Source organism: Micromonospora sp. NPDC049151, from assembly GCF_040648395.1.
GTDB lineage: Bacteria > Actinomycetota > Actinomycetes > Mycobacteriales > Micromonosporaceae > Micromonospora.
This window is the reverse complement of record NZ_JBEZDP010000005.1, coordinates 169,990-224,430: the sequence shown is the minus strand read 5'-3', so window position 1 is coordinate 224,430 and position 54,441 is coordinate 169,990. Positions and strand designations below refer to the sequence as shown.

The 54,441-nt window shown below is 74.4% G+C and carries 56 protein-coding genes (2 of these 56 cut by a window edge); 27 read left to right on the top strand and 29 right to left on the bottom strand.

Annotated elements, in window-relative coordinates:
* On the bottom strand, positions 1–510 hold the 5' portion of the coding sequence (locus tag AB0B20_RS08920; RefSeq protein ID WP_357386981.1) for a PAC2 family protein. The gene continues 411 nt to the left of window position 1, outside the view; 510 of the gene's 921 nt are visible here — the first part of the coding sequence; its start codon is at positions 508–510; its stop codon lies beyond the left edge, outside the window.
* 392 nt (positions 511–902) lie between these two features.
* Here AB0B20_RS08920 and AB0B20_RS08915 point away from each other — a divergent pair, with 392 nt between their 5' ends.
* The 3 genes from AB0B20_RS08915 (at position 903) to AB0B20_RS08905 (ending at position 2,774) form a co-directional block, all read left to right on the top strand.
* Complete coding sequence (locus AB0B20_RS08915) at positions 903–1,748, top strand: peptidase M23 (RefSeq protein ID WP_357386983.1); 846 nt, start codon at positions 903–905, stop codon at positions 1,746–1,748.
* A 94-nt stretch (positions 1,749–1,842) separates the two neighbouring features.
* Entirely contained in the window at positions 1,843–1,989 is a 147-nt protein-coding gene (locus AB0B20_RS08910) for a hypothetical protein (RefSeq protein WP_357386985.1), read from the top strand.
* Positions 1,990–2,030: 41 nt separating this feature from the next.
* Positions 2,031–2,774, top strand: coding sequence for an EcsC family protein (locus tag AB0B20_RS08905; RefSeq protein ID WP_357386987.1), 744 nt, complete (start codon positions 2,031–2,033; stop codon positions 2,772–2,774).
* 47 nt (positions 2,775–2,821) lie between these two features.
* Here AB0B20_RS08905 and AB0B20_RS08900 read toward each other — a convergent pair whose 3' ends face one another.
* Both AB0B20_RS08900 and AB0B20_RS08895 read right to left on the bottom strand, forming a co-directional pair.
* Positions 2,822–3,661 (bottom strand): GDSL-type esterase/lipase family protein, encoded by an 840-nt coding sequence (locus AB0B20_RS08900; protein ID WP_357469305.1) that lies wholly within the window; start codon positions 3,659–3,661, stop codon positions 2,822–2,824.
* A 99-nt stretch (positions 3,662–3,760) separates the two neighbouring features.
* Positions 3,761–4,354 (bottom strand): antibiotic biosynthesis monooxygenase, encoded by a 594-nt coding sequence (locus AB0B20_RS08895; protein ID WP_357386991.1) that lies wholly within the window; start codon positions 4,352–4,354, stop codon positions 3,761–3,763.
* Positions 4,355–4,517: 163 nt separating this feature from the next.
* Between AB0B20_RS08895 and AB0B20_RS08890 the strand changes: the two genes are divergently transcribed.
* From AB0B20_RS08890 to AB0B20_RS08870, 5 genes are all read left to right on the top strand, one after another.
* Positions 4,518–4,781, top strand: coding sequence for a DUF6343 family protein (locus AB0B20_RS08890; RefSeq protein WP_013285356.1), 264 nt, complete (start codon positions 4,518–4,520; stop codon positions 4,779–4,781).
* 12 nt (positions 4,782–4,793) lie between these two features.
* Positions 4,794–6,206, top strand: coding sequence for an NADP-dependent succinic semialdehyde dehydrogenase (locus AB0B20_RS08885; protein WP_357469302.1), 1,413 nt, complete (start codon positions 4,794–4,796; stop codon positions 6,204–6,206).
* 88 nt (positions 6,207–6,294) lie between these two features.
* Positions 6,295–7,260 (top strand): TIGR03885 family FMN-dependent LLM class oxidoreductase, encoded by a 966-nt coding sequence (locus AB0B20_RS08880; RefSeq protein WP_357387140.1) that lies wholly within the window; start codon positions 6,295–6,297, stop codon positions 7,258–7,260.
* A 37-nt stretch (positions 7,261–7,297) separates the two neighbouring features.
* Entirely contained in the window at positions 7,298–8,878 is a 1,581-nt protein-coding gene (locus tag AB0B20_RS08875) for a Na+/H+ antiporter (RefSeq protein ID WP_357469299.1), read from the top strand.
* The gene (locus tag AB0B20_RS08870) at positions 8,875–9,132 is read left to right on the top strand and encodes a UBP-type zinc finger domain-containing protein (protein WP_357386997.1); all 258 of its coding nucleotides are present in this window, start codon (positions 8,875–8,877) and stop codon (positions 9,130–9,132) included. The genes AB0B20_RS08875 and AB0B20_RS08870 overlap by 4 nt, the downstream gene beginning before the upstream one ends.
* A gap of 1 nt (position 9,133) precedes the next feature.
* Here AB0B20_RS08870 and AB0B20_RS08865 read toward each other — a convergent pair whose 3' ends face one another.
* The gene (locus tag AB0B20_RS08865; RefSeq protein ID WP_357386999.1) at positions 9,134–9,667 is read right to left on the bottom strand and encodes a GNAT family N-acetyltransferase; all 534 of its coding nucleotides are present in this window, start codon (positions 9,665–9,667) and stop codon (positions 9,134–9,136) included.
* A 99-nt stretch (positions 9,668–9,766) separates the two neighbouring features.
* Positions 9,767–10,162, bottom strand: a complete 396-nt coding sequence (locus AB0B20_RS08860; RefSeq protein ID WP_357469296.1) for a hypothetical protein — start codon at positions 10,160–10,162, stop codon at positions 9,767–9,769.
* A 193-nt stretch (positions 10,163–10,355) separates the two neighbouring features.
* Here AB0B20_RS08860 and AB0B20_RS08855 point away from each other — a divergent pair, with 193 nt between their 5' ends.
* Entirely contained in the window at positions 10,356–11,459 is a 1,104-nt protein-coding gene (locus AB0B20_RS08855) for a GNAT family N-acetyltransferase (RefSeq protein WP_357387003.1), read from the top strand.
* Positions 11,460–11,471: 12 nt separating this feature from the next.
* On the opposite strand, the gene AB0B20_RS08850 is transcribed toward AB0B20_RS08855, so the two are convergent.
* A complete protein-coding gene (locus AB0B20_RS08850; protein WP_069089914.1) occupies positions 11,472–11,792 on the bottom strand; it encodes a multidrug efflux SMR transporter in 321 nt (106 codons plus the stop codon).
* 44 nt (positions 11,793–11,836) lie between these two features.
* Positions 11,837–14,443 (bottom strand): glycoside hydrolase family 9 protein, encoded by a 2,607-nt coding sequence (locus AB0B20_RS08845; protein ID WP_357469293.1) that lies wholly within the window; start codon positions 14,441–14,443, stop codon positions 11,837–11,839.
* A gap of 214 nt (positions 14,444–14,657) precedes the next feature.
* Here AB0B20_RS08845 and AB0B20_RS08840 point away from each other — a divergent pair, with 214 nt between their 5' ends.
* Positions 14,658–15,383 (top strand): protein phosphatase 2C domain-containing protein, encoded by a 726-nt coding sequence (locus AB0B20_RS08840; RefSeq protein ID WP_357387007.1) that lies wholly within the window; start codon positions 14,658–14,660, stop codon positions 15,381–15,383.
* A gap of 6 nt (positions 15,384–15,389) precedes the next feature.
* Here the strand turns inward: AB0B20_RS08840 and hrpB are convergent, their stop codons facing one another.
* The 3 genes from hrpB to AB0B20_RS08825 form a co-directional block, all read right to left on the bottom strand.
* On the bottom strand, positions 15,390–17,960 hold the full coding sequence (hrpB, locus tag AB0B20_RS08835; RefSeq protein WP_357469290.1) for an ATP-dependent helicase HrpB: 2,571 nt from the start codon (positions 17,958–17,960) through the stop codon (positions 15,390–15,392).
* A 133-nt stretch (positions 17,961–18,093) separates the two neighbouring features.
* Positions 18,094–18,915 (bottom strand): SigB/SigF/SigG family RNA polymerase sigma factor, encoded by an 822-nt coding sequence (locus AB0B20_RS08830; protein WP_357387011.1) that lies wholly within the window; start codon positions 18,913–18,915, stop codon positions 18,094–18,096.
* Positions 18,916–19,092: 177 nt separating this feature from the next.
* A complete protein-coding gene (locus tag AB0B20_RS08825; protein WP_357387013.1) occupies positions 19,093–20,682 on the bottom strand; it encodes a phospholipase D-like domain-containing protein in 1,590 nt (529 codons plus the stop codon).
* A 141-nt stretch (positions 20,683–20,823) separates the two neighbouring features.
* Between AB0B20_RS08825 and AB0B20_RS08820 the strand changes: the two genes are divergently transcribed.
* Positions 20,824–20,949: a hypothetical protein gene (locus AB0B20_RS08820; RefSeq protein ID WP_013285371.1), complete on the top strand. Its 126-nt coding sequence runs from the start codon at positions 20,824–20,826 to the stop codon at positions 20,947–20,949.
* A gap of 45 nt (positions 20,950–20,994) precedes the next feature.
* On the opposite strand, the gene AB0B20_RS08815 is transcribed toward AB0B20_RS08820, so the two are convergent.
* Together AB0B20_RS08815 and AB0B20_RS08810 are read right to left on the bottom strand one after the other, a co-directional pair.
* Positions 20,995–21,981, bottom strand: coding sequence for a pirin family protein (locus AB0B20_RS08815; protein WP_357387015.1), 987 nt, complete (start codon positions 21,979–21,981; stop codon positions 20,995–20,997).
* A gap of 11 nt (positions 21,982–21,992) precedes the next feature.
* The gene (locus tag AB0B20_RS08810) at positions 21,993–22,475 is read right to left on the bottom strand and encodes a MarR family transcriptional regulator (RefSeq protein ID WP_357387017.1); all 483 of its coding nucleotides are present in this window, start codon (positions 22,473–22,475) and stop codon (positions 21,993–21,995) included.
* 103 nt (positions 22,476–22,578) lie between these two features.
* On the opposite strand from AB0B20_RS08810, the gene AB0B20_RS08805 reads away from it, so the two are divergent.
* On the top strand, positions 22,579–23,163 hold the full coding sequence (locus tag AB0B20_RS08805; RefSeq protein WP_357387019.1) for a DUF1684 domain-containing protein: 585 nt from the start codon (positions 22,579–22,581) through the stop codon (positions 23,161–23,163).
* A gap of 52 nt (positions 23,164–23,215) precedes the next feature.
* On the opposite strand, the gene AB0B20_RS08800 is transcribed toward AB0B20_RS08805, so the two are convergent.
* Complete coding sequence (locus AB0B20_RS08800; RefSeq protein WP_184684403.1) at positions 23,216–23,803, bottom strand: general stress protein; 588 nt, start codon at positions 23,801–23,803, stop codon at positions 23,216–23,218.
* Positions 23,804–23,915: 112 nt separating this feature from the next.
* Here AB0B20_RS08800 and AB0B20_RS08795 point away from each other — a divergent pair, with 112 nt between their 5' ends.
* A complete protein-coding gene (locus tag AB0B20_RS08795) occupies positions 23,916–25,733 on the top strand; it encodes a glycoside hydrolase family 15 protein (RefSeq protein WP_357387142.1) in 1,818 nt (605 codons plus the stop codon).
* Between the two features lie 84 nt (positions 25,734–25,817).
* A complete protein-coding gene (locus AB0B20_RS08790) occupies positions 25,818–26,318 on the top strand; it encodes a YfcE family phosphodiesterase (protein WP_357387022.1) in 501 nt (166 codons plus the stop codon).
* A 2-nt stretch (positions 26,319–26,320) separates the two neighbouring features.
* Here AB0B20_RS08790 and AB0B20_RS08785 read toward each other — a convergent pair whose 3' ends face one another.
* Positions 26,321–26,545 carry a DUF3072 domain-containing protein gene (locus AB0B20_RS08785; RefSeq protein WP_357387024.1) on the bottom strand — a complete coding sequence of 75 codons (225 nt, stop codon included), beginning with the start codon at positions 26,543–26,545 and terminating at the stop codon, positions 26,321–26,323.
* A 100-nt stretch (positions 26,546–26,645) separates the two neighbouring features.
* Here AB0B20_RS08785 and AB0B20_RS08780 point away from each other — a divergent pair, with 100 nt between their 5' ends.
* The gene (locus AB0B20_RS08780) at positions 26,646–27,584 is read left to right on the top strand and encodes an FAD-dependent oxidoreductase (protein ID WP_357387144.1); all 939 of its coding nucleotides are present in this window, start codon (positions 26,646–26,648) and stop codon (positions 27,582–27,584) included.
* A gap of 24 nt (positions 27,585–27,608) precedes the next feature.
* Here the strand turns inward: AB0B20_RS08780 and AB0B20_RS08775 are convergent, their stop codons facing one another.
* The 3 genes from AB0B20_RS08775 to AB0B20_RS08765 all read right to left on the bottom strand — a co-directional run bounded on the left by AB0B20_RS08775 (position 27,609) and on the right by AB0B20_RS08765 (position 31,840).
* Positions 27,609–28,898 (bottom strand): cation:proton antiporter, encoded by a 1,290-nt coding sequence (locus AB0B20_RS08775; protein WP_357387026.1) that lies wholly within the window; start codon positions 28,896–28,898, stop codon positions 27,609–27,611.
* Positions 28,899–28,999: 101 nt separating this feature from the next.
* Entirely contained in the window at positions 29,000–29,677 is a 678-nt protein-coding gene (locus AB0B20_RS08770) for an HAD family hydrolase (protein ID WP_357387028.1), read from the bottom strand.
* Between the two features lie 9 nt (positions 29,678–29,686).
* Positions 29,687–31,840 carry a SpoIIE family protein phosphatase gene (locus tag AB0B20_RS08765; RefSeq protein ID WP_357469286.1) on the bottom strand — a complete coding sequence of 718 codons (2,154 nt, stop codon included), beginning with the start codon at positions 31,838–31,840 and terminating at the stop codon, positions 29,687–29,689.
* 200 nt (positions 31,841–32,040) lie between these two features.
* On the opposite strand from AB0B20_RS08765, the gene AB0B20_RS08760 reads away from it, so the two are divergent.
* Positions 32,041–32,901: a hypothetical protein gene (locus AB0B20_RS08760; RefSeq protein ID WP_013285384.1), complete on the top strand. Its 861-nt coding sequence runs from the start codon at positions 32,041–32,043 to the stop codon at positions 32,899–32,901.
* Between the two features lie 60 nt (positions 32,902–32,961).
* Here AB0B20_RS08760 and AB0B20_RS08755 read toward each other — a convergent pair whose 3' ends face one another.
* Positions 32,962–33,330: a DUF6401 family natural product biosynthesis protein gene (locus AB0B20_RS08755; protein ID WP_357469284.1), complete on the bottom strand. Its 369-nt coding sequence runs from the start codon at positions 33,328–33,330 to the stop codon at positions 32,962–32,964.
* A 162-nt stretch (positions 33,331–33,492) separates the two neighbouring features.
* Between AB0B20_RS08755 and AB0B20_RS08750 the strand changes: the two genes are divergently transcribed.
* The gene (locus AB0B20_RS08750; protein WP_357469281.1) at positions 33,493–33,939 is read left to right on the top strand and encodes a hypothetical protein; all 447 of its coding nucleotides are present in this window, start codon (positions 33,493–33,495) and stop codon (positions 33,937–33,939) included.
* Position 33,940: 1 nt separating this feature from the next.
* Here the strand turns inward: AB0B20_RS08750 and AB0B20_RS08745 are convergent, their stop codons facing one another.
* From AB0B20_RS08745 to AB0B20_RS08725, 5 genes are all read right to left on the bottom strand, one after another.
* Positions 33,941–34,153, bottom strand: coding sequence for a hypothetical protein (locus tag AB0B20_RS08745; protein ID WP_357387036.1), 213 nt, complete (start codon positions 34,151–34,153; stop codon positions 33,941–33,943).
* Between the two features lie 165 nt (positions 34,154–34,318).
* Positions 34,319–34,582, bottom strand: a complete 264-nt coding sequence (locus AB0B20_RS08740; protein WP_030270328.1) for a hypothetical protein — start codon at positions 34,580–34,582, stop codon at positions 34,319–34,321.
* Between the two features lie 100 nt (positions 34,583–34,682).
* Entirely contained in the window at positions 34,683–35,144 is a 462-nt protein-coding gene (locus tag AB0B20_RS08735; protein WP_357387038.1) for an SRPBCC family protein, read from the bottom strand.
* 55 nt (positions 35,145–35,199) lie between these two features.
* Positions 35,200–35,616, bottom strand: a complete 417-nt coding sequence (locus AB0B20_RS08730; protein WP_354867132.1) for a DUF2795 domain-containing protein — start codon at positions 35,614–35,616, stop codon at positions 35,200–35,202.
* A gap of 57 nt (positions 35,617–35,673) precedes the next feature.
* Complete coding sequence (locus tag AB0B20_RS08725; protein WP_357469277.1) at positions 35,674–36,702, bottom strand: YihY/virulence factor BrkB family protein; 1,029 nt, start codon at positions 36,700–36,702, stop codon at positions 35,674–35,676.
* A gap of 138 nt (positions 36,703–36,840) precedes the next feature.
* Between AB0B20_RS08725 and AB0B20_RS08720 the strand changes: the two genes are divergently transcribed.
* A complete protein-coding gene (locus AB0B20_RS08720; protein WP_357469274.1) occupies positions 36,841–37,245 on the top strand; it encodes a ChaB family protein in 405 nt (134 codons plus the stop codon).
* A gap of 59 nt (positions 37,246–37,304) precedes the next feature.
* Here the strand turns inward: AB0B20_RS08720 and AB0B20_RS08715 are convergent, their stop codons facing one another.
* A complete protein-coding gene (locus AB0B20_RS08715; RefSeq protein ID WP_357469271.1) occupies positions 37,305–38,738 on the bottom strand; it encodes an aldehyde dehydrogenase family protein in 1,434 nt (477 codons plus the stop codon).
* Positions 38,739–38,810: 72 nt separating this feature from the next.
* On the opposite strand from AB0B20_RS08715, the gene AB0B20_RS08710 reads away from it, so the two are divergent.
* The gene (locus AB0B20_RS08710) at positions 38,811–40,403 is read left to right on the top strand and encodes an NAD(P)/FAD-dependent oxidoreductase (RefSeq protein ID WP_357469268.1); all 1,593 of its coding nucleotides are present in this window, start codon (positions 38,811–38,813) and stop codon (positions 40,401–40,403) included.
* Between the two features lie 434 nt (positions 40,404–40,837).
* Here AB0B20_RS08710 and AB0B20_RS08705 read toward each other — a convergent pair whose 3' ends face one another.
* Both AB0B20_RS08705 and AB0B20_RS08700 read right to left on the bottom strand, forming a co-directional pair.
* Entirely contained in the window at positions 40,838–41,605 is a 768-nt protein-coding gene (locus AB0B20_RS08705) for a polyprenol monophosphomannose synthase (RefSeq protein WP_013285395.1), read from the bottom strand.
* Between the two features lie 91 nt (positions 41,606–41,696).
* Positions 41,697–42,143 (bottom strand): SRPBCC family protein, encoded by a 447-nt coding sequence (locus tag AB0B20_RS08700; RefSeq protein WP_357387146.1) that lies wholly within the window; start codon positions 42,141–42,143, stop codon positions 41,697–41,699.
* 258 nt (positions 42,144–42,401) lie between these two features.
* Between AB0B20_RS08700 and AB0B20_RS08695 the strand changes: the two genes are divergently transcribed.
* The 8 genes from AB0B20_RS08695 to AB0B20_RS08660 are packed head-to-tail and all read left to right on the top strand — an operon-like array spanning position 42,402 to position 51,020.
* Positions 42,402–43,991, top strand: a complete 1,590-nt coding sequence (locus tag AB0B20_RS08695; protein ID WP_357469417.1) for an HAD-IIIA family hydrolase — start codon at positions 42,402–42,404, stop codon at positions 43,989–43,991.
* Positions 43,988–44,962, top strand: a complete 975-nt coding sequence (locus tag AB0B20_RS08690) for a glycosyltransferase (protein ID WP_357469266.1) — start codon at positions 43,988–43,990, stop codon at positions 44,960–44,962. Before AB0B20_RS08695 ends, AB0B20_RS08690 begins: the two co-directional genes overlap by 4 nt.
* Positions 44,947–46,164, top strand: a complete 1,218-nt coding sequence (locus AB0B20_RS08685) for a glycosyltransferase (protein ID WP_357387052.1) — start codon at positions 44,947–44,949, stop codon at positions 46,162–46,164. Before AB0B20_RS08690 ends, AB0B20_RS08685 begins: the two co-directional genes overlap by 16 nt.
* The gene (locus AB0B20_RS08680; RefSeq protein ID WP_357469263.1) at positions 46,164–46,856 is read left to right on the top strand and encodes an SIS domain-containing protein; all 693 of its coding nucleotides are present in this window, start codon (positions 46,164–46,166) and stop codon (positions 46,854–46,856) included. Before AB0B20_RS08685 ends, AB0B20_RS08680 begins: the two co-directional genes overlap by 1 nt.
* Complete coding sequence (locus AB0B20_RS08675; protein ID WP_357387056.1) at positions 46,853–48,334, top strand: PfkB family carbohydrate kinase; 1,482 nt, start codon at positions 46,853–46,855, stop codon at positions 48,332–48,334. Before AB0B20_RS08680 ends, AB0B20_RS08675 begins: the two co-directional genes overlap by 4 nt.
* Positions 48,335–48,389: 55 nt before the next feature.
* Positions 48,390–49,091, top strand: coding sequence for an SDR family oxidoreductase (locus AB0B20_RS08670; protein WP_357387058.1), 702 nt, complete (start codon positions 48,390–48,392; stop codon positions 49,089–49,091).
* Positions 49,088–50,047 carry a glycosyltransferase family 9 protein gene (locus tag AB0B20_RS08665; protein WP_357469260.1) on the top strand — a complete coding sequence of 320 codons (960 nt, stop codon included), beginning with the start codon at positions 49,088–49,090 and terminating at the stop codon, positions 50,045–50,047. The genes AB0B20_RS08670 and AB0B20_RS08665 overlap by 4 nt, the downstream gene beginning before the upstream one ends.
* Positions 50,031–51,020, top strand: coding sequence for a DNA topoisomerase IB (locus tag AB0B20_RS08660; protein WP_357387062.1), 990 nt, complete (start codon positions 50,031–50,033; stop codon positions 51,018–51,020). Before AB0B20_RS08665 ends, AB0B20_RS08660 begins: the two co-directional genes overlap by 17 nt.
* 174 nt (positions 51,021–51,194) lie before the next feature.
* Here the strand turns inward: AB0B20_RS08660 and AB0B20_RS08655 are convergent, their stop codons facing one another.
* The 3 genes from AB0B20_RS08655 to AB0B20_RS08645 form a co-directional block, all read right to left on the bottom strand.
* On the bottom strand, positions 51,195–52,238 hold the full coding sequence (locus AB0B20_RS08655) for a helix-turn-helix domain-containing protein (RefSeq protein ID WP_357387064.1): 1,044 nt from the start codon (positions 52,236–52,238) through the stop codon (positions 51,195–51,197).
* Between the two features lie 123 nt (positions 52,239–52,361).
* Positions 52,362–52,865 carry a hypothetical protein gene (locus tag AB0B20_RS08650; RefSeq protein ID WP_357387066.1) on the bottom strand — a complete coding sequence of 168 codons (504 nt, stop codon included), beginning with the start codon at positions 52,863–52,865 and terminating at the stop codon, positions 52,362–52,364.
* A 63-nt stretch (positions 52,866–52,928) separates the two neighbouring features.
* A protein-coding gene (locus tag AB0B20_RS08645; RefSeq protein ID WP_357387067.1) for a RecQ family ATP-dependent DNA helicase crosses the window boundary here: on the bottom strand, positions 52,929–54,441 show its 3' portion. Its footprint extends 119 nt past the window's final position; only the last 1,513 of its 1,632 coding nucleotides appear in the window; its start codon lies off the right edge, out of view — the gene reads right to left on this strand; the stop codon is at positions 52,929–52,931.

Below are 54,441 nucleotides of genomic sequence, written 5' to 3'. Positions count from 1 at the left end.
CGGTACCTGCACCTTCTGCAGCCACGGCTCGTGCCCGGCGATCAGCTCCTTGCGGGTGGCGTGCGCGGTGACGCCGCTGGGCCGGGTGTGCGGCACCGCCATCGGGATCGAGTTGAGCCCGACGGTGAGCCGGACGTCGAGGCGGGCGCTGAGCCCGGCGACGGAGGCGACGAAACGCTCCCACTGCAGATCCGGCTCGGGGCCGGTGAGCAGCAGGAACGGGGTCTCGTCGTCGTCGTGCAGCAGGTGCAGCTCCAGCGCCGGGGCGTCGTAGGACTCCCAGTGGTCCTCGACGAACGTCATCACCGGGCGGCGGGAGCGGTAGTCGAAGACCTGGTCGACGTCGAAACGGGCGATCACCCGGGCGTCGAGCGAGGTGAGCAGCTGTTCCCGGGCGAGCCGGGTGGCGTTGCCGGCGTCGACGAAGCCGGTGAGCGCCTGGATCAGCACCGGCTGGCCGAGCTCGGGCAGCTCGTCGGTGAGTTCGTAGAGCTCGTGTGGATCGAGCACCGGTGGGTCCTCCCTGTCGACGCGTACGGGGGAGTGCCGACCGTGCGGCCTCCCCGGTTCGGCCAACGTACCGGGGTGCGTGGTCCATTCCGTTACGGCCACGTCCGATGCCCGGATGATGATCACGATTCGGCTACGCCCCGGTCCGGCGACCGATATCCGGATCGTCCGAACGGACGAGTTAGTCGATCATCGGCCGGGACCGGGAGGTCTGCGACGTTAGTGCCCGGCCCGGTATGCCCACTGTCGCCCGGGTGATTGGCCCGGTTGCCGAGGTCCGTCACCGGCCGACCGACGCCGGGGCGACATGTCCGCTTTATGCTGGCCAAAGTGTGGCGAGGGCCACTCAATCGGCCTGGGTGATCCCGGTTTGCCCTGCCTAGCCTCGTCGGATGCGTAACGACGGCAACCTCGACGACCCGTTCGGCTCCGGCCGCCCGGCTGACCGTTCGGACGATACCTCCTCCACCAACCGGTCGGCGACGCTCCGACGGCTCTTCCCACGTACCCGCTTCTGGGCACCGACGAACCCCCGGCCCGGCCGGACGAAGCTCGCGGTCGCCACTGGCGCGGCCTGCTGCCTCGGCCTGGTCGGCGTCAGCCAGGCCGGCTTCGGCGCCCCGGAGCGCGCCGCGAGCCCGGCGCCCTCGGCGGAGGTCGCCGAGCGCGCGGCGGTCGACCCGGCCTCCCGGGCCATGGCCCGCCCGAGCACCGCCCCGGCCACCCCCAGCGCCTCCCCGTCCGCTACGGCGAGCCCGAAGGCGACCGCCAAGCCCAAGCCGAAGAAGACGGTCCGGCAGATCGTCCCGGTTGCCGGCCTCGACCGCACCCAGATGAACAACGCCAAGAAGATCGTGCAGGCCGGCCAGAAGATGGGCATGCCGCGCCGGGCCCTGGTCATCGCGGTGGCGACCGCCATGCAGGAGAGCACCCTGCTCAACTACGCCAGCGGCGTGCTGCCCGAGTCGCAGAGCTACCCGCACCAGGCGATCGGCTGGGACCACGACTCGGTCGGGCTGTTCCAGCAGCGCCCGAGCAGCGGCTGGGGCACCGTCGAGCAGCTGATGGACCCCGAGTACGCGACGAAGGCGTTCCTGTCCGCGCTGGCGGAGATCCCCGGCTGGCAGAACCTGCCGCTCTCGGTGGCCGCGCAGGCGGTGCAGATCTCGGCGTTCCCGGACGCGTACGCCCAGCACGAGTGGCGGGCCGGCGAGGTGGTGGCCGAGATCCTGGGCTGACCCGGACGGGGGTTGCCGAAGGGGCGATTCGGGTATCAGAGGGCTTGCCGGTCCCAGGTACACATGAAGGGGACCGCGGGACGGGAGGACCCTCATGTCACTGATGCAACGGATCACCGCCTTCCTGCGGTCGCCGCGGGGCCAGCAGCTGGTCGAGCGCGGCCGGCGTGAGATGTCCAAGCCGGAGAACCAGGCCCGGCTTCGGCAGATCGCGACCCGGCTCCAGTCGCGCCGGCGCTGACCCGCGTCGCCCCCCGCCGCACGAGCCCTCCGGAGCCCTTCGTGACCGACCCCGCCCCCGTCGACGGGGAGCCCAACGCCGTCCCCACCGCCCCCGTCCCGCCGGTGGAGGCGCCCGAGGCGCCACCGGCCAAGCTGTGGGACCGGATGCGGGCGGACCCGCAGTACGCGCCGGAGCACCTGGCCCTGGAAGCGGTACGCCGGCTCGGCCCGGAGGCCGCGCAGTGGGCCGCCCGGGAGCGGGCGCTTCGGCCCGACACGCCACCGGAGCAGCTCGCCGACCAGGCGGTACGCAAGTTCGTCAACCACGCCCGGCTCTCCGGCGCGGTGTCCGGCGCGGCCGGGCTGCCCGGCGCGGTGATCGACGTGGGCGTGCTGGCCTGGACCCAGGCCCGGCTGGTGCTGCACGTCGCGGCCGCCTACGGCGCCGACCCGACGGACCCCGAGCGGGCCACCGACCTGCTGGTGCTCCAGCGGGTGCACAAGGCCGCCCAGGCCGCCCGCCTGGCGCTCGGCGTGGCCGCCGGCCGGGAACGGGCCGGCGCGCTGTTCGGCGCCGCCGGTGACCGGGCGCTGGGCCGGGTGATGCTCCAGCTCGGCGTCCGGCTGGCCCGGATGGCCGGGGTACGCGCCGCCAAGCGGATGTTCGCCAAGATCGTGCCCGGCGCCGCCATCGTGCTCGGCACCTGGGCCAACTCGTCGGCGACGAAGGAGCTGGCCGACCGCACGCGCGCCCTCTACCGCGCCGCCGGCCACCAGCAGCTACCCGGCCCGCGCCGGCCCTGACCCGCCGCGCGCCGGCCGACCCGCCCCGGGCGGCCGGTGCCGGCCGGTCAGCTCGCCCAGCCGGAGGCGTTCCAGGCCACCTCCGCCAGCCGGTCCTGCCCGGCCGCGTTCGGGTGGAACCAGTCCAGCACGTTCACCTGCTCCAGCGTGAAGCGGTGGCGGTGCACCGCGCCGCCGTCGAAGCGGCAGCGCGAACCGTACGCCCGGCAGGCGGCACGGAGTTGCCCGTCGTACGCCTCGATCCGGTCCCTGACGCGGGCCCGGCGGGCCGCCGCGGCGGGCGCGCTCGACGTGGCGTCGGCCAGCAGCGCCGGGCAGACGCCCCGCGACCAGGCCCGCACCGCGCGGGGCTCGGTGTGCCCGATCTGCCAGAGCCGGTACAGGTCCGGGATGCTCGTCACCAGCACCCGGGCCTTCGGCCGGCCCTCGCGCAGCACCGCCAGCGCCGCGTCCACCTGGTCGCGGAAGGTCGCCACCGCAGTCATGTCGTCGACGTCGCCCCGGCAGGCGTCGTTCGCCCCGATCAGCACGGTGACCAGGTCGGCCTTGTCGCGTACCGCCGACCGGGCCTGGCCGCTCAGCGCCGTCGCGCGAGCCCCGGGCGCCGCCCGGTTGTACGCCCGCAGCCCCGGCACGTCGGCGCGCAGCCGCCGGTAGACGCTCCCCACCCGCAGGCCGTCCCCGGTCGACCAGGAGTTGCGTTCGCAGCTCACCAGCACCAGGCAGGAGCCGTAGCCGGTGGTCACCGAGTCGCCGAGCGCGGTCAGCACCCGGGGCTCGCCGGGGCGGGGCGTGCCGGAGGGCCGGGGCGACGCCTCGCCGGCGCCGTCACAGGCGAGCGCGACGAGCGCCGCCAGGCAGGCCAGCGCGGCGATCCAGCGTCTCATCGGTCCCCCGTCCGGCGGCGGCAACGGGCGCGTCGACCCTATGCCCCGGCGGGGTCCCGGCGGCGGTTCTGTCGACTATCGGGCATCGACGACTGTCGTTCACATCTGCCGTGTGGGCGCCGACCGGCCGTGCAGCCACCGGTGCAGCACCCGGGTGATCCGGGGCAGCACCAGGTAGGTCATCAGCGGCGTGAGCACGAGCGTCATGAGCAGCGTCCGGCCGGCCAGCGGCACGCCGGACAGGAACCTCGTGGTCAGCAGCGTGGCGGCCAGGCTGAGCGGGAAGAACGCCAGCCAGATCGTGACGGCCTGCTTCCAGCGCGGCGGCGCGGCCGGCTCCGGCCCGCCGAACGTCTCGACCACGTGGTCCACCGGCGGGGCGAACCACCCCTCGATGCCGGTCCGCCGCTCCACCCGCGTGTGCTCGACGATGCCCTGCGCGGAGCTGAGCCACCAGCGCCGCTGCGGCGACTCCTCCCAGTCGCGCAGCGTGTCCGCGTCGGCGAACCGGTACATCACGTGCCACTCGCCCGAGCCGGGGGCGCTGCGGACGAAACCGGCGCCGAGGAAGCCCGGGAAGCCCTCCGCCAGCGCCGTCCCGGCCCGCATCCACGCCACCACCTCGTGGGTACGCGCCGGGTCAGCGCGCCGGGACACGGCGACGGTCACGGGTACGGCCTGAGTCGTGGTCATGCCATCCTCTCCACCGGCCCGCGGGATCTCCGCCGGAACCGGCAGACCGATGTAACGCACCCGTCCACCGGGCGCATCCGGCGGCCACCCGCCGGGTGTCCCGGATCACCGGCGTTCCCCCGCCCGCCGGTTATCCCCGCCCGAGCCGGGGTAGGCGACAGGAATGACCCGATCACAGCCCCGTCGCGCCCGTGGCACGGTCGGCCACGCGAACAGCGCTCTGAACCTGCGGCTCGCGCTCGCCACGTTCGGTCTGGTCGTGATGACCGTCTTCGCGGTGCTCGCGTTCGCCGCCGACATCGCCTGGCTGGGTGTCGTCTGCGCGCTGCTCGCCGTGGTGGCGGTGGTCGACCTGGTCGTGATCCAGCGCCGCCGCGCCGCGCGCCGCCGGGAGGAGCCGGGCGTGCGGCACTCGCTGTTCGAGTGACAGGAGTACGAGATGCCCATCGCCACCACCAATCCCGCCACCGGACAGGTGCTCAAGACGTACGAGGCGATGTCGGACGAGCAGATCGACGCCGCGATCGAGCGGGCTGACCTCGCCTTCCGGCAGTTGCGGGACACCACAATCGCGCAGCGGGCCCGCTGGCTCCTCGCCGCTGCCGACCTGCTCGACGCCGAGCGCGACGAGACGGCCCGGTTGATGACCACCGAGATGGGCAAGACGTACGCGGCGGCGAAGGCCGAGGTCACCAAGTGCGCCACCGCCTGCCGCTTCTACGCCGGCAACGCGCCGCGGATGCTCGCCGACGAGCCCGCCGACGCCGCCGCGGTCAAGGCCAAGCGGGCGTACGTGCGCTACCAGCCGATCGGCCCGGTGCTGGCGGTGATGCCGTGGAACTTCCCGCTGTGGCAGGTGATGCGGTTCGCCGCCCCGGCCCTGATGGCGGGCAACACCGGCCTGCTCAAGCACGCCTCGAACGTGCCGCAGACCGCGCTCTACCTGGAGGATCTGTTCCGCCGGGCCGGGTTCCCCGAGGGCGCGTTCACCACGCTGCTGGTCGGCTCCGACGCGGTCGACCGGATCCTGCGCGACCCCCGCGTGCGCGCCGCCACGCTCACCGGCAGCGAGCCGGCGGGCCGGTCCATCGCCCAGATCGCCGGCCGGGAGATCAAGAAGACGGTGCTGGAGCTGGGCGGCAGCGACCCGTTCGTGGTGATGCCCTCGGCCGACCTGGACACCGCCGCCGAGGTCGCCACCACCGCCCGCTGCCAGAACAACGGGCAGTCCTGCATCGCCGCGAAGCGGTTCATCGTGCACACCGACGTCTTCGACGCGTTCGCCGAGAAGTTCGCCGCCCGGATGGCGGCGCTGCGCGTCGGCGACCCGATGGACGACGGCACCGACGTCGGCCCGCTCGCCAGTGAGCGCGGTCGCGACGAGGTGCACGCCCAGGTCACCGACGCGGTGGACCAGGGCGCGACGGTGCTCTGCGGCGGCGAGAAGCCGGCCGGGGACGGCTGGTACTACCCGCCGACTGTGGTCACCGACCTGCGCCCGGAGATGCGGATGTGGAGCGAGGAGGTGTTCGGGCCGGTCGCCGGGCTCTACCGGGTCGGCTCGTACGAGGAGGCGATCGAGGTCGCCAACGGCACCAGCTTCGGCCTCGGCTCCAACGCCTGGACCAACGACCTGGCCGAGCAGGAGCGCTTCGCCGTCGACCTGGACGCCGGGAACGTGTTCATCAACGGCATGACCACGTCCTACCCGGAGTTGCCGTTCGGCGGCGTGAAGAACTCCGGGTACGGCCGCGAGCTGTCCGCCGCCGGCATGCGCGAGTTCTGCAACACCAAGACCGTGTGGATCGGCGAGGGCCAGGCCGGCGCGGGGGCCGGCGCGCACTCCGAGTGAGGTGTTAACAGGGGCCCCTTCCTCTACCGGAGGCGTTAAGAAGGGGCCCCTGCTTACATCCGGACCGGGGTGGGTAGGAGTGGCGACCATGACGGCGTTCGGCTTCCACGCATCCCACGAGCAGATCCACCCCGCCCGGCTGCTGGAGGCGGTGATCCACGCCGAGCGCGCCGGCTTCGACGCGGCCATGTGCTCCGACCACTTCTCGCCGTGGAGCGAACGGCAGGGGCAGTCCGGGTTCGCCTGGTCGTGGCTCGGGTCCGCGCTCCAGGCCACGAACCTGTCCTTCGGCGTGGTGAACGCGCCCGGCCAGCGCTACCACCCGGCGATCATCGCGCAGGCCATCGGCACGCTCGGCGCCATGTACCCGGGCCGGTTCTGGGCCGCCCTGGGCACCGGCGAGGCGGCAAACGAGCACATCACCGGCGAGGTCTGGCCGCGCAAGGACGTGCGCTCCGCACGGCTGCGCGAGTGCGTCGACGTGATCCGGGCGCTGCTGGCCGGCGAGGAGGTCAGCCACGACGGGCTCGTCACCGTGGACCGGGCGAGACTCTGGACCCGGCCGGAGGAGCCGCCCGCGCTGGTCGGCGCCGCCGTCAGCGTCGCCACCGCGCGCTGGTGCGCCGAGTGGGCGGACGGGCTGATCACCGTCAACGCGCCGGTCGAGCACCTGCGGCAGATGATCGACGCCTACCGGGACGCGGGCGGGCGCGGCCCGCTGCACCTCCAGGTGCACGTGAGCTGGGCGCCCGAGCAGGCCGAGGCCGAGGCGATCGCGTACGAGCAGTGGCGCAGCAACGTGTTCGCCCCGCCGGTCTGCTGGGACCTGGAGACCCCCGAGCACTTCGACGTGGCGAGCGCCGACGTGCCGATGTCAAAGGTCGCCGAGACCGTGAACGTCTCCGCCGACCTGGGCCGGCACATCGGCTGGCTGGAGGAGTACGTGGCGCTGGGCTTCGACCAGATCGCGCTGCACCACGTCGGGCAGGAGCAGCGCGCGTTCATCGACACGTTCGGCGCCGAGGTGCTGCCGAAGCTGCGCTCCGCCGCCTGATCCCACAACGGCCCGCCGCCGCATAGGCTCGACGGTCGTGGATGCTCTGTTCGAGGTCGTGGTCTTCCTGGCCATCGCGACCTTCGGCGCGGCGCTGGCCCGCCGGCTCGGCCTGCTGGCGCCGATCCTGCTGGTGGTGCTCGGCCTCGCGTTGTCCTTCCTGCCGTTCTTCCCGCACGTGCGGCTGGACCCGGACCTGGTGCTGGTGGGCATCCTGCCGCCGCTGCTCTACGTGGCTGCGCTGGAGACGTCGGTGCCGGCGTTCCGGCTCAACCTGCGGCCGATCCTGCTGCTCGCCGTCGGGCTGGTCGTCTTCACCGCCTTCGTGGTGGGCACCGTCGTGCACTGGTTCCTGCCCCACCTGCCGTACGCGATCTGCCTGGCGCTCGGCGCGGTGGTGGCGCCGCCGGACGCGGTCGCCGCCACCGCGGTGGCCCGCCGGGTCGGCCTGCCCCGCCGGGTCGTCACCATCCTGGAGGGCGAGAGCCTGGTGAACGACGCCACCGCGCTGGTGCTGCTGCGGGTGGCGATCGTCGCCGCGACCGCCACCACCGGCGGGGTCGGCGTCGGCGACGTGGCCCGGGAGGTGGTCGTCGCGGCGGGCGGCGGCATCCTGGTCGGCCTGCTCGGCGTGGTGGTCTTCGGCTACCTGCACAAGCGCATCACCGACCCGGTGCTGGACAACGCGCTGTCGCTGATCGTGCCGTTCGCCGTGGTCTTCGCCGCCGAGGAGATCCACGCCTCCGGGGTGGTCGCGGTGGTGGTGACCGGCCTCGGCATCGGGCACAAGCTGCCCACGCTGCTGTCGGCCGCCTCCCGGCTCCAGGTGACCGCGTTCTGGCGGCTGATCCGGTTCCTCCTCGAAGGACTGGTGTTCCTGCTGGTCGGCCTGCAACTGCCGGAGGTGGTCCGTGACCTCGACGAGCCGTTCGGCTCGCTGGTGGCGATCACCGCGGCGGTGCTGGCCGCCGTCTTCCTGGCCCGGTTCGTCTGGGTGTTCCCGGCCACCTACCTGGCCCGGCTCGTGCCCCGGATCCGCAGGTGCGACCCGGCGCCGCCGATCCAGTTCCCCGTCGTCGTCGGCTGGGCCGGCATGCGGGGCGTGGTGACGCTCGCCGCCGCGCTGGGCCTGCCGCTCACGCTCGCCGGCGACACGCCGTACCCGCGCGGACTGCTCATCTGGCTGGCCTTCGCGGTGATCGTCGCGACGCTGGTCGGCCAGGGCGCCACGCTGCCCTGGGTGGCCCGGCGGCTGCGGCTGCCCCCGGACGACCCGGTGCAGGACGCGCTGTCCGCCGCCGGGGTGCAGCAACGGGCCAGCCGGGCCGCCCGGGAACGCCTTGACGAGCTGTCGGCCGGCGCACCGGAGGCGGTGGTGGAACGCCTGCGCGGGCTGACCACCTCCCGCGCCAACCTGGCCTGGGAACGGTTGGGCGGCACGGAACGGGAAACCCCCTCCCAGGCGTACGCGCGGCTGCGGCAGGAGATGATCGACGCCGAGCGGGAGGTGTTCCGGGCTGCCCGCGACTCCGGCCGGATCCCGGAGGAGGTGCTCACCCGCGCCTATCGTGACCTGGATCTGGAGGAGTCCCTGCTGCGACAGGAGGTAGTTGAATGAGTTGCGAGCACCTGGCCGAGGCCGGTACGGCCGAACCCGGCACCACCACCGAGTGCCCCGACTGCGTGGCGATCGGCAACCCGGACTGGGTGCACCTGCGCGCCTGCCTGACCTGCGGGCACGTGGGCTGCTGCGACTCGTCGCCGTACCAGCACGCCACGAAGCACTTCGAGTCGAGCGGGCACCCGGTGATGCGGTCGGTCCAGCCAGGGGAGTCGTGGCGTTGGTGCTTCGTGGACGAGGAGATCGGCTGACTCAGCCGACCCGGCGCTCCAGCACCTGCCCGGTCCACGTCGGGCGGCCCGGCCGCTCCACGGTGAACGGTTCGGTGGCGGTGAACCCGCAGCTCTCGTAGAACCGCACGAGCGCCCGGTCGGGGCTGCGGAAGCAGTCCACCCGCAGCAGGCCGACACCGCGCTCGCGGGCCAGCTCCGCCGCGTACTCCAGCAACCGCGCCCCGACCCCGCGCCCCGCGTACGCCCGGTCGGTGACCAGCAGGTTCACGTACAGCTCAGGCCCGGTGGCCGGCGGCACATACTCGGTGGCCGCACCCACCACGAGCGCGCCCACCACAGTCGCGTCGATCTCGGCGAGGTACAGCCCGTCCCCGGCGGCCCACGCGTCGGCCTGGGCGATGCGACGCGGGTCGATCGACGCCGGCTCGCTGCCCCACTGGTCGGTACGCCCGAGTTCCGTCAGCCAGGCGGTGGCGCTGTCGAGCAGCCGCAGCAGCGTGGGGGCGTCGCCGGGTCCACCCGGGCGGATCGTGATGCTCTGCCGGTCGGTCATCCCGCCATGCTGCTACACAGCGCTCAGCCGGGCACGCCGGCGGGTCGCGGTTCCGGCGCGGCCCGGCTCGCCACCGCGCGGCGGTCAGCGCCGGGGCGGTCAGCCCGGCGGCGGCGAAGATCCCGCCGAGCACCAGCCAGCCGGCCGGACCGCCGCCGAGCACCAGCAGCGTGAGCAGACCCCGGCCGAGCGCCTGGGCCAGTCCGGCGAGCAGGCCGTCCGCACCCTGGTACGCCCCGATCGCCCCGGGCGGGGCCAGATCGTAGGCGGATCCCACCTGTCCGCCAGCGCGCCCAGCGGCACGCTCGCGCTCAGCCCGACCAGCCCGACGACTGTGAGCCCGGCGCCCACCGAGGGGGCGGAGAGGCCCACGTCCCGGGTCAGATAGAGCGCCCCGCCGGCCAGCCACAGCCCCGCGCCGACGGTGTTTACCAGCGTGGCGTACGCGAGCGTGCGCAGCGGGCCCGGCGGCGGGAGCGGCGAGACGCGCCCCATCAGCGGGGTCCGGCGAGGGCCATGGGGTCGACGCTAGGACTGTTCCGGTCGGCCCGGAGCCCCGCTCGGGGCGACGCCTGTCACACCGCGAGCCCAGCGGGGCGTCGCCGGCGCTGGTCGCCGCCGGAACACCCGGAGCACGACACGGGAAATCCGCTCGCCCGCCGGTCCCCGCTCTGCCAGGGTCGGCGCCGTGGAGCGCAGCAGGATCGCCCGGGCCGACGAGTTGACCGAGGTGCAGCGGATCGAGGTGGCCTCCGGTGCCCCGTTCCGGGAGATCGGCATGACCCTGGTGGCCGACATGCCGCCGCTGCCGGTGGAGGCGCTGGCCGCCGGGCAGCGCGCCGGCCGGCTGTGGGTGGCGACCGACCCGGCCGACCGGCCGATCGCGTTCGTGCTGGCCGACGTGGTCGACGGCGCGGCGCACGTGCAGCAGCTCAGCGTCGACCCGGCGTACGCGCGGCGTGGCATCGGGCGGCGTCTGCTCGACCGGGTGGCGGGGTGGGCGTCGTCGCAGGGGTTGCCGGCGTTGACGCTGACCACGTTCCGCTCGGTGCCGTGGAACGGGCCCTACTACGTGCGGTGCGGATTCCGCGAGCTGCGCGGGACGGAGCTGACCGCGGGCCTGATCGAGCTGCTGGCCGCCGAGGCGGCACTGGGCCTCGACCCGGCCGAGCGGATCGCGATGCGCCGCCCCGTCCCCCGCACGGGGGCCGGGAGCGGTCAACCGGTCGACCGGGACCGCGTCCCGTGCCACGATCGCGCGGTGTCCGCCCCCGTGAACACCCTGCTGCGCCGGCAGTTCGACCTGACCTGGGCGCTCGCCGAGTACCACCTCGACCGGCTGGAGCCGGCGGACTTCCTCTGGGAGCCGGGCGGACTCTGCTGGACCATGCGTCCCGGCCCGGACGGCGGGTGGCGTCCCGACTGGGCCGACACCGAGCCGGACCCGGTCCCGGTGCCCACGATCGCGTGGCTGAGCTGGCACATCGGCTGGTGGTGGTCGGTCGCCGCCGACCACGTGCGGCAGCGACCGGCGCGGGAACGCGACGGCATCCGCTGGCCCGGGCCGGGCGCGGAGACGGTCGCCTGGCTGCGGGAGCTGCGGACGGAGTGGACTGAAGCGCTGGACGGGCTGGCCGAGGCCGACCTGGACCGGCCGTCCGCGTACCCCTGGCCCGCCGACGCGGGGCTCACCGTCGCGCACCTCGCCGGCTGGGTGAACGCCGAGCTGATGAAGAACGTGGCCGAGATCGGGCAGCTCCGGCTGCTGCGGGCGGCGGGGCGGCCGGCCTGAGCCGGGCCGTGCTCAGTGCGCGCCGCCGAGGTTGAGCACCACCACCCCGGCGATGACCAGCCCCGCCCCGACCACCTTCGCCACGCTCAGCGGCTCACCCAGGAACGCCGCGCCGATCGCCATGATGGCGGCGGTGCCGAGGCCGGACCAGACCGCGTACGCGACGCCGACCGGGATGTCCTTCACGGCCAGCGAGAGCAGCCCGAACGCGGACAGGTACGCCACGGCGAGGCCGAGCGTCGGCCAGAGGCGGGTGAAGCCGTCGGTGGCCTTGAGCAGACTGGTGCCGATCACCTCGGCGGTGATCGCGCCGAGCAGGAACAGGTACGCCATCGCAGGACCGTACCCGGTCCTGCGATGGCGCCCGATCCGCCCGGTCAGGAGACCGTGCAGGCCTTTCCGTTCAGCGTGACCAGCCCGGGGTCGGGATTGGGGCCGGGGGAGGAGACGCCGTTGAAGCCGAACGTGGTGCTGGCGCCGGGCGCCAGTTTCGCGTTCCACGACAGGTTCTTCGCGGTGACGGTGGCGCCGCTCTGGCCGACCTGCGCCGACCACGACTGGCTCACCTTCTGGCCGCTGAGGAAGGCCCAGCGCAGGGTCCAGCCGTTCACCGCCTTCGTGCCGGTGTTGCGCACCGTCACCTGGGTGGTGAAGCCGGACGGCCAGCTCCCGTGGGTGGTGTAGGTGACCGCGCAGGACGGCGCCGGCACCGCGCCGGCGTCACCCTGGTCGGCCAGGAACGACGCCAGCCAGGCCAGCGCCGAGTTCCAGTTGATCGCCACCTCGTTCGTCGCGTACGAGTTGATGTCGTCGACGTAGCAGAACATCGGCGCGCATCCGGCGAGCAGGTTCGCCGCGAACGGGTCCTGGAGCGCGGCGTTCGGGCCACCGGCGAGCGAACCGGCCGGCGGGCGCGGCAGGTCCGGGTTCAACTGGTGGGCGAAGATGCGGCTGTGCTGGTTGCGGGCGTGCTGCTCGCCCCAGCCGGTCACGTACGACATGTTCAGCGCGTTGCGGCCGAACAGGTAGTCGGCGGCCTGCACCGCGCCGTCGCGGTACTTCGCGTCCCGGCTCAGGTCGAACGCGGTGGCCAGCACGATCGCGTTGTTCACCAGGTTGCTGTTGCTGCCCCAGACGTACGCGTCGGCGCTGCCCGGGAACGGCAGCCCGTACGCCTGGCCGGCGATGGTGGCCAGGTAGCTGTCGGCGGCGGCGGTGATGGACTCGCGGATGCGGGTCTTCTCGGCGGCGGGCAGCGTGTTCGGCACGGTGGCCAGGTCCAGGCGGCCCAGCGCGGCGACGCTCTGCCAGCCGAACGCGCCGTTCGCGGCGAACACGTCGGCGGTGTGCAGCGGCGAGCCGGTGACGTCGGCCAGGTATGCCTTGTCGCCGGTGGTCAGCCACAGCTCGACGGCGGCCCAGTAGAACTCGTCGCTGACGTTCGTGTCGTCGTACGCGCCGCCGCCGGTGCCGTCGGTGGCCGAGGCGTAGATCGCCGGGTGCGCCTTGGCTGCCGCGTACGCGGTCTTCGCGGCGGTGCCGCAGCGGGCGGCGAACGCGGCGTCGTACGGGGCGTACAGGCGCTGGCACTGCGCCGCGACGGCGGCGAGGTTCAGCGTGGCGGCGGTGGACGGCGCGTGCAGCTCGCGCGGCTGCGGGTCGTCCTGGGGCTGCAGCGGCAGGCCGGTCCAGTTCCGGTCGTGGATCTTGTGGTGGACCATCCCGGCCAGCGGCTTGCCGGCCGGGACCTGCATGCGGAGCAGGAACTCCACCTCCCAGCGGGCCTCGTCGAGCACGTCCGGCACGTCGTTGCCGCGCTCGGGCACCCGCAGCGTGGCGTCGCCCAGGGCGGCGCCGCCGTCGGCGGTCTCGGCGGTCTTGGTCCGCTCGAACGTGCTCAGCAGCTGGTAGGCGGCGATGCCGCCGTTGACGACGTACTTGCCGTGGTCGCCCGCGTCGTACCAGCCGCCGCGCACGTCCAGCGAGTAGTCGCAGACGCCGGCCTGGCACGGCACGTCGGTGTCACCCTGGTTGGGCTCGACGCCGAGGTGGCCGGCCGGGCGGGCGTACTCCTCGCCGATCAGGTCGCCGTCGATCTCGATGCCGCTGCGCTGGGCGTAGAAGAACTGCAGCGAGTCGGCGCGCAGCCGGTCGTAGAGCGCGCCGGAGATGTCGAACGGGTGGCTGGTCTCGCCGTCCACTGTGAGCGTGTAGCCGGTGCCCGGCGTGCGGTACGCGGAGAAGTCGACAGTCTGCACGTTCTGCGCCGAGGCGGCGTCGGTGCCGCGCGGAGCGGTCTGCCCGCTGGCGACCACCGAGCCGGCGGCCGACTTGAGCTGCCAGGGCAGCGCCTCGGTGGCCTCGGTGACCACAGTGGCGTGCTTCGGGCCGCCGGGCAGGTAGCCGACCTGGTTGACCCGGACCCGCGGACCGGTGTCCGGCTCGTACGGCGGCGCCGGCTCCCCGCCGCGCAGCGACACGTTGTCCAGGCAGAACGTCTGCGCCTGGGCGCTGCCGCCGACCTGGAAGATCAGCTGGGCGGTGGGGTTGTCGGCCGGCGAGGTGAAGGTGGTGGTGACGTGCTTCGCGGTGCCGGTGGCGGTCGCGTCGACGCTCGCGTACGTGGTGTAGGGGGCGCTGCCGAGCTGGAGCACCGCCTTGACGGCCGCGCCCGGGGTGGCGGAGACGTCGAAGGAGAGTTCGTACTCGGCGCCCTGGGTCAGCGGCACCGCGTCCTGGCCGATGCCGGCGTCCCACGGGTTGGCGGTGCCGGCGGCGACTGAGGTGCAGAGCCGGCCGTCGACGACAGCGAGGTCGCCGGTGCCGTACGAGAACCAGGGTGAGACACCGGCGCTGAAGTCGCCGTTGCGTAGTTGTTCGGGGGCGTCCGGCGGCACCTCGGCGCTCGCCGGGCCGGCGGTGAGGCCGGTGAGCGCCAGCGTGGTAGCCGCGATCGCGGCGAGCCGACGACGGGATCGGGTCACGGAGGTTCCTTCCGTGCTCGGGGGTGGTGGGGGAGACCGGGAACTGGGAGCGCTCCCAATATCAGCCCGATGTTTCCACCGCGTTCCGTCGCTGTCAATCGATCCGGCCCGATGAGCTGCCGCGCGCCCGCGCGCGGCGGGATTCCGCGCGCCACGTACGATGTCAGTGATCTCCTAGAGACATCCGAGCCCTAGACCTGGCAGGCTGCGACCCATGACCCTGAAGCTTCGTTCCGTCGGAGCGAGCGACCGTGGGCTGATCCGCAGCGGCAACCAGGACGCGCAGCACGCCGGCGCCTGGCTGGTGGCGGTCGCCGACGGCATGGGCGGCATGGCGGCGGGCGACCTGGCCAGCCGCATCGCCATCGACGCGATCGCCCCGCTGGACGTGGAGACGCCGGAGGACGCGCTCGTCGCCGCGCTCCAGGGCGGGATCGAGGTGGCCACCGCGCGGATCCGCCAGGCCGTCGAGGAGGATCCGGAACGCCAGGGCATGGGCACCACGCTCACCGCGTTGCTGTTCGCCCGCACCGGCAGCTGCCTGGCGGTGGCGCACGTCGGCGACTCCCGGGCCTACCTGTACCGCGAGGGCGTGCTCAAGCAGGTCACCCGCGACGACACGTTCGTGCAGATGCTCGTCGACCAGGGCGTCATCACCGCCGAGCAGGCCAGCAGCCACCCCCGGCGGGCAGTGGTGACCCAGGCGTTGCAGGGCGACGAGGTCTCCCCGTCGTACGCCACGATGGTGCCCCGGGCCGGTGACCGCTGGCTGCTGTGCAGCGACGGCCTCTCCAACGTGGTCCGCGCGGACACGCTCACCGAGGTGCTCAGCGAGCAGCCGGAACGCGACGCCTGCGCGGCCCGGCTGATCGACCTGGCGCTGCGGGCCGGCGGCCCGGACAACATCACCGTCGTGATCGCCGACGTGGTCGAGGAGTAGCAGCCCTCACCGCCGGCGCGGGCTGGCCCGGCGGGTCGGCTCGGCGGTGGTCGGGTCCTCCGGCCACGGATGGCGCGGGTAGCGTCCGCGCAGCTCCGCCCGTACCTGCGGGTATCCGGTGCGCCAGAACGACGCCAGGTCGGCGGTGACCGCCACCGGCCGTCCGGCGGGGGAGAGCAGGTGCAGCAGCACCGGCACCCGCCCGTCGGCGACGCGTGGCACGTCCCGCCAGCCGAACGTCTCCTGGAGCTTCACCGCCAACACCGGGGCGGCCGGATCGGCGTAGTCGACCCGGATCCGCGAGCCGCTGGGCACCGCGAGCCGCTCCGGGGCCAGCTCGTCCAGCCGCGCCGCCTGCCGCCAGTCCAGCAGCCGCCGCAGCGCCGTCGCCACGTCCGCCCGGCCGAGGTCGGCCCGGCGGTGGGCGCGGGCCAGCTCCGGGCCGAGCCAGACGGGCGCGCCGGCGAGCAGCGCCGCGTCGGTGACGTCCGGCCAGTCGTCGCCGAGCGCCTGGCGGCAGAACGCCAGCCGCTGGCGCAGCCCGGTTGCCTCCGGCGTCCAGCGCAGCAGGCCCGTCCCCTCCTGCCGCAGCCCGTCCAGCAGCGCCGCCGCGACCAGCTCCGGCTCCGGCGCGGTCAGCGGCCGGTCGACCAGTTCGACGGCACCGAGCCGCACCACCTCCCGGGCCACCACGTCCCCGCCGGACCAGGTCACCTCCCGTCCGGAGCGCAGCAGCGCCGTACCGGCCTCCCGGGCGGTCGCCTCGTCGATCGGCGCGGCCAGCCGCACCCGGGCGGACGGCGCGCCGGGGGAACGGTCGGCCACCGCGACGGCCAGCCACGCCGCTCCGGCCAGCCCCGACCCGGGCGCCAGCTCCGCGGCGGTCCCGCCGGCCATCAGGTACGCGGACCCGCCCGGCCGCCGTGCCCGGGCCAGCCGTTCCGGGTACGCCAGCCCGGCGAGCAGCCCCGCGGCCAGATCGTCGGGCAGGCGCTCCCGCTCGTCGCCGGCCGACGGTTCGCCGCTCCCGCTGCGGTGCGGCGTCGATCCGGCCGGGGTGCCGGCGGGGTTCCGGTCGGCGGGCAGGGCGGCGCGCAGGCGGCGTACCTCGGTGCGCCAGCGCGCGGTGGCGCCCGGATCGGTGCCGTCGCGCAGCCGGCGCCAGCGTGCGGGCAGGTCGTCTCCCGTCCCGCCCAGCGTGTCCTCGCCGAGGATCGCCACCACCTGGGCGGCCCGGTCGGCACCGACCCGGGGCGCGCCGTCCAGCAGCGCCCGCGCCAGCCGGGGATGCGTGCCCGCCGCCGCGACCGCCCGTCCCCGCGCGGTGATCCGGCCGTCGTGGTCCACCGCGCCGAGCGTGGTCAGCGTCTCCCGCGCCACCGTGAGCGCGGCCGGCGGCGGTGGGTCGGGCAGCGCCAGCCCGGTGCCGTCCGGTGTGCCCCAGGCCGCCAGCTCCAGCGCGAACCCGGTCAGGTCGGCGGTGGCGATCTCCGGTTCGGGCTGCGGGGCGAGCCGCTCGTGCGCCGCCTCCGACCAGCAGCGGTAGACAGCGCCGGGCGCCTCCCGTCCGGCCCGGCCGGCGCGCTGGGTGGCCCCGGCCCGCGACACCGGCACCGTCACCAGCGCGCCCAGCCCTCGGGCCAGGTCGGTGCGGGGCACCCGGCTCAGTCCGGCGTCCACCACCACCCGGACGCCGGGGACGGTCAGGCTGCTCTCCGCCACCGCCGTCGCGAGCACCACGCGCCGTCCGGCAGCAGGGGTGAGCGCCGCGTCCTGGGCGGGCCCGGGCAGCCGTCCGTGCAACGGCAGCACCGCGATGTCGCGGAGATCGGCCAGGCGGCGCGCGACGGCGCCGATCTCACCGGCGCCGGGCAGGAAGACGAGCACGTCACCGTCGCGTTCACGTAGCGCCCGGCGGACCGTGGCGGCCACGTGGTCGAGCAGTGCCGGGTCGACCCGGCCGGCGCCGGGCGGCGTCACCGGGCGCGGTGGCGGCGCCCACACCCGCTCGACCGGGTGCAGCGCCGCCTCGGCGCGTACCACGGGAGCGGGGTCGCCGGCGCCGAGCAGCGCGGCGAACCGGTCGGTCTGCGGGGTGGCCGACATCGCCAGCAGCCACAGGTCGGGGCGCAGCGTCGCCCGGGCCTCGACGCTGAACGCCAGCGCCAGGTCGGCGTCGAGGTGCCGTTCGTGGCACTCGTCGAGCAGCACCGCGGCCACGCCCGGCAGCTCCGGGTCGTGGTGCAGGCGGCGGACCAGCAGGCCGGTGGTGACCACCTCCACCCGGGTACGCGGCCCGGTCCGGCGCTCACCGCGCACCGCGTACCCGATCCGGTCGCCGACCCGCTCGCCGAGCAGGGCGGCCATCCGGTGCGCGGCGGCGCGGGCGGCCACCCGCCGGGGCTGGGCGATCACCACGCGGCCGGTGACCGCGTCGGCGACCGCGAGCGGCGCGGTGGTGGTCTTGCCGGTGCCCGGCGGCGCCACCAGGACTGCGGCGCCCCGCTCGCGCAGCGCGTCGACGAGCGCCGGCAGGACCGGGCGGACCGGCAGGTCGAGCGGGATGTCGGCGAGCACTGACCCACTCTCGCACCGCACCGCTGGACGGTCCGCGCTGCCCCCGGGAACGCGGAACGGCCCGGCCGGCGCACCGCCGACCGGGCCGGGTGGCCGCGACGCCGGGTCCGCCGACCCGGCCGCCGCCCCCTTGCTAGTACGTTCCGTCGAGCTGACCGCGCAGCTTGGTCAGCGCCCGGGCCAGCAGGCGGGACACGTGCATCTGCGAGACGCCGATCTGCTCGGCGATCTGCGACTGGGTCAGGTTGCCGTAGAAGCGCAGCGTGAGGATCTTCTGCTCGCGCTGGTCGAGCGTGGCGAGCGCCGGGCCGAGGGCGACCCGCATCTCGGCCAGCTCGAACTCGCCGTCCTCGCCGCCGAGCAGGTCGCCCAGCTCGGTGGCCCGCTCGCCGTCGCCGGTCGGGGTGGACAGCGACACCGCGTTGTAGGCGCGAGCGCCCTCCAGGCCCTCCAGGACCTCTTCCTCGGTGAGCTTGAGGTGGGCGGCGATGTCGGCGACAGTCGGCGAGCGGCCGAGCGTCTGGAGCAGCGTGCTGTTGGCGTCGGAGATCGCCAGCCGCAGCTCCTGGAGCCGGCGGGGCACCCGGATGTCCCAGGTGCGGTCGCGGAAGTGGCGCTTCAGCTCCCCGATGATGGTCGGGATGGCGTAGCCGGCGAAGTCGACGCCGCGCGACGGGTCGAACTTGTCGATCGCCTTGATCAGGCCGATGGCGGCGGTCTGCGCCAGGTCGTCGTTGGGTTCGCCCCGGCCGCTGTAGCGGTGGGCCAGGTGGTTCGCCAGCGGCAGCCACGCCTCGATGGCGCGGTCGCGCAGCGCGGGCCGGGACGGGTGGTCGGCGGGCAGCGCGGCCATCGCGGCGAGCAGGTCGGCGGCGCTGTCGGTGAGCGAGCGGGGGTCGAGCTTCGCGGAGCCGGCCGGCGTGGTCGCCGGGGCGCTCGTCGTGGGAGCGGTCATGGGTGGTCCTCCCTGCACCTCGTCCACGGAAGAAAAAAGACGTGACGCTTAGGTTTAGGTGTTGGTCCTACGTTTGGAAGCCACCATAGCCCGATCGTCCTGCGGAAATCTAGCCGAAAGTACGATGTACTTAAGGTGTAGGCGGGTGTGAACGGTGTGAAGCGGTTGATTCGGGTCTCACCAGGTACCGGCTCGCCGGGCCCGCAGCGGCCTGCCGTCCGGGTCGTAGACCAGCCGGTACGCGGGCAGCGCCCAGAGCCGCGTACGCCAGGGCAACCGCTCCGGGTGGTGCGGCCGCAACCGGCCCGGCGGGCGGGGACCGACGCGCCCGCCGGCGTGCCAGCGCTCCAGTTCCTCCGCCGTCGTGGTGATCGCCGCCACCGCGTCCGCCGGGTCCAGCAGGTCGTCGTCCTGCCCGCCGCCGGGATCGCGGTCCAGGTGCTCGCGCCACAGCCACAGCCGCAGGTCGCGGGCGAACACCCGGGCACCGTCGCCCAGCCCGGCCGGGTCGGCCGGCGTGCGGGTGTCGCGGGTGTCGTCGAGGACGGCGCAGGACAGCTCGCTGTCGTGCGTCCAGGACCGGCGGTTGAAGTTGTCGCTGCCCACGCTGGCCCAGACGTCGTCCACCACGCAGACCTTGGCGTGCACGTAGACCGGCGTGCCCTCGCGGTTCTCCACGTCGAAGACGTGCACCCGTTCCGGCGCGGCCCGGTGGCACAGCGACAGCGCCTGTTCCCGGCCCACCATGTTCGGCGGCAGCGCGAGCCGGCCGTCCACGTCCGGGTGCCGGGGCACGACCGCCACCAGGTGCAGGTCCGGGTGCTCCCGTAGCGCCTGCGCGAACAGCTCGGCCACCTCGGTCGACCAGAGGTACTGGTCCTCCAGGTAGATCAGTCGCCGGGCCCGGCGTACCGCCTTTGTGTAGCCGCGGGCCACCGTGCGCTCACCGTCCGGGGCGAATGAGTAGCGGGGCCGCACCGCCGGGTAGGTGCGCAGCACCTGCACGTGGTGCGGCCCGCACGGCGGCGGGTCGGCGGGCTGCGCGGGCAGCGGGTCCGGGCGCAGGTCGGAGCCGCGCAGCCGGTCCCGCAGGTACGCCGTCGGGTTCTCCGAGTCCAGCGGCATCGGGTCGGTCCACCGTTCCCGGAACGTGGTGTCCAGCGCGCCGACCACCGGCCCGCGCACCGCGAGCTGCACGTCGTGCCAGGGCGGCGTGGGGCCGTACCGGGGGGACATGCCGACAGGTTGCGGGTCGCCCGCGTGGTCGGCGTCGTCGCGGCGGCTGTGGCACAGGTCGATGCCGCCGGCAAAGGCGACGTCGCGACTCGGGTCGCCGGGGCGGCGCAGCACCACCAGCTTCTGGTGGTGCGAGCCGCCGCGCCGGACCCGCTGGTCGAGCAACACCTCGCCGCCGGCCGCGCGGATCGCCTCGCTGAGGTCGCGGTTCTCCGCCTCGCTGTAGGAGAGCGTGTCGAGGTGGGAGCGCCAGATCAGGCCCTTGACGATCACCCCGCGCTGGGCGGCCTGGGCGAACAGCTGCGCCACAGTCGGGCCGTCCGGGCGCATCCGCTCGTCCGGGTCGCCACGCCAGTCGGTGAAGAACAGGTGGTCGCCCGCCGACAACGACTCCACCTCGCTGACCAGGCGGTCAAAGTACGCGGCACCGTGAATCAGTGGCTCGGCGAGGTTTCCATCGGTCCAGGCGGGTAACTCAGACCTCGGGTTGGCGCGTTCCTGTGCGGTGAGGAACCAGTCCCGCAGAGTCACGTTCCACCCCCCGAGGTCGACGACGTCCTCACACGGTAGGACCCCCGGCAGGGCCCCGCACGTCGAGCAGCAGGTCGGCGTCGGCGCCGCGCGCCAGGGGTGCGCCGGACCCCTGGATCGCGAAACCGAGGAGGCACCGACATGCCCGCCGAGACGACGAACACCGTGACCGACCGCGACCAGGCGGTGGAGGGGGAGCGGGGTGCGCTGGTGGCGGTCCTGTTGATGGTGATCCTCGGAGTGGCCGGGATCTTCGCCGTCTCCTGAGGCCGCCGCCGGGGCGCCCCGGCGAACCGGGGCGCCCGGAGCGGGTCAGGGCCGGTCGCCCTGGCCGTCGCTGTGCGGCACCCGCCCGGTCGGGATCACCCCGAGCCGGCCGGCCTGGAAGTCCTCGACCGCCTGGATCAGCTCGGCCCGGGTGTTCATCACGAACGGGCCGTAGTGCGCCACCGGCTCGCGGATCGGCTGGCCGCCCATCAGATAGAGCTCCAGCGCCGGGGTGTTGGAGTCCTGCGTCGGGTCGGCGGTGATCCGCAGCGCCTCGCCCGGCCCGTGCACGGCGAGCTGGCCGAGGTGGATCGGCCGACGGTCGGTGCCGACAGTGCCACGGCCGGCAAGCACGTACACCAGCGCGTTGAAGTCCGACCGCCACGGCAGGCTCAGCTCGGCGCCGGGCTGCAACGTGACGTGCGCGATGGTGATCGGCGTGTGCGTCGAGCCCGGGCCCCGGTGCCCGGCGACCTCCCCGGCGATGACCCGGATCAGGCCACCGCCGTCGGGCGTGGTCAGCAGCGCCGACTCCCGGCCGCGGATGTCCTGGTAGCGGGGCGCGCTCATCTTGGCCACCCGGGGAAGGTTGACCCAGAGCTGGAGGCCGTGGAACAGCCCGCCGCTCATCACCAGGTGCTCCGGCGGCGCCTCGATGTGCAGAAGACCACTACCTGCCGTCATCCACTGGGTGTCGCCGTCGGTGATGGTGCCGCCGCCACCTGTCGAGTCCTGGTGGTCCATGATCCCGTCGATCATGTAGGTCACCGTCTCGAAGCCGCGGTGCGGGTGCCAGGAGGTGCCCTTCGGCTCGCCCGGCGCGTAGTCGACCTCGCCCATCTGGTCGAGGTGGATGAACGGGTCCAGCTCGGTCATCGGCACGCCGGCGAAGGCCCGGCGGACCGGGAAACCCTCGCCCTCGTACCCGCTGGGGGCGGTGGTGACCCGGCGGACCGAGCGGTATTCGGTGGCCTCGCCGAGCTTCGGCAGGCGGGGCAGGACGAGGACGTCGTCGACGGTGATCGCGGGCATCGCGGGGCTCCTTACTTGTCGGCCGGGGTGGACGACGCGGTGCGGTCGGCGCGCAGGCGCCGGCCGAGCCGCTCGAAGACCCGGGTGAGGCAGGCGACCTCGGCGTCGTCGAGGTCGTCGATCAGGTGGGCGCGCACGGAGCGCAGGTGGTGCGGCGCGGCCTCGCGCAGGGCGAGCAGGCCGGCGGCGGTGAGGACGGCCTCGCTGCCGCGCCGGTCCGCCGGGCACGCCTCCTTCGCCACCAGGCCGCGCTTCTGCATCGTGGTGATCTGGTAGGTCAGCCGGCTCGGTGAGAACACCAGCCGGTCGGCCAGCTCACCCATGCGCAGCCGCTGGCCGGGCACCTCGGAGAGCAGCACCAGCACGTGGTAGTCGGCGAAGCTCAGGTCGCTGTCGGCGCGCAGGTCGTCCTCGAGCCGCGTGAACAGCCGCTGGCTCGACTCGATGTACGCACGCCAGCAGGCGATCCGCTCCGCGTCCAGGCTCTCCGTCATGGCTCCGAGAGTAGCACTATTTAAAATTTAAACAAGCGCCTCTGCCGCATGCGGCATCGTGCCTGATGCCGCCCTTCTTGAAAACTGAAGATAGGGTCGGGGGATGGACGATCTCGACCTGCTCGACTGGCGGGAGCGGGTGGCCCGGCTCTATCTGTCCGGCCTCGACCTGGCTGGGTTCCGGGCCGCGCGCGACGAGCTGTTCCGCACCCACCCCAGCAGCCCGGTGCCGCCCGCCGACCGGCCCGGCTTCACCGGGCTGCGCTGGTACCCGCCCGACCCGTCGGCAGTGGTCGAGGCGCCGCTGCGCGCCGCCTCCGGCGAGCTGCGCATCGACACCGGCGGCCCGGACGGGGTGGTCGCGTACCGGCGGGTCGCGGTCGCCGAGACGCCCTGGGGACCGCTGACGCTCTGGTGGATCGAGGCGTACGGGGGCGGGCTGTTCCTGCCGCTGCGCGACGGCACCTGCGGCGACGGCTCGTACGGCGGTGGCCGGTACCTCACCGACACGGTGAAGGGCACGTTCGGGCGGGGCCTGACCGTGCTGCCCGGCGGCCGGGTCCGGCTGGACGCCAACTATCTCTACAACCCGAGCTGCGCCTACGACGACAGGTGGGCGTGCCCGCTGGCCCCGCCGGAGAACCGGGTGGACGTGTCGCTGCGGGCGGGCGAGCGGGCGTACCACTGACGCGACGAGGGAGGACCCCGGCGGGGCCCTCCCTCGATGTCGCGTACCCGCGTCAGCGGGCGGTCGCGCCGGTCGGTGTCAGGTGCATCCGGCTGAGCAGCTGCTGGGCCTGACCGGCCAGATCCGCGTCCACAGTGACCGCGTACTGGGCGGCCCGCAGCGAACTGGCCGACGTGAAGTCACGCTGCCCACCGCTCATGGCGTGCGCGACGGCGCCGAACACGGCACCCCAGATCGCGCCGATCACCAGCCCGACCAGGATCACCGCCAGCCAGTTGCCGGCGGTGAAGATGCCGAACAGCAACCCGATGAACAAACCGAACCAGGCGCCGGTGCCGGCGCCCAACAGGGCTGCCCGGCCCGTGGTGAGCCGTCCCATCACGGTCTCCACGAGCGTGAGGTCCGTCCCGACGATCGAGGTACGTTCCACCGGGAACCGGTTGTCGGCGAGATAGTCCACCACGCGCTGGGCGGACGGATAGTCCGGGTACGAGCCGATCGTGACGGTCGCCGAACCGGCCTGTGGGCCGTGCCCGTCCCCGCTCGGCGGCGTCGGGCGACCGCCCGGGCCGGACGGGAGGTTGTCGCTGCCCGGCATTCCGGGTTGCCAGGCCGCGGTCGGAGTCGAGGGTCTGGTCATGAGCATCCTCCTTCGTCAACCCACCGCGTTCCCGCCGCCGGGCAGCGGTAACGCGCCGGACCGGACCGATGTGGCGAGGCATGCCGGTGCCCCGGGCCGGGTAGCCACACCCGTGCCGACCCGACACATCAGCGAGCACGGCTTCCTCGCCGACGGGCGCAGCGCGGCGCTTGTCGACAGCGACGGCTCGGTCAACTGGTGGTGCCCGCCCCGGTTCGACGCGCCGTCGGTGTTCGGGCGGCTGCTCGACGCCGACGCCGGGCACTGGAGCATCCGCCCGGAGGGCGCGGCCACCAGCAGCCGGTCGTACCTGGACGACACGCTGGTGCTGCGTACCGTCTTCACCACGGCGACCGGCACTGTCGCCGTCACCGACGCGCTGGCGCTGGAGCACGGCGCGCGGGGTCACGACATCGGGATGCGCTCGCCGCGGGTGCTCGTCCGGCTGGTCGAAGGGCTCACCGGCGAGGTGCCGATGCGTGTGGAATACGCGCCGCGATTCGAGTACGGCCGGGTCGGCGCCTACCTCACCGAGCACGACGGGGTGGTGGCCGCCACCGCCGGGGCCTGCCGCCTGGAGCTGCGCGCCGACGTCCCGCTGACCATCGCCGAGGGGGCCGCCGCCGGACGGTTCACCGCCCGCGCCGGCAGCGCTCACCGCTTCACCCTCGGGTACGCCCCGACGTACGCCGGGGGGCGACCGGCGCTGCCCGACGCCGCCGAGGTGGTGGCCGAGACGGTCGCCGGCTGGCGGTCCTGGTCGGCGCTGCACGACTACCAGGGCGAGTACCGCGACGAGGTGCGGCGCAGCGCGCTCGCCGTGCAGGGCATGACGTACGCGCCGAGCGGCGCCGTCGTCGCGGCGGCCACCACCTCGCTGCCGGAGAGGCTCGGCGGCGACCGCAACTACGACTACCGCTACGTGTGGCTGCGCGACTTCAGCCTCACGCTCCAGGCCCTCTGGCGGGCCGCCTGCCCGGACGAGGCGGACCGGCAGTTCACCTGGGTGGCGCGGGCGATGGGCCGGATCGGCGACGAACCGGTGCCGATCATGTACGGCGTCGAGGGGGAGCGGGACCTGACCGAGCACGACCTCGACCACCTGGCCGGGTACGAGCACAGCCGCCCGGTGCTGGTCGGCAACGACGCCTGGCGGCAGCGGCAGAACGACGTGCTGGGCGAGGTGCTCGACGCCGCCTGGCTGATGCGGTATTACCTCGATCCGATGTCACCAGAGGTCCGTGACCTGCTGCGGACGCTCGCCGACCAGGCCGAGCGCGGCTGGCACCGGCCCGACGCGGGGATGTGGGAGGGGCGTGGTCCGCAGCGGCACTACGTGTCGTCGAAGGTGGAGTGCTGGACCGCGCTGGACCGGGCGGTCCGGTTCGGCTCCCGCATCGGCGAGCCCGCCGACGTGGCGCGCTGGGCCGCCGCGCGCGACGAGATCCGGGCGGCCGTGCTCACCCACGGCTGGAACGAGCGCGTCGGTGCGTACACCGGGGCGTTCGGTGCCGACGACCTGGACGCCTCGGTGCTGGTCATGCCGCTGGTCGGTTTCCTGCCGGCGGACGATCCGCGGATGCGCGCCACGATGGACGTGCTGGAGCGGCGGCTGTCCCGCGACGGGCTGCTGCGCCGCTGGGACGGCGACCCGGCCGGGTTCGTGATCTGCTCGTTCTGGCTGGCCGCCTGCCTGGCCGAGGCGGGGGAGCTGGACCGGGCCCGGCGGCTGTTCGAGCGCCTCGCCGCCCGCACCAACGACCTCGGCCTCTACGCCGAGCAGATCGACCAGGACACCGGCGAGCAGGTGGGCAACTTCCCGCAGGCGTACTCGCACATCGGCCTGATCATCGCCGCCGGCCGCATCACCGACGCCGCCGCCCGCGCCCCCTCCGCCCGCCACCCCGCTACCGCTTCGCGTCGATCATGAGGTTGACGGCGAAGTCGATCTCCCTGAGTGCCGCCAAGTTCATGATCGACGCGGCGAAGAGGGCGGGTGGGGGAGGATGAGGGAGTGGATCTGGTCTTGATGGCGGACACGCATGTGCCGAAGCGGGCGCGGGACCTTCCGGCGGCGCTGTGGGCGGCCGTCGAGGCCGCGGACGTGGTGGTGCACGCCGGGGACTGGGTTGACGTGGCGCTGCTGGACGCACTGGAGGAGCGGTCGCGCCGCCTGATCGCCGTGTACGGCAACAACGACGGACCGGAGCTGCGCGCCCGGCTGCCCGAGGTGGCCCGGGTCGAGCTGGACGGCCTGCGGGTCGCCGTGGTGCACGAGACCGGCCCGAAGACTCGCCGCGAGGAGCGCTGCGCCGCCGCGTACGGCGACCGCGACCTGCTCGTCTTCGGACACTCGCACATCCCGTGGGACAGCGTCGCCCCTGGTGGCCTGCGCCTGCTCAACCCCGGCTCGCCCACCGACCGGCGGGCACAGCCGTACGCCACCTTCCTGACCGCCCGGGTGGCGGCGGGGCGGCTCGACCGGGTCGAGCTGCACCGCCTGCCCCCACGTTGACCTCAGCGGCCCCGGCCGGTCTCCGCCTGGAGCTCGTCGATCCGCCGGGACGCCTCGGCCTTGGTCAGGCCCTCCGGCACCGGCTCGCCCGCCTCCTGGGCCAGGGTGTGCAGATACGACTCCTGGGCGGCGGTGGGCGGCTCGTCGCCGGTGACCCAGTCGTCCGGGTCCTTGACGGCGGCGTCCGGGTTCACGTTCCTGCCGCTGGCGTTGTCGCGGTCGGCCATGCTGATCACCTCTCCTCGAACAGGTGTACCACTACCCCGGTCGGGCGGGTTCATGCCGCCAACCGCCTACGATCACCTGGTGACGGCGGACCGGGCGGGCGTGGTGGTGGTCGGTGCGGGCATCGCCGGGGTGGCCTGCGCGGCCGAGCTGGCGCGGGCCGGTGTCCCGGTGCGGGTGCGCGAACGCGCCCGGGTCAGCGGCGGGCGGCTGGCCAGCAAGCGCTTCGACGGCCGTCCCGCCGACCTGGGCGCCGCGTACTTCACAGTGGACGATCCGGACTTCGCCGCCGTGGCGGACCGGTGGCGGGCCGCCGGGCTGGCCCGGGAGTGGACCGACACGCTCGTCGCGTACGGGCCGGGCGGCCGCGAGCGGGTCAGCGGCCCGATGCGCTGGGCCGCCCCGCGCGGGCTGCGCTCGCTCGTCGAGCACCTCGCCGCCGATCTTCCGGTGACGCACGAACGGCTGGTGACGCGCGTCGAGCCGGGCCCCCGGGTGGACGGCGTCGAGGCGGAGGCGGTCGTGCTGGCCATGCCCGGTCCGCAGGCCGCGCCGCTGCTGGACCCGGCCCTGGCCGACGCCACCCGGGCGGTGGCCGCGCAGCGCTGGTCGTCGGCGCTGACCGGGGTGCTGCGGTACCCGGCCCGCCGCTGGGCGGACTTCCACGGCGCGTTCGTCAACGACCACCCCGTGCTCAGCCTGGTCTGTGACGACGGCGACCGGCGTGGCGACGCCGCCCCGGTGCTCGTCGCGCACACCACCGCCGGGTTCGCCGCCGGGCACCTGCGCCAGCCCGCCGCCGCCGGCCCGGCGATCGAGCAGGCGGTCCGCGACCTGCTCGGACTGCCCGAGCCGGCCGCGTGGACACACGTGCACCGCTGGACGTACGCGACCCCTGCCGCGCAGTCCGGGGGCGCCACGTACCACCTGGACGACGACGGGATCGGGCTGGCCGGCGACGCGTTCGGCCGGCCGCGCGCGCAGACCGCCTGGCGTTCCGGCCGGGACCTGGGCCGCGCGCTCGCCGCCCGGCTGGGCTGATCCAGGCCACAACTCGACGCGTGCTCAGCCGGTGGCGGCCACCGGTTGCGCCGCCGAGCCGGCCCGCGCGCCCTCGCCGGTGCGTTCGCCCGCCCGGTCCAGCAACTGCATGACCGGTGTCGCGGCGACGCCGTGCACCACCACCGACACCACCACCACGAGACCGACTGTGGCCCAGACCAGATCCGCCTGCGGGAAGTCGGTCTTGCTGGTGGCGTACGCCAGGTAGTAGAACGAGCCGACGCCGCGGATGCCGAACAGCGAGATCACCCAGTGCTCGGCCGGCTTGCCCGGCGCCCCGCGCAGTGACAGCCACCCGGCCAGCGGCCGGATCACCAGCACCAGGGCCAGCCCGGCCAGCGCCGCCGGCCAGGTCAGCGGCGCGAGCAGCCCGCCGATCACCGCCCCGCCGAACAGCAGCAACAGCAGCACCGTGAGCAGCCGCTCCACCTGCTCGGCGAAGTCGTGCAGCACGGAGTGGAACTCGTGCGTGCGCTCGGCGGCCCGGATCGCCCGGGCGGCCACGAACACGGCCAGGAAGCCGTACCCGCCGATCACCTCGACCAGCCCGTACGCCAGGAACGTCGCGGCCAGCGCGAGGAACCCCTCGGAGTGCCGGGCCAGCCGCAGCTTGCTCGGGGCGCGGAAGAACAGCTTGCCGAGCAGCCAGCCGACGAGCAGCCCGCCACCCACCCCGGCGGCGAGCTTGTAGAGCACGTCCACCGCGAACCACTCGGCCAGCCAGCCGGACGGCGCGAGCCCGGTGGTGGCGATCGCGATGGCCGCGTACACGAACGGGAAGGCGAGCCCGTCGTTCAGGCCCGCCTCCGAGGTGAGCGCGAAGCGCACCTCGTCCTCCGAGTCCTCCACATCGGTCGGTTCGCCCACCTGCACGTCCGAGGCGAGCACCGGGTCGGTGGGGGCGAGCGCCGCGCCGAGCAGCAGCGCCGCGGCCGGCACCAGGCCGGCCCACCACCACCCGAGCAGCGCCACCGCGGCGATGCACAGCGGCATGGCGATCGCCAGCAGCCGCCAGGTCGACGACCAGCGGGACCAGCTCAACGGACGGTCGATCTTCAGGCCGGCGCCCATCAGCGCGACGATCACACCGACCTCGGTGAGGTGGGTGGTCAGTTCCGGCCAGCGCAGCGGGTCCGGTGTGGGCAGACCGGTGGGCAGCACGAACACGAGCATGCCGAGCCCGAGGAACGCGATCGGCATCGACAGTGGCCGTCGCTCCAGCACGCGGGGCAGCACCCCGGCCAGCAGCGCACCGACGCCCAGCAGAGCGAACGCGACATCGACCGGTTCCACGACACCACCCTTCCGTCGCCCGGCGGCCGGGCGGTGGAGTCCAGCAGTGCCCCGAAGCGGGTCCGGCTAAGCCTGCGCGCGCCGGCCGGTTGAGCCGCCCGTCAGCCGAGCGACGCGATGGCGCTGTCACCCAGCGCGCCCAGCAGCGCGGCCGGGTCCTCGTACACGGCCACCGCGCCCGCGCCGGCCAGTTCGGCGCGGCCGGTGCCGCCGCAGGTCAGCCCGATGCAGGGGATGTCGAGCTTGCCGGCGGCGGCCACGTCCCAGACCGAGTCGCCGACGAACACCACCCGCTCGGCGGCCAGCCCGGACTGCTCCAGCGCGGCGACCAGGATGTCCGGTGCCGGCTTGCTCTCCCGCGCGTCGGCCGACGAGGTGACCGAGTCGATCACGTCGTCCGCGTCCAGCGCCGCCCGCAGCGCTGTCACCTCGTGCTCGGCGGCCGAGGTGGCGAGCACCACCCGCAGCCCGCGCTCCGCACAGGCGCGCAGCAGCTCACGGGCGCCCGGCAGCGGCGCCAGCCGCTCCCAGTACTCGGCGTAGAGCGCGTCGTGCGCGTCGCGCAGCCTGCCGTCGGCGCTCCGGTCCCGCTCGGCGCCGAGCAGGTGGTCGAGGAGCTTGTCCGAGCCCATGCCGATGGACCTGTGGATCCGCGCCATCGGCACCCGGTGGTCGCCCTGGCGCAGCGCCTCCCACCAGCTCACCGTGTGCAGGTACGTCGTATCGACCAGGGTGCCGTCCACGTCGAAGAGGACACCGCGTCGCTTGTCGTCGGCCATGTCCGGCTCCTACCCGGCCGCAGCGTCGCCGACGCGCGACTCACCCGGCGGAATGAGGATCTCGAACCAGACCGTCGAGCCGCGTACGGCCGGGTCGGTGCCCCAGGCGTCGCTCAGCTCCTCGATCAGGCCGAGCCCGCGGCCCCGGCTGCTGAGCGTGTCGGTCTGCGCCCGGGTGACCTGACCCCGGGTGCCGGAGTCGGCCACCGACACCAGCAGCCGCTCGGCGGACAGGTCGACCTCGACCCGGGCGGCCGTGCCGGCGTGCAGCAGCGCGTTCGTGGTCAGCTCGCTGGTGCACAGCACCGCGGCCCCGATCACCGCCTCGGGCACCCGCCACTCGCCGAGCTGCGCGGTCATCCAGTGCCGGACCCGGCTCGGCGCGGTCGGCTCGGCCGGCACCTCCATGCTCGCCGACCGGCTGGGGCGCACCGCGTACTCCACCGCGAGCACCGCCACGTCGTCCTCGGTGGCGCCCGGCACCGACGCGGTCGCCACCGCGCACAGCGCGCGCGGGTCACCGCCTGCCGCCCCGGTCACCGCCGCGCCCAGCCCGGCCATCCCGGCCGCCAGGTCCTGCCAGCGCCGCTCCACCACGCCGTCGCTGTAGAGCAGCAGGGTGTCGCCGGGACGGAACGGCACGGTGGCGGTACGCGCACGCCCGCCCAGGCCCAGCGGAGGGGCCGGCGGCACGTCGACGAACTCGGCCACCGCCGCGTCCGGTCCGGCGCGGCGGATCAACGGCGCGGGATGACCGGCGCTGGCGAGCGTGATCAGCTCCCGGTCCGCCTCGACCACGCCGAAGATCACCGTCACGAACAGCTCCTGGGTGCCGCCCTCGACGCCGAGGCTGCTGACCAGCCGGTCCAGTCCGTCGAGCACCGCGTCCGGGCGGGAGTCGACGAGGGCGAGCGCGCGCAGCGCGGCGCGTACCTGGCCCATCCGGGCGGCGGCCTGCACGTCGTGTCCGGCCACGTCGCCCAGCACCACGCCCAGCGCGCCGGTGGGCAGCAGGAACGCGTCGTAGAAGTCGCCGCCCGCGGCGTTGCCGTCCACGCCCGGGTCGTACCGCGCGGCGATGCGCAGCCGGGGCAGGTCCGGCAGCCGTTCCGGGAGCATGCTGCGTTGCAGCATCTGGGCGGTGCCGTGCTGGGTCTCGAACCGGCGGGCCCGCTCGGCGGCCTGACCGACCAGCTCCGCGGACGCGGTGAGCAGCGCCCGTTCCGCTGGGGACCAGGGGCGCGGAGCCCGGTAGCCGACGGTCAGCGAACCCCGGACCACAGTCGTCCGCAGCGGCAGCGCCGCGAGCGCGCGGATCTTCTCGTCGTGCCGGTCCGCCGCGACACCGCGCAGCGGCTGCCCGTCGGCGGTGAACGAGGCCACGCCACTGCGCGCGGACACCACCGCCGGCAGCGCCGACTCGGCGGACATCCGCCGCCACAGCGGGGGCAGCCGCTCGTCGGCCTCGTCGAGCAGCTCGCCGCGGATGCGGCGGACCAGCCGCCACGCGCTGCCCTCGTCCACCGCGAACGACACCCGGTCGGCGTCGAAGGTGTGCAGGCAGTAGCGCAGCGTCACCCGCGCCACGTCGTCGAATGTGAGCGTGCCGGCCAGCGCCGCCGCGAAGTCGCTCAGGCTCTGCAACTGCTGGGTCAGCTGGGTGGTCTGCGCCGAGACGGTGAGCACGCCGACGATGCGGCCGCCGGAGTCGCGGACCGGGCAGTGGCCCCTGGTGAACACGGCCGGCTCGGCCGGGCCCTGCCGGTCGGCCGGCAGCACCGCCTCCCGTTGCAGGAACGGCTCGCCGTGCCGATAGACCCGTTCCAGCGCCTCGCCCGCGCCCGGGTCGCGCCACACCTCGGCGAACGCCTCGGCCGCCGGCCGGCCCAGCGCGTCCGGGTGCCGGTCGCCGATCAGCTCGGCGTACCCGTCGTTGTAGAAGACCACCAGGTCGTCGCCGAGGAGCAGGGCCATCGGCACCGGGGAGGCGAGCACCACGTCGGCCACCGCGCGGACCGCGGGATCCCAGGTGTCCGGGGGCCCCAGCGACGTGCCGGCCCAGGGGTGAACGGCACCGGCCGCCGGCCCGCCGACGACGGGATCGGTGGGCGCTCCCGGTGCGGGGGCGGACGGAGTGGGAACCCGACCGACGGTGCCTGGCATGACCGCAGCCTAACCGGCGCGTGGCCGGCTGGTTCCGATCATGTGTCCGTGGCGGACGCGGGCACCCGACGACGCGGATGTTCGAGCAGGTCAGGGCCGGTTAGGCAGGCTATGTCGGGAAATTGCCCCGGTCCGGCCCGGCGTGCTGCCCAGGCCATCGGGTATGCGGGCGGCGCAGTTCACGCGACAGGAGGGACATCATGCCGAAAACCCTCGCGGTCGGACAGGTCGACATCAGTGCGGCCTGGACCGACTTCTGGAGGTCGGTGCTGCTCTTCGTACCGCGGGCGATCGCGTTCATCGCGATCCTCGTCGTGGGTTGGCTCATCGCCCGAGCCGTCCTCAAAATCGTGGACGCGGCACTGGAACGGGTCGGGTTCGACCGCGCCGTGGAACGCGGCGGTGTCAAACGGGCCCTGGAACGCACCAAGTACGACGCCAGCGACATCCTGGCCAAACTGGCCTACTACGCGGTCCTGTTGTTCACCCTGCAGTTCGCCTTCGGGGTGTGGGGACCAAACGCGATCAGCGACCTGATTCGCGGGGTGGTGTCCTGGCTGCCGCGGGCCTTCGTGGCGATCGTGATCGTGGTGATCGCCGCCGCCATCGCCAACGCCGTCCGGGACCTGGTCTCCGGCGCGCTCGGCGGGCTCTCGTACGGCCGGGTGCTGGCCGACGTGACGGCGATCTTCATCCTGGCGCTCGGCATCATCGCCGCGCTGAACCAGGTGGGCATCGCCACCACGGTGACCACACCGGTGCTTGTGGCGTTCCTCGCCACAGTGGCCGGCATCCTGATCGTGGGTGTCGGTGGTGGTCTGGTCAAGCCGATGCAGGACCGCTGGGACGGCTGGCTGCACCGGGCCGCCGAGGAGTCCCGGGCGATCCGGCAGCAGCGGCAGGCGCAGCAGGCCGGCCGCGGCGACTACGAGCGGCGGATGGCCGACCGGGGCGGGCAACCGGCACCGGCGGCGCCGCAGTCGTCCATGTCGGGGGCGGGCACGTACCGCTCCGGCGAGGCAGGGGACGAGACGCAGCAGTTCCGCCGGCCGAACGGCTGACGGCAACGGGTTACGGGGTGTCCGCGGGGCGATCGCGGGCGCCCCGTAGCCGTGCCCGGGTCAGGCCAGGTGGCGCGGGTCCAGCCCGCGGGCCAGCAGGCAGACCGCGAGCAGGCGGGTGAGCATCCAGTCCGGCTCGGACCAGTCCACCTCCGCCCCGGCCGGCGGCGTCCAGCCGTGCTCGGCCGCCGCCTCGCGCAGCCCGTCGACGTACCCGGCCAGCGCCGCGACGGTGAGCGGCCGGCGGTCGCCGTCGAGGCTGTCGCGTACCCCGGCGGCGTGCTGGTCGACCTCGGCGAGCAGCCCGGGGTTCGCGTGGGCCGCGGCGAGGCCGGCGGTGCCGACGGCGGCGGTGAGCGTGGTGAGGGTCGTCCGCGCGGCCACGGCCGCAGAGCGGCGGGTCGCGACCCGGTTCTTCGGCGCGCGCATGGTGTCCGAGGCTAACGCCGCCCACCGGGGGCCGACCTCGGCCGAGCGGCGGATGCCCGGATCGTCCGGGGGAGCGGCCGCCTCCTCCGCCAGGGTTGAGTCGCCCGTGCGGGGGCAGAAGTCCGATACGCAGACCACGCGATCGGGTCACGGAGGGACAGGATGGGACAACGGGCCGACGGACCGGACCGGGCGCACCGGCGCCCGGAGGGAGTGAGTGACGCCACCGTCGAGGCGCTGGGCAAGCTCAGCGAGGCCCTGGAGTGCGTCGAGCGGGCCCGGGGCCACCTGTACGAGCTGCACCAGCTCATCGGCCACGCCGACCTGATGCTCGACGACGCGGTGGAGATGTTCCGCTCCGCCGGCCACCCGGCGATCGCCGAGCGGATCGACAGGGAACTGCTCGGCCGCAACGTCATCGCCGGACGGTGGACGTTCCAGATCGTCGAGGACTTCGACGACGGGTACTACGCGCTCTTCCGGGAGCTGGACCGGCGGGCCCGCGACGAGCTGGTCGAGGGCCGGCGGCACCTCTACGAGGCGGAGATGAAGGAGCGCCGCCGCAGCCGGGGGGTGCCGGGGCACGAGGCGCACCCCGGCGGAGGCTGACTCAGTCGGAGGCGCGGGCGTCGGCCGGGCGGCGGCGGGCGCCGTCGTCGGCGATGATCACGGTCGCTACCATCAGCGCCACCACCAGGCTGAACAGCCAGGAGCTGTCGTCGGTGAACCGGGCCGAGACCGGAGCCTGGATCGCGGCGAGCAGGAAGCCCAGCCAGGCGAGCTTGCGCTGACGGTTGGAGAGAAAACCGGAGCCCTGTTGCATCCCGAAAGTCTTGCGCGCATCGAGGTGAGTGCCGTCAGCCGTTCGGCCGATTCTGGATGGGCTGTCCGTTTTCCCGACCGTCCGTACCGCACTTTATGTCGCTTCGGCCGAGCATGAATCCGGCGGCTGCGGGCACCGGCACGGGTGCCCGCAGTCACCCGGGGATCACATGCTGTCGGGGCCGGTCCGCCCGATCGTCGACGGCCGGTAGGCCCGGTCCGCATCGGTCATCTCACGCCGCTCGGCCTCCGGGCCGGCACCCCGGTCCACCGCCTCCGGGCCGTGGCCGAACGCGGCCTCCTCGCCGGCGTCGTTGGCGGTGACGTCGTCGCCCTGGCCGTCCGTGGCCGACCGGGCGATGGCCTGGTCCAGCTCGTGCAGGGGAGTACGGTCCTCGTCGCGCCACACGTGGCGGTCGTTGTCGGTCATTACCCTGCGGTACCCGGACCGGATGATCGCAAACGGCCGGGCACGGCGATGGCCGCCGGCGGTGCCGGCGGCCATCGGAGACTCGGTACGGGGAGGGTGCTCAGGGGGTGGGGCGGTCGACGGCGCCGCGCCAGGCGCCCGTCTCCTGACCGCGCCGCTCGATGAACTGCTTGAACCGCTCCAGGTCGCCCTTGGCGCGCCGGTCGACCACGCCCAGCTTGTCGCCGGCCTGCTCGACCACGCCGTGCGGCTCGAACTCCATCTGGAGCGTGACCCGGGTGTGCCCCTCGTCGAGGCGGTGGAAGGTCACCACGCCCGCCTGCTGGGTGCCCCCGGTGGAGCGCCAGGCCACCCGCTCGTCCGGCAACTGCTCGGTGATCTCGGCGTCGAACTCGCGCTTCACGCCCGCGATCTCGACCGTCCAGTGGGTCATCCTGTCCGAGAGCTGCCGGACCTCCTGCACACCCTCCATGAAGTGCGGAAACTCCTCGAACTGGGTCCACTGGTCGTACGCGGTCCGGATCGGGACCTTCACGTCCACATGCTCGGTAACGCCACTCATGTCGGGGTTCCTCCTGTTCCGCCGGTTCTTCGTCGCGGGCCGTGGGCCGGCCCGCTCACCAGCGCGTCGTCTCGTTCCGGTGCCCGAGTGCGGCCCACACCTCGGAGATCGTCTGGTAGGTGGTGCCCTCGGGCAGGGTCTCCAGGGCGGCGACGATGTCCGTCGGGGCCTCGTTCTCCAGCGCGTTGGCAAGCAGCGCCTCCCGGTCGCCGGGCAGGGCGGTCATCGTGATGAACCGCCCCAGGCGGCTGCGCGCCTCGACGTCCTCGGAGCTCATGCCCTGCGGCGCGCCGCTGCGCAGCTCCCCGGCCGGCGCCGTGGTGGCCTCCGGCTGGTCCTCGCCGGCCGGCTCGGGGATCCGGAACTCCTCGGCCCGGGAACCGCCGGTGCCGGCGCTCTGGACGAGACCGCTGACCTCACTGCTCATCTGGTCGTCGACCCTGGGCGAGTGCTTGCTGCTGCCACGTTCCATGCCTTGGGAGATGCCCCCGAGGGCCGCCGGTAAACCGGCGCCGGCCGGGGGAGCCGGTCATCCGGGCGGCAACCGGTCGGCGGTCTTCTCGTTGTCCGCGTTCTCCTTGTCCTCGTCGGCCGGGGCGCGCGGCGGCAGCACCGGGTCGTCCGGCTCCTCGATCCCGGCCTGCATCGCCCGCCCGCGCTGCAGCTCCGCGTTCACCTGCACGCCGAGCATCAACGCGCAGTTGGACAGGTAGAGCCACACCAGGAACGCGATGACCGCGCCGAGACTGCCGTACGTGACGTCGTACGAGCCGAAGTTGGCCACGTACAGGCCGAAGCCGAAGGAGACGAGCACCCAGGCCACGAGCGCCAGCGCGCCACCCGGGGTGAGCCAGCGGAACCGCGGCTGGCGGACGTTCGGCGCGATCCAGAACAGCAGCGACAGCAAGGTCATCGCGACCACCGCGAGCAGCGGCCACTTCGCCACCGACCACGTGGTCCGGGCCACCGCCCCGGCGTGCAGCAGGTCACCCACCGCGTCGGTGACCGGGCCGCTGACGATCAGCCCGGTGGCCACCACCGCCAGCAGCACGATCGTCACCGCGGCCATGCCGATCTGCAACGGGCGCAGCCGGTAGAACGGCCGCCCCTCCCGCACCCCGTAGATCGCGTTCGAGGCCCGGGTGAACGCGCCGATGAACCCGGACGCGGACCAGAGCGCGCCGAGCAGGCCGAAGCTCAGCAGCACCTTCGCCGAGCCCTGCTGTTCGACCACGTTGCGCACCACACCGACGAACGCGTCGTTGCCGACCACCGAACCGGCGCCGATTTCCCGGGCCAGGTCGATCACGGTGTCGACGGTGCGTGGGCCGTCGGAGACCAGTCCGACCAGCGCCACCACCACGATCGTGGACGGGAACAGCGCCAGCACCCCGTAGTAGGTGAGCGCCGCCGCCCAGTCCGCGCAGTTGTCAGTGACGAAACCCTTGCCGCTGCGCATCAGCACGCCGCGCCAGGTGCGCCAGTTGAGCTGGCGGATCCGCCGGGGGAAGCGGGATCGCGTCCGGCCGCCGACCGTCTGTGGTGTGGTCACGGTCATGTCCGCCTCCTCCAGGCCCCGCCACCGGGCGTGGGCGGGCGGTACCCGCCGGTGGAAATCGACAAACCGGGTGCCGGTTTGCCCGCCGGGCGGGAGGGAACCACACCAGACAGCCGATCGATACTCCAGGAGGACGAGATGCCCGGGCGCGAGGTACTGCCCAGCACGCTGCGGCGCTCGCCGGCGAAGGCGCAGCGGACCTGGGAGAAGACGCACGACTCGGCGGTCGAGACCTACGGCGAGGGGGAGCGGGCGCACCGCACCGCCTTCGCCGCGGTCAAGCACGAGTTCGAGAAGGTGGGCGACCACTGGGAGCCCAAGGGCCGCAAGGGCCCCAGCGACAGGCAGGCCGAGGGCGGCGGCCCGGCCCGGCGCGCGCCGACGGCCGGCGGGGTGGACGCCAACGCCACCAAGGACCACCTCATGGAGGTGGCGAAGAAACTGGACGTGCGCGGCCGGTCCCGGATGACGAAGCCGGAACTGGTCAAGGCCATCGAGAAGGCCAACAACAACGCGACCCGCAAGGCCCGCGGGGGTCGCTGACCCCTTTGGGTACGCGTCGAGCCCGGGACCGCCTCGGTCCCGGGCTCATTCGTGCCGTCTCACCAGTGGCCGCCGCCCGGCGCCTCCAGGTGCACCGCCTTGACGGCGCTGAACTCGTCCAGCAGCTCCGGGCCGTACCCGAAGCCCTGGCCGCTGCCCCGGCGCGGCTGGGCCGCGCCGCCCGGCGCCCCGCCGAACACCGAATTGATCTTCACGGTGCCGACCGGCAGCTCCCGCCAGGCGCGCTGGGCGTGGCTCATGGAACCGGTCAGGACGGTGGCGGCCAGGCCGTACGGCGAGTCGGCCGCGCAGCGCAGGCCCTCGCTGAACGAGTCGACCACCACCACGGGGGCGACCGGCCCGAACGTCTCCTCCCGGACCAGCGCCATGTCGTGGCGGCAGCCCTCGACCACGGTGGCCGGATAGAACGCGCCGGGGCCGTCGGGCAGCACGCCGCCGGCGCGTACCCGGGCCCCGTCCGCCACCGCCGCGGTGACCTGCCCGTGCACGTGGTCCCGGTGCCGCCTGTCGACAAGCGGCGCGAGCTGCGTGCCCGGATCGCGGCCGGGGCCCACGGTCAGGGCCTCGGCGCGTGCCACGAGCGCGTCGGTGAAGCCCTCGGCGACGTCGCGGTGCACGTAGATCCGCTCCACCGCCACACAGATCTGCCCGGCGTTGGCGAAACAACCGAGCGCCGCCTGCTCGGCCGCCCAGATCGGGTCGACGTCCGCGTCCACCACCAGCGGATCGCTCCCGCCGTTCTCCAGCAGCACCTTCGCGCCGGTCCGCCCGCCCGCGACGGCGATCGCCCGGCCGGTGGCGGTGGAGCCCACGTGGGCGATCACGTCCAGTTCCTGCCCGGCCAGCGCGGCGCCGACCTCGCCGCCGCCGGTGAGCAGCGACAGCACCCCGGCCGGCAACGCCGAGTCCAGCGCGCGGGCCAGCAGCCACCCGGTGGCGGGGGTCCGCTCGCTCGGCTTGTACACCACCACGTTGCCGGTGACCAGGGCCGCGCCGAGCAGGCCGCAGGACACCGCCACCGGGTCGTTCCACGGGGTGATCGCGGCGACCACGCCGCGCGGCTCGGGAGCCATGAAGTCCAGTGCGTCGTGCGCGCCGTGCAGGGTCCGGCCGCCGCGTACCGGGGCGAGTTCGGCGTACTGTCGCAGCGTGCCGATGCCCGCCGCCACCCCGCCCCGCGCGTCATCGAGGGGCTTGCCCATCTCCGCCGTGGTCGCGTCGGCCAGTTCCCCGGCCGCCGCCTCGACCGCGTCCGTCGCCCGGTGCAGCGCCGCGGCCCGTTCCGCGGGGGCGGTCGCCGCCCACTCCGCCGCCACGCCCCGGGCCGCCTCCACCGCCTTTGCCACCTCGTCGGCGGTGGCGACCGGCGCCCGGGTCACCGGCGACCCGTCCGCCGGATCGTGGACGACCAGCTCACCGCCCTCGCCGCCGGCGCCCCACACTCCACCAATGAGCTGCGCAACCGTGTACATGCGGCCGTGCTTGCCCCGGCATGGGCAGGGCAAACGCGTTTCGCCCGGTGACCGGCCGGGTAGGCGGATCCGATGACCTCCACCGCAGACGCCGTCGTCATCGGAGCCGGGCACAACGGACTGGTGGCCGCGAACCTGCTGGTGGACGCCGGATGGGACGTCGAGGTCCTGGAGGCCACCGAGGCGCCCGGCGGGGCCGTCCGCTCCGCGTACGTGACAGCGCCCGGTTATCTCAGCGACCTCTACAGCTCGTTCTATCCGCTCGGCTACGCCTCTCCGGTGCTCGACGGGCTGGGCCTGGAACAGCACGGCCTGTCCTGGACGCACGCGCCGGACGTGCTGGCGCACCTGCTCCCGGACGGCCGGGCCGCCGTGGTCAACCGCGACCTGGACACCACCGCCGCGTCGCTTGAGGCGTTCGCCCCCGGCGACGGGGAGCGCTGGCGGCACGCGTACGCCGACTGGCGTCAGGTGGCCGAGCCGATGCTGCAGGCCATCACCACCCCGTTCCCCCCGGTGCGCGGTGGTCTGGGCCTGCTGCGGCAGCTCCGCGTCGGCGGCGCGCTGCGGCTGGCCCGCCGCCTCGTGCTCCCGGTCCGCAAGCTGGGTGCCGAGCTGTTCGAGGGCGAGGGCGGTCCGGTCCTGCTGGCCGGCTGCGCCCTGCACACCGACCTGTCCCCGGAGGATGCCGGCTCCGGGGTGTACGGCTGGCTGCTCGCCATGCTCGGCCAGCAGGTGGGCTGGCCGGTGCCGGTCGGCGGCGCCCAGCGGATCACCGACGCGCTGGTGGCGCGGCTGGTCGAGCGGGGCGGCCGGATCACGTACGGCGCCCGGGTCGAGCGGGTGCTCACCGCCCGGGGCCGGGCGATGGGCGTGCGCACCGTCGGCGGCGCCGACTGGCGGGCCCGGCGCGCGGTGCTCGCCGACGTGCCGGCCCCGGCGCTCTTCCTCGACCTGGTCGGCGCGGCGGCGCTGCCGCCCCGGATGGTCGAGGATCTGGCGCACTTCAAGTGGGACGGTTCCACGCTCAAGGTCGACTGGGCGTTGTCCGCGCCGGTGCCGTGGAAGAACCGCGACCTGGCCGGTGCCGGCACCGTGCACCTGGGCGCCGACATGGACGGCCTGACCACGTACGCGGCCGAGCTGGCCCGCGGCGAGCTGCCCCGGGATCCGTTCCTGCTGGTGGGGCAGATGTCGGTGGCCGACCCGAGCCACTCACCGCCCGGCACCGAGTCGCTCTGGTCCTACACCCACCTGCCGTTCCGCCGGGACTGGCGCGCCGAGGAGGTGGCCGGGCACGTGGAGCGGATGGAAGAGACGCTGGAGGCGGCGGCACCCGGGTTCCGGGCGTCCGTCGTCGGGCGGCATGTGGCCGGCCCGGCCGACCTGGAGGCCGCCGAACCGAGCCTGGTCGGGGGCGCGCTGGGCGGCGGCACGGCCGCGGCGTACCAGCAGTTGTTCCTGCGGCCGATCCCCGGCCTGGGCCGGGCCGACACCCCGGTGGACCGGCTCTACCTGGCCAGTGCCTCCGCCCACCCCGGCGGCGGCGTGCACGGCGCGCCGGGCGCGAACGCGGCGCGGGCCGCGCTGGCCCGCGACCGGGCAGTCACCGGAGCGGTGTACGCCCGGACGATCGCCGCCGCCCACCGCACCGTCTACCGCTGACCCGGCCGCGCCTTCACCGCTGCCGCTGCCGTTGACCGCTTCCCGCGCCACCGGGGGAACACCTGGCAACCTCGTCGACGGAACCGCAGACCGGCGCAGTCTCCCGGCAAACGAGATCGGCAGCCGGGGCCGAGGCGCTCAGCGGCAGCGACCGACCACCACTACGTCGAGTGCGTCACGCTGAGTGGTCGGCAGTGCCTCGACGGGATAACCGCGCCGCCGCCTTTGCTCTGCAGCCTTATATGCATCGGTTACGCATCGTGACCAACGTGCGCTGTGAACGGAACGGCCGCCCGGAAAGCCTCCCTGCTCAGGGCGGTGCTGCGCCGGTGGCGGCAGAGCAAAGGGCGCGGCGGGAGATGTGGCTGAGCGGGCGCGCCCTCACGCGCGGTGACAGTTACGCGGCGTGAGGGCGCGGTGGAACGCGGAAGCGCTCAGGAGTCGAGGTTGCGGTGCCGGCTGCGCAGCTTGAACGGCATCAGCGCGCTCTCGATCTTCGTGGCGGTGGTCATCTTCGAGTCGCCGTCGCGGCGTTCCTCGAAGCGGATCGGCACCTCAAGGATCGTGTGGCCGAGCTTGGTGGCGAGGTAGTGCATCTCCACCTGGAAGCTGTAGCCGTTCGACTGCACCCGGTCCAGCCCGATCGCGCGCAGCGCGTCGGCCCGCCAGATCTTGAAGCCGGCGGTCAGGTCGCGGATGCGTACCCGCAGCAGCGTGTGCACGTACAGGTTGGCCCAGCCGCTGAGCGCGCGCCGGTACAGCGGCCAGTTCTCGTCCAGCTCGCCGCCGGGCACGTAACGCGAGCCGATGACCACCGAGGCCTGGGTGGACAGCAGCGCGCCGAGCATGCCGGGCAGCGCCTCCGGCGGGTGCGACAGGTCGGCGTCCATCTGGGCGACGAAGTCCGCGCCGTCGTCGAGCGCGCGGCCGATGCCGTCCACGTACGCCCGGCCGAGGCCCTCCTTGCCCGGGCGGTGCAGCACCGTCACCCGGTCCGGGTGCTCGATGGCCAGCTTGTCGGCGACCTCACCGGTGCCGTCCGGGGAGTTGTCGTCCGCGACCAGCACCTTCAGCCCCGGCAGCGGCAGCGCGAGCAGGCGCTCGACCAGCACCGGAAGGTTGCCCGCCTCGTTGTAGGTCGGAACGACGACGGTCAGGCGCGCATCCCCCCACGGGGAGGGTAACTGCACGGGTTCGATCATCACGGACATCCTCGGTCAGCCGACAGGTTCACCTGAGAGGGTAGCCAGTCCCTCGTACGGCAGCCGCACAGACGCCCCGCCGGGCGATCGATCACGGCTCCGGCTTCTGCCGCGTCGCGATGTCGGAGAGCCGGGCCAGCGTCTCCCGGTTGCGCAGGTGCAGCACCAGGTCGTTGAGCTTGGTACGGACCCACCGCAGCGGCCCGGCGGCGAAGTCCTCGCCGATCGTCACCCGGGTCCGGCCGCCCTCCAGCGGCTCCAGGGCGAACGCCACGATCGCCTCCCCGGCCGGCCACAGCCCGGCGCGCAGCACCAGCCGGTGCGGCGCCTCGCATTCCAGCACCGTCGACTTGTCCTGGAGGGAGAACGGCCAGGGCCCGGCCCGGTGGTGCAGGTTGGTGCCGACGCGGGGCCACGCGTCGTCCACGTCCCGCACGTGTGCGGTGCCGACCACCCAGTCGCTGTACGTCCACCCGTCCGCGAGCACCTCGAAGACCTGCTCCGGGGGCGCGTCGATCACCTTCTCCACAACCGCCATCACCGAGCGGTACCCCGCCATGGGCCGTCGCTAACGGCGACAGGGGTTAGCTTCTCCGGGGCGGCGGGTATCGCCGCACCGGGCCGGTCGTGGCAGTCGTGCGCCCCGGCCGTGCGGCACCGGCGGGGCGGCCTGGCGCCGACGTTGACGTTTACTCCTCGGGGCGTCGGGAACCCGCCGCCCGTGCGACGGGACCAGGAGCGGGATCAGTGCAGGTCAGCCCGGGTTGACCCGGGTGCTGACCGGTTCCCGTCCGGCCTGTACGACGCGGTGCTGCTGGACCGCGACGGCACGCTGGTGGAAGACGTGCCGTACAACGGCGATCCGGAGAAGGTACGGCCGGTGCCGGGTGCCCGGGAGGCGCTGGACCGGTTGCGGGCGGCAGGGTTGCGGCTGGCCGTGGTGACGAACCAGTCCGGGCTGGCCCGGGGCCTGTTCACCGAGGCGCAGATGCGTGCCGTGCACGCCCGGATCGAGGAGTTGCTGGGTCCGTTCGACCACTGGGCGATCTGCCCGCACGCGGAAGCCGACGGTTGCGCCTGCCGCAAACCCGCGCCCGGCCTGGTGCACGAGGCCGCCCGCGCGCTCGGGACGACGCCGACCCGGTGCGTGCTGATCGGTGACATCGGCGCGGACACGGGCGCCGCCGCCGCGGCGGGCGCCGCCGCGATCATGGTCCCCACGCCCGCCACGAGGACCGCCGAGGTGGCCGCCGCGCCGACAGTCGCCGCCGACCTGCCGGACGCGGTGGGCATCGTGCTGGCCCGGATGCGCCTGACGGCCGCGCCGCGGCCCGCGCGCCGGTCGCGCCGGGGCACGGTGCTGGTGGTGCGCAGCGACGCGGCCGGGGACGTGCTCGTGACCGGGCCGGGCATCCGGGCGGTAGCGGCGGGCGCGGAGCGGGTGGTGCTGCTGTGCGGGCCACGCGGCCGTGCCGCCGCCGAACTGCTCCCCGGCGTGGACGAGATCGTCGAGGCGTCGCTGCCGTGGATCGACGCGCCCGCCCCGCCCGTCGACCCCCACGCCGTCCGCGCGCTGACCGACAGGCTGTCGGGGGTACGCGCCGACGAGGCGGTCGTGTTCACCTCCTTCCACCAGTCCGCCCTGCCCCTGGCCCTGCTGCTGCGCCTGGCCGGGATACCCCGCATCAGCGCGATCAGCGACGACTACCCGGGCAGCCTGCTCGACGTGCGCCACCGCGTCCCGCCCGGCGTACCCGAACCCGAACGCGCCCTGTCCCTCGCCGCCGCCGCCGGCTACGCGCTGCCCGACCACGACGAACCGGCACTGCGCATCCGCACCGACCGGCTGCCGCCGCCCGCGGAGGCCGCCGGGCCGCCCGGCTACGTGGTCCTGCACCCGGGATCGTCGGTGGAGACCCGCGCCTGCCCGGAGGAACTGGCCACCCGCGTGGTCCGGGTGCTCGCCGCCTCCGGTCACCGGGTCGTGGTCACCGGAGGGCCGGACGAGCGGGAGCTGACCGCGCGGGTCGCCGCGGCGGGCGGCGTCGACCTGGGCGGGCGGACCGGGCTGGACGAGCTGGCGGCGGTGATCGCCGGGGCCACCGCGCTGGTGGTCGGAAACACCGGCCCGGCGCACCTGGCCGCCGCACTCGGCGTGCCGGTGGTGAGCCTGTTCGCGCCCACCGTCCCGTTCGGGCAGTGGGGGCCGTACCGGGTGCCGACGGTGCGGCTGGGTGACGCGGGCGCGGCGTGCCGGGACACCCGCGCCACCGTCTGCCCGGTCCCCGGGCACCCCTGCCTGTCGGCGGTCGAGCCGGGACGGGTGCTGGAGGCGCTGCGGCTGCTCGGCGTGCCGGCGCCGGTGGCGGGCGGGGTGGCCGGATGAACATCCTGCTGTGGCACGTCCACGGGTCGTGGACGACCTCCTTCGTGCACGGCAAGCACCGCTACCTGGTGCCCGTCACCCCTGACCGGGGCCCGTACGGGCTGGGCCGGGCGCGCACCTACCAGTGGCCGGACAACGCCGTCGAGATCGCCCCGGAAGACCTGCGCGACGCCGACGTGGACCTGGTGATCCTGCAACGCCCGGAGGAACTCGACCTGGCCACCGAGTGGCTCGGCCGCCGGCCCGGCAGCGACCTGCCCGCGATCTACGTCGAGCACAACACCCCGAAAGGCGACGTGCCGAACACCCGGCACCCGATGGCCGACCGGGACGACCTGCTGCTCACCCACGTCACCGCGTTCAACGAGCTGTTCTGGGACAACGGCGCCACCCGCACCACAGTGGTCGACCACGGCGTCGTACCACCGGCCGTCGAGTGGACCGGCGAACTCGACCGCCTCGCCGTGGTCATCAACGAGCCGGTACGCCGCTGGCGGGTGACCGGCACGGACCTGCTCGCCCGCTTCGCCGCGCTGGCGCCACTCGACGTCTACGGGATGAAGGTGGACGGTCTCGCCGCCCACCTCGGCCTGCCGGCGGACCGGCTGACCAGCCACGACGACGTACCTCAGCACGCGATGCACGCCGAACTCGCCAAACGGCGCGCGTACCTGCACCTGTGCCGCTGGACCTCACTCGGCCTCAGCCTCATCGAGGCCATGACCATGGGCATGCCCGTGGTGGCACTGGCCACCACCGAGGCGGTGGAGGCGGTGCCACCCGCCGCGGGCGCGCTGTCCACCCGCGTCGACACGCTCGTCGACGCCGCCCGTGGCCTGCTGGACGACCCGGAGTCCGCCCGCCGGGCGGGCGCCGTGGCCCGGGCCGCCGCCCGGGACCGCTACGGCCTGGAGCGATTCCTCGCCGACTGGGACCGGCTGCTGGAGGAGGAAGTATGCGCATCGCGATGATCTCGGAGCATGCCAGCCCGCTCGCCGTCCTCGGCGGGGAGGACGCCGGTGGCCAGAACACGCATGTCGCGGAGCTCTCCGCCGCGCTCACGGCGGCCGGTCACGACGTACGCGTCTACACCCGGCTCGACGCGGTGGACCTCCCGGTGAGCGTCCGCACCCCGGACGGGTACGAGGTGGTGCACGTACCGGCCGGGCCGGCCGAGCCGGTGGCCAAGGACGACCTGCTGCCGTACATGCCGGCGTTCGGGCAGTGGCTGGCCGACCGGTGGCGCACCGGCGACTGGCAGCCCGAGGTGGTGCACGCGCACTTCTGGATGAGCGGGCTGGCCGGTCTCGCCGCGGCCCGCCGGGCGGGCGTGCCGGTGGTGCAGACGTTCCACGCGCTCGGCACCGTCAAGCGCCGCCACCAGGGCGTGCAGGACACCAGCCCGCCGGGCCGGGTCGAGCACGAGCGGAGGCTGGGCCGCTCGGTGGACCGGGTGGTCGCCCAGTGCCAGGACGAGGTCGCCGAACTGGTCCGGATGGGCGTGCCCCGGACGCGGATGACAGTTGTGCCGTCGGGGGTGAACCTGACGACGTTCTCCCCGCTCGGCCCGGTCGCCGACCGCGGCGGCGACCGGGCCCGCATCCTCACCGTCGGCCGGCTGGTCGAGCGCAAGGGCTTCCAGGACGTCATCCGGGCCGTCGCCGAGGTGCCCGACGCCGAGTGCGTGGTGGTCGGCGGGCCGCCGGCCGGACTGCTGGAGACCGACCCGTACGCGTTGCGCCTGCGCGCGCTGGCCCGCTCCCTGGGCGTCGCCGACCGGGTACGCCTGGTCGGCGCGGTGCCCCGGGAGGAGATGGGCCGCTGGTACCGGTCGGCCGACGTGCTCGTCGCCGCACCCTGGTACGAACCGTTCGGGCTCACCCCACTGGAGGCGATGGCCTGCGGCGTACCGGTGGTCGCGACGGCTGTCGGCGGGCTGATCGACACGGTGGTGGCCGGACGCACCGGCGACCTGGTGCCGCCCCGGGAGCCGGCGGCCCTCGGCGCGGCCCTGCGCGGCCTGCTCGGCGACCGGATCCGCCGCTTCGCCTACGCCACCGCCGCGCTGGAGCGGGCCCGCACCCGCTACTCCTGGGCCACCACCGCGGACCGCCTCACCGAGCTGTACGGCGAGGTGGCCACCGTGCGCCGCCCGACCCGGGTGGTCGCCTGATGACGCCCGCCACGCCGGCCGCCGGCGCGACGGTGCTCGAGGACCACCTGAGCCGGCTGGCCGCCGCGCTGCTGCCCCTGCGGGAGGCCGAACACATGCTGGCCCGCTGGGGTGCGGAGCTGGCGCGGGGGCTCGCCGCCGGTGGCCGGCTGCTGGTGGCCGGCAACGGGGGCAGCGCCGCCGAAGCCCAGCACCTCACCGCCGAACTCGTCGGCAAACTCCACCACGACCGCCAACCCCTCTCCGCCATCGCCCTGCACGCCGAAACCAGTGCCCTCACCGCCATCGCCAACGACTACGGATACGACGAAACCTTCGCCCGGCAGGTCCGCGCCCACGGCCGACCCCACGACCACCTCCTCCTCATGACCACCAGCGGCACCAGCACCAACCTCCTCACCGCCGCCCACGCCGCCCACCAGACCGGCCTACGCACCTGGGCCTTCACCGGACCCGCACCCAACCCCCTCGCCGACCTCTGCCACGAGCACCTGGCGATCGACTCGGCGGACGGGCAGGTGGTGCAGGAACTGCACCTGGTGGCCTCGCACGTGCTCTGCGAGTACGTCGAACTGGCGCTGCCCGCCGCGCTCGCCCCGCAGACTCCGGCCGGGCCGGTACGCGCCGGTGTCGAGGTCGTCGTCGGCGAGCCGGATCCGACGGCGCCGGTCGGCCGGGGAGGTACGGCATGAGGGGACCGGTGGTGGTACTCGGTGACACGCTGCTGGACCGCGACGTCGAAGGTCTGGTGAACCGGCTCTGCCCGGACTCCCCGGTGCCGGTGCTGGACGAGACCGTGTCCCTCGACCGGCCCGGTGGCGCCGGGCTGGCCGCCGTCTTCGCCGCCGCGCAGGGCGCCGAGGTCGCGCTGGTCACCGCCGTCGCCGACGACGCGGGCGGCGCCCGGCTGGGCACGTTGCTCGCCGCCGCCGGGGTGCGGTTGTACGCGCTTCCGCTGGCCGGCGCCACCCCGGAGAAGATCCGGTTGCGGGCGCGCGGCCGGGTGCTGCTGCGCCACGACCGGGGCGGGACCGCCGGTGCGCCGGGCCAGCCGAGCGACGCCGTGCTGCGGCTGCTCGCCGACGCGTCCGCCGTGCTGGTGAGCGACTACGGCCGGGGCGTGGCGGGGCATCCGGCGCTGCGCGCCGCGCTGACCGCGACCCGGGCGCCGGTGGTCTGGGATCCGCACCCGCGAGGGCCGGCTGCCGTACCGGGGGTGCACCTGGCCACCCCGAACGAGCCGGAGGCCCGCGACCTGGCCAAGACGCCGCCGGGCGGCTCCCGCCTGGCCGTCGCGTCCCGCAGCGCCCACACGCTGCGCCGCCGCTGGCAGGCGCGCGCGGTGGCGGTGACGCTCGGCGGGGACGGCGCGCTGCTCAGCCACGCCGGCGCCACGCCCCTCGTGGTGCCGGCGCCGCCCGCCGAGGGGGACACCTGCGGGGCCGGCGACCGGTTCGCGTCCACCGCGACGCTGGCCCTGGCCCGGGGCGCGCTGGTGTCCGAGGCGGTGCAGGAGGCGGTCGCCGAGGCGTCCGCGTACGTGGCCGCGGGTGGGGTGGCCACCGCGCTGCCCGCACCGGTGCGGGCGGTGGCCCCCGCCGTGGTCACCGGCGGCGGGGACCGCATCGGCGCTGGCGCGGCCGGCGAGGTGGTGGCCCGGGTACGCGCGGCCGGCGGCACCGTGGTGGCCACCGGCGGCTGCTTCGACCTGCTGCACGCCGGGCACGTAGCGACGCTCCAGGCGGCCCGGCAGCTCGGCGACTGCCTGGTGGTCTGCCTCAACTCCGACGCCAGCGTGGCCGGGCTCAAGGGGCCGGAACGTCCGGTCGTGCCGCAGGGCGACCGGGGGCGGCTGCTCGCCGCGCTCGGCTGCGTCGACGCGGTGCTGATCTTCGACGAGCCGACTCCGGAGGCGACGCTGTCCTGGTTGCGCCCGGACATCTGGGTCAAGGGCGGCGACTACGCCAGCGGCGGCGGGCCGGAGACGCTGCCCGAGACGGAGATCCTGGCCCGCTGGGGCGGCCACACGGTGGTCGTGCCGTACCTGGACGGGCGCTCCACCACCGACATGATCGCGGCGGCGCGGGCCGGGCGCGGCAGCGGCGGCTGGCCGGTCGACGCGGCCGAGGCCGTCACGCGGGTCCGGTCCACGGCGAAGGGAGCACGATGAACGAGCGACGCATCCGACCCGGCACGGCCGCTCCCGCCGGCCCGACGGTGGCGGCGTGAGCACCGGCGCGCCCGGCGCCGGGCCGACCGTCCTGGTCACCGGCGGTTCCAGTGGGCTCGGGGCGGCGGTGGTCGCCGCGGTGGCCCGCGCCGGTGGTCGCCCGCTGGTGCTGGACCGGCAGCGGCCCGCCGACGGGGTGCCCTGGGCCGAGTGCGACCTGGCCGACACCCGGGCCGCCGAGGCCGCCACCCGCGACCTCGCGGAACGCTCCGGCGGGCTGGACGCCGTGGTCACCGCCGCCGGGATGGACGTGCCCGGGAAGCTCGCCGACATCCCGGCCGAGACCTGGGAACGGATCGTCACCGTCGACCTGCTCGCCACCGCCGCGGTGATCCGGGCCGCCCTGCCCTGGCTGGAGGCCTCCCGGGGCAGCATCGTCACCGTCGCCTCCACGCTCGGCGTGAAGGCGGTCAGCGACGCGACGGCGTACTGCGCGGCGAAGTTCGGGGTGGTCGGGTTCACCCGGGCGCTCGCCGCCGAACTCGCCGGAGCGGTCGGCGTGACGCTGCTGATCCCGGGCGGGATGCGGACCGCGTTCTTCGACGAGCGGGACGCGCAGTACCGCCCCGGCCCGGACGCGGTGCTCAACGAGCCCGCCGACACCGCCGCCGCGGTCATGTTCGCGCTGTCCCAGCCGGCCGGCTGCGCGGTACGCGAGATGGTGGTCTGCGCCGCGCGGGAGTCCTCGTACCCGTGATCCTGGTGCTGCGGGCGCTCGGGGTCGGCGACCTGGCCACCGCCGTGCCGGCGCTGCGCGGTCTGCGCGCCGGCCTGCCGGGCCGGGAGCTGGTGCTCGCCGCGCCGGCCTGGCTGGCGCCGCTGGCGGAGCTGACCGGGGCGGTCGACCGGGTGCTGCCCACCACCGGGCCGGACCGGATCGGGTGGACCGGACCGCCGCCGGAGGTGGCTGTCAACCTGCACGGCCGGGGACCGCAGTCGCACCGGGCGCTGGCCGCCGTCCGCCCCGGCCGCGTGCTGGCCTACCGCAACCCGGGCGCCGGGCACCCGGACGGCCCGGCCTGGGACGACGACGAGCACGAGGTCCGCCGCTGGTGCCGGCTGCTGCACGCGTACGGGCTGCCGGCCGACCCGGGGGACCTGGCGCTGCGGCGTCCGGCGGCGGCCGGCGTGCCGGCCGGGGTGACGCTGCTGCACCCGGGCGGCAAGATCCCGGCGAAGCGCTGGCCGGCGGACCGGTTCGCCGGGCTGGCCCGGGAACTGGCCGCGCGCGGGCACCGGGTGGCGGTGACCGGCTCGCCGGACGAGCGGGCGCTGGCCGAGCGGGTCGCCCGCGACGCCGGGCTGCCGCCGCAGGCGGTGCTGGCCGGGCGGACCGGACTGGCCGAGATGGCCGCGCTCGTCGCGGGCGCGCGGCTGGTGGTCAGCGGGGACACCGGCGTGGCGCACCTCGCCACCGGCTACGGCACCGCCTCGGTGGTGCTGTTCGGCCCGGTGCCGGCGGCACACTGGGGTCCACCGCCGGACCGCCCCCGCCACCGGGCGCTGGGTGCGATCGAGCCTGCGCCCGTCAACCCGGATTCGACCGGGTCGGGCGGGGTAGGAACCCACCCGACATTGGATGCCATCGGGATCGACGAGGTGGTGGCCGCGGTGGCCGACGTGGAACGGGTATCCGGTGCGGTTGCGGCGTAGCGATCCGGGCCGGCCGGGGTACGCCCGTCGGCGGCGTGGCAAGGGCTGGCTGTTCCTCGACCCGGCCGGCGAGCCGGTGCGCGACGCCGAGGAACTGGTACGGCTGCGCGAGCTGGTGATCCCGCCCGCCTGGCGGAACGTGTGGATCTCGCCGTACCCGAACGGCCACATCCAGGCCACCGGGATCGACGCGGCGGGCCGCAAGCAGTACCTCTACCACCCGGGCTGGCGGCGCAAGCGCGACGAGGCCAAGTTCGACCACGTGCTGGAGGTGGCGCACCGGCTGCCGGCGCTGCGCGACCGGGTGACGCAGGACCTGGCGCTGCGCGGCCTGCGCCGGGAACGGGTGCTGGCGACTGTCGCCCGGCTGCTGGACATGGGCGCGTTCCGGGTCGGCAGCGACCAGTACGCCACCGGTGACGACCCCACGTTCGGGGTGGCCACGCTGCGGCCCGAGCACGCCCGTTCCCGGGGCGGCTGCGTGGTGTTCGAGTTCCCGGCCAAGGGCGGGATCGAGCAGGTCCGCCGGATCGAGGACGCGGAACTGTGCCAGGTGCTGCTCAACCTGCGCCGGCGGCGGCGGGCGCAGGAGCGGCTGTTCGGGTACTGGGACGGCCGGGCCTGGCGCGACGTGCGCAGCGACGAGGTGAACGACTACCTGCGCGACGCCAGCGGCGGCGAGATGACCGCGAAGGACTTCCGCACCTGGCACGCGACGGTGCTGGCCGCCGCCGAACTGGCCACCGTGGGCCCGCAGCGCTCCGCCACCGCCCGCAAGCGCGCCGTGGCGGCGGTGATGCGTTCGGTGGCCGAACTGCTCGGCAACACCCCGACGGTGGCCCGGACCTCATACGTGGACCCGCGCGTGGTCGACCTCTACCACGACGGGGTGCTGGCGCCGGTACGGCCGGAGATGCCGCGCGAGGCGGTGGAGAAGTCGGTGCTGGCGCTGCTGGAGGAGGAGGCCGGCTGAGTGCCGACCGGCCCCGCCGGTCCTGGGGGGGATGCGCGACGGGGCCGGAAACCGTGGCCGCGGGTGCGGTGCCGGGGCTTTACCGGGCGGGGCCGCCCACGGCTGAACCGCCGCGGGCGCCACGCCGCGGCCCCCCGATATCCGTGGGCCACCGCGAGCGGTATCGGCCCGAGATCAGTATGTACGGGCCGAGTTGACGGCGGATGCCGTGGTGTTGACGATCCGTGCCGATTCCAGGTGACGGGCCCGGTACGCCTGCGGCGTCTCCCCGTGCGCGGCCCGGAAGACCCGGCTGAAGTGCGCCTTGTCCCGAAAACCCCAGCGGGCGGCGATGACCTGGATCGAGCGGTCGCCGAGTGCCGGGTCGGTGAGATCGCGACGGCACCGGGCCAGTCGCTCGTCCCGGATGTACGCGGCCACGGTTGTCTCCTCGTCCTCGAAGAGCCGGTGCAGCGAGCGCAGCGAGATGTGATGCGCGTCGGCGATCCGGCCCGGGTCCAGCGTGGCGTCGCCGAGATGCTGGCGCACGTACCCGTGCACCTGTTCCCGCAGCGCACGCCGCCGGATCTCGGTGGGCACCGCGTCCTCGGAGACGAGGTTGCGCCCGAGCAGCGTGGCGACCAGGTCCAGCCCGACGGCGCCCAGCCGCTCCGCGTCCGCCGCGTGGTACTGCTCGGGGTGCGCGGTGATCCGGGTGAGGAAGTCGGCGACCAGCGCGCCGACGCCCTCGGAGCCGGACATCCGGCCGGCGAACAGGCGGGCTAGCCGGCGGTGCGGCAGTGGCAGCGCGTCGTACGGCATGAGGGCCACGATGGAGCGGGCGTACGCGGGACCGGCGGCGTCGGCGTGGTGGCTGACCTCGTGCGGGCGGGAGCAGTCGTAGAAGGTGAGGTCACCGGGGCGGCACCGGGCCCGCCGCCCCTCCTGGTCGGCCTGGCTGGTCCCGGTGAGCGTCAGCGCGAGCAGGTAGTAGTCCGGGTCGGAGCGCTGGATCAGCTTCGAGGTGCGCACGCAGTCCACCGACGGGTAGCGGTAGCGGATGAGCCGCATCGGGCCCAGTTCGATGAACTCCGCGCGGGCGACGAAGTCGTCGGCGTGCGCGGTGTGCACCCGCAGCGGCGTCGGGATGCCCGCCAGCATGTCCAGCCACATGCCGAAGCGTTCCCGTGGCGGCAGCGCCGCCGTGTCGAGGACCTGGCGTTGCAGCTTTCCGTCCATCAACGACCCCCGTGGCTCGTCACTCCTGCTCTAAGCAGGACGCCCCACGGGGTCGAAAAGCGACACCCGTGGGGCGTGACGTCCGTCATTGACGGATCGACGAGCCTTCTGTTAGGAGTCCGTTCAGTCGTTCAGCACGTGGGCCAGCCGGTCCCGGAACCGGCGCTCGGAATCGGTCACCGTGTCACCGCCCAGACCCAGGATGCCGCCGGTGGAGGCGGCGCCCACCACCTGCTCGGCGATCTCCACCAGCCAGTGCCGGTACGCCCCGGCCTGCCCCTCGTCCACCCGCGCGCCGAGCAGCGCGGACGCCTGCCCGGCCCGGGCCAGCACGTCCTCGATCATCGCCTTCGGGTCGTCCGGCGTGATCACCGGCAGCTCCGCCCCGGTCTCCGGGTCGCCCACCCGGTCGACGACCTCACCTGCCACCGCCGCGACCAGCGGGCTCGCCGACTCCCGGCCGGCGGCGATGGTCTCCAGCCCGGCGGCGTTCTCGGCCATGGTCCGGCGGGTGCCGTCGGACTCGGCGGCGGCCGCGGCGGTGATCACCGACTGCGGCAGCCCCACAAGCAGTCCCCACTCCTCGTCGGAGACGCCGAACCGGGTGTACGCCGGCTGCTCGATCACGATCAGGCCCCTTTCGCCGTGGTCGTCGTTGTCGACGGGCGCCCCCGTGGCGCCCGGGTCAGGCTAGTCCAGCGTCAGCAGGCCCTGTTCGGACACCACGCGCACGGACAGCGTCTTGTAGCCCACCTCGTCGAAGAGCACGGTCATCCGGTCCTCCTCGTAGCTGAGCACCAGGCCGGAGCCCCACTCCGGGTGGCGGACCTGACTGTGCACCGGGAACGGCCCGACCGCGCCGTCACCGGCCACACTGGTGCCCGCGTGGCAGTTGTCGCAGTGCGCGCAGACCTCGTTCATCTGCTCGCCGAAGTACGCCAGCAGAGCCTGGCCGCGGCAGCCGGTGGTCTCGGCGAAGGCGCGCATCATGTCGGTACGCGACCGGGTGACCGTCTGCTGCCGTTCCGCCTCGGCCAGCGCGGCGCGGCCGGCCTCGACCGCCGCCGGGGCGTACCGGGGAGCGCCGATGCGCTGCTTGGCCCGTGGCTCGGCGGCGCCGACCTGCTCCAGCAGGGACAGGTACTGCCCCAGCTTGCGTGGGCCGAGACCGGTCAGCTCACGCAGTTCCTTGCGGTTGCGGGCCTTGCCGCGCAGCACCGCCGCCAGTTCGGTCAGTTCCTTCTCGTCGGGCAGCCCGCCGCTGAAGTAGCGCTGGAGCCCGACGTCCTCGGAGCGCCACAGCAGCAGCACCCGGGCCGGCGAGCCGTCCCGCCCGGCCCGGCCGATCTCCTGGAAGTAGCTGTCCGGCGAGTCGGGCAGCGCCATGTGCACCACCCAGGCGATGTTCGGCTTGTCGATGCCCATGCCGAACGCCGACGTGGCCACCATGATCGGCACCCGGTCGGCCAGGAACGCCTCGTGCAGCTCGTGCCGGGCCGCAGTGGGCATGCCGCCGTGGTAGAACTCGGCCGGGAAACCGGCGCCGGTGAGCCGCTCGGCCAGTTCCTCGGCCGCCCGGCGGGTCGGCACGTAGATGATGCCGGGCCGCTCGTCGTCGCGCAGCAGGGCGATGAGCCGCCGCCACCGGTAGTCGTCGGTCGGGCAGTAGGCCACCTCCAGGAAGAGGTTGGGCCGGTCCAGCCCGGAGACCACCACCTCCGGCTCGCGCAGCCGCAGCCGGGCGATGATGTCGTCGCGCACCGGCGGGGAGGCGGTCGCGGTGAGCGCCACCACCGGCGGCCGTCCCAGGCCGTCGATCAGGTGGCCGAGCGCCAGGTAGTCCGGGCGGAAGTCGTGGCCCCACGCGGAGATGCAGTGCGCCTCGTCGATCGCCACCAGCGCCGGCTTCAGCTCGCGCACCTCGGCCAGGCGGTCCGGATTGCTCAGCGCCTCCGGCGTGATGAACAGGAACTCCGCGCGCCCGGCCCGGATGTCCTCGATCGCCTCGGCCTGCTGCGCGGCGCTCTCGTCCGAGCTGATCCGCACCGCGCGCAGCTCCGGGCGCTGCCGTTCGTTGAGCGCGGCGATCTGGTCCTGCTGCAACGCCAGCAGCGGGGAGATCACCACCGTCGGGCCGGGGATCAGGCTGGCCGGGATCTGGTAGATCGCCGACTTGCCGGCGCCGGTGGGCAGCACCACCAGG

Bases quoted from the DNA above. Each gene is read 5' to 3' on its own strand.
- AB0B20_RS08915 (WP_357386983.1), top strand. From the start codon at position 903: ATGCGTAACGACGGCAACCTCGACGACCCGTTCGGCTCCGGCCGCCCG.
- AB0B20_RS08910 (WP_357386985.1), top strand. From the start codon at position 1,843: ATGTCACTGATGCAACGGATCACCGCCTTCCTGCGGTCGCCGCGGGGC.
- AB0B20_RS08900 (WP_357469305.1), bottom strand. From the start codon at position 3,661: ATGAGACGCTGGATCGCCGCGCTGGCCTGCCTGGCGGCGCTCGTCGCG.
- AB0B20_RS08895 (WP_357386991.1), bottom strand. From the start codon at position 4,354: ATGACCACGACTCAGGCCGTACCCGTGACCGTCGCCGTGTCCCGGCGC.
- AB0B20_RS08890 (WP_013285356.1), top strand. From the start codon at position 4,518: ATGACCCGATCACAGCCCCGTCGCGCCCGTGGCACGGTCGGCCACGCG.
- AB0B20_RS08885 (WP_357469302.1), top strand. From the start codon at position 4,794: ATGCCCATCGCCACCACCAATCCCGCCACCGGACAGGTGCTCAAGACG.
- AB0B20_RS08880 (WP_357387140.1), top strand. From the start codon at position 6,295: ATGACGGCGTTCGGCTTCCACGCATCCCACGAGCAGATCCACCCCGCC.
- AB0B20_RS08870 (WP_357386997.1), top strand. From the start codon at position 8,875: ATGAGTTGCGAGCACCTGGCCGAGGCCGGTACGGCCGAACCCGGCACC.
- AB0B20_RS08865 (WP_357386999.1), bottom strand. From the start codon at position 9,667: ATGACCGACCGGCAGAGCATCACGATCCGCCCGGGTGGACCCGGCGAC.
- AB0B20_RS08860 (WP_357469296.1), bottom strand. From the start codon at position 10,162: ATGGGGCGCGTCTCGCCGCTCCCGCCGCCGGGCCCGCTGCGCACGCTC.
- AB0B20_RS08850 (WP_069089914.1), bottom strand. From the start codon at position 11,792: ATGGCGTACCTGTTCCTGCTCGGCGCGATCACCGCCGAGGTGATCGGC.
- AB0B20_RS08840 (WP_357387007.1), top strand. From the start codon at position 14,658: ATGACCCTGAAGCTTCGTTCCGTCGGAGCGAGCGACCGTGGGCTGATC.
- AB0B20_RS08830 (WP_357387011.1), bottom strand. From the start codon at position 18,915: ATGACCGCTCCCACGACGAGCGCCCCGGCGACCACGCCGGCCGGCTCC.
- AB0B20_RS08820 (WP_013285371.1), top strand. From the start codon at position 20,824: ATGCCCGCCGAGACGACGAACACCGTGACCGACCGCGACCAGGCGGTG.
- AB0B20_RS08815 (WP_357387015.1), bottom strand. From the start codon at position 21,981: ATGCCCGCGATCACCGTCGACGACGTCCTCGTCCTGCCCCGCCTGCCG.
- AB0B20_RS08810 (WP_357387017.1), bottom strand. From the start codon at position 22,475: ATGACGGAGAGCCTGGACGCGGAGCGGATCGCCTGCTGGCGTGCGTAC.
- AB0B20_RS08805 (WP_357387019.1), top strand. From the start codon at position 22,579: ATGGACGATCTCGACCTGCTCGACTGGCGGGAGCGGGTGGCCCGGCTC.
- AB0B20_RS08800 (WP_184684403.1), bottom strand. From the start codon at position 23,803: ATGACCAGACCCTCGACTCCGACCGCGGCCTGGCAACCCGGAATGCCG.
- AB0B20_RS08785 (WP_357387024.1), bottom strand. From the start codon at position 26,545: ATGGCCGACCGCGACAACGCCAGCGGCAGGAACGTGAACCCGGACGCC.
- AB0B20_RS08770 (WP_357387028.1), bottom strand. From the start codon at position 29,677: ATGGCCGACGACAAGCGACGCGGTGTCCTCTTCGACGTGGACGGCACC.
- AB0B20_RS08765 (WP_357469286.1), bottom strand. From the start codon at position 31,840: ATGCCAGGCACCGTCGGTCGGGTTCCCACTCCGTCCGCCCCCGCACCG.
- AB0B20_RS08760 (WP_013285384.1), top strand. From the start codon at position 32,041: ATGCCGAAAACCCTCGCGGTCGGACAGGTCGACATCAGTGCGGCCTGG.
- AB0B20_RS08755 (WP_357469284.1), bottom strand. From the start codon at position 33,330: ATGCGCGCGCCGAAGAACCGGGTCGCGACCCGCCGCTCTGCGGCCGTG.
- AB0B20_RS08750 (WP_357469281.1), top strand. From the start codon at position 33,493: ATGGGACAACGGGCCGACGGACCGGACCGGGCGCACCGGCGCCCGGAG.
- AB0B20_RS08745 (WP_357387036.1), bottom strand. From the start codon at position 34,153: ATGCAACAGGGCTCCGGTTTTCTCTCCAACCGTCAGCGCAAGCTCGCC.
- AB0B20_RS08740 (WP_030270328.1), bottom strand. From the start codon at position 34,582: ATGACCGACAACGACCGCCACGTGTGGCGCGACGAGGACCGTACTCCC.
- AB0B20_RS08735 (WP_357387038.1), bottom strand. From the start codon at position 35,144: ATGAGTGGCGTTACCGAGCATGTGGACGTGAAGGTCCCGATCCGGACC.
- AB0B20_RS08730 (WP_354867132.1), bottom strand. From the start codon at position 35,616: ATGGAACGTGGCAGCAGCAAGCACTCGCCCAGGGTCGACGACCAGATG.
- AB0B20_RS08725 (WP_357469277.1), bottom strand. From the start codon at position 36,702: ATGACCGTGACCACACCACAGACGGTCGGCGGCCGGACGCGATCCCGC.
- AB0B20_RS08720 (WP_357469274.1), top strand. From the start codon at position 36,841: ATGCCCGGGCGCGAGGTACTGCCCAGCACGCTGCGGCGCTCGCCGGCG.
- AB0B20_RS08715 (WP_357469271.1), bottom strand. From the start codon at position 38,738: ATGTACACGGTTGCGCAGCTCATTGGTGGAGTGTGGGGCGCCGGCGGC.
- AB0B20_RS08710 (WP_357469268.1), top strand. From the start codon at position 38,811: ATGACCTCCACCGCAGACGCCGTCGTCATCGGAGCCGGGCACAACGGA.
- AB0B20_RS08705 (WP_013285395.1), bottom strand. From the start codon at position 41,605: ATGATCGAACCCGTGCAGTTACCCTCCCCGTGGGGGGATGCGCGCCTG.
- AB0B20_RS08700 (WP_357387146.1), bottom strand. From the start codon at position 42,143: ATGGCGGTTGTGGAGAAGGTGATCGACGCGCCCCCGGAGCAGGTCTTC.
- AB0B20_RS08690 (WP_357469266.1), top strand. From the start codon at position 43,988: ATGAACATCCTGCTGTGGCACGTCCACGGGTCGTGGACGACCTCCTTC.
- AB0B20_RS08685 (WP_357387052.1), top strand. From the start codon at position 44,947: ATGCGCATCGCGATGATCTCGGAGCATGCCAGCCCGCTCGCCGTCCTC.
- AB0B20_RS08680 (WP_357469263.1), top strand. From the start codon at position 46,164: ATGACGCCCGCCACGCCGGCCGCCGGCGCGACGGTGCTCGAGGACCAC.
- AB0B20_RS08675 (WP_357387056.1), top strand. From the start codon at position 46,853: ATGAGGGGACCGGTGGTGGTACTCGGTGACACGCTGCTGGACCGCGAC.
- AB0B20_RS08655 (WP_357387064.1), bottom strand. From the start codon at position 52,238: ATGGACGGAAAGCTGCAACGCCAGGTCCTCGACACGGCGGCGCTGCCG.